The 57,274-nt window shown below is 53.7% G+C and carries 60 protein-coding genes and 4 tRNA genes (1 of these 64 cut by a window edge); 31 read left to right on the forward strand and 33 right to left on the reverse strand.

The window, feature by feature from the left end:
* Positions 1-180: 180 nt before the first annotated feature.
* From HXY34_08000 to HXY34_08015, 4 genes are read right to left on the reverse strand one after another with little or no spacing between them, the layout of a single operon-like run.
* The gene (locus HXY34_08000; GenBank protein NWF96074.1) at positions 181-1,485 is read right to left on the reverse strand and encodes a Ni/Fe hydrogenase subunit alpha; all 1,305 of its coding nucleotides are present in this window, start codon (positions 1,483-1,485) and stop codon (positions 181-183) included.
* 20 nt (positions 1,486-1,505) lie between these two features.
* Positions 1,506-2,288 carry a hypothetical protein gene (locus HXY34_08005; GenBank protein NWF96075.1) on the reverse strand — a complete coding sequence of 261 codons (783 nt, stop codon included), beginning with the start codon at positions 2,286-2,288 and terminating at the stop codon, positions 1,506-1,508.
* Entirely contained in the window at positions 2,289-3,140 is an 852-nt protein-coding gene (locus HXY34_08010) for an FAD/NAD(P)-binding protein (GenBank protein ID NWF96076.1), read from the reverse strand.
* Positions 3,140-4,168: a 4Fe-4S dicluster domain-containing protein gene (locus tag HXY34_08015; GenBank protein ID NWF96077.1), complete on the reverse strand. Its 1,029-nt coding sequence runs from the start codon at positions 4,166-4,168 to the stop codon at positions 3,140-3,142. Before HXY34_08015 ends, HXY34_08010 begins: the two co-directional genes overlap by 1 nt.
* Before the next feature lie 362 nt (positions 4,169-4,530).
* Between HXY34_08015 and HXY34_08020 the strand changes: the two genes are divergently transcribed.
* The gene (locus tag HXY34_08020) at positions 4,531-5,193 is read left to right on the forward strand and encodes a class I SAM-dependent methyltransferase (protein NWF96078.1); all 663 of its coding nucleotides are present in this window, start codon (positions 4,531-4,533) and stop codon (positions 5,191-5,193) included.
* 24 nt (positions 5,194-5,217) lie between these two features.
* Here HXY34_08020 and HXY34_08025 read toward each other — a convergent pair whose 3' ends face one another.
* Together HXY34_08025 and HXY34_08030 are read right to left on the reverse strand one after the other, a co-directional pair.
* A complete protein-coding gene (locus HXY34_08025; GenBank protein ID NWF96079.1) occupies positions 5,218-6,765 on the reverse strand; it encodes an MFS transporter in 1,548 nt (515 codons plus the stop codon).
* Positions 6,766-7,142: 377 nt separating this feature from the next.
* Positions 7,143-8,780 (reverse strand): FAD-binding oxidoreductase, encoded by a 1,638-nt coding sequence (locus tag HXY34_08030; protein NWF96080.1) that lies wholly within the window; start codon positions 8,778-8,780, stop codon positions 7,143-7,145.
* An 84-nt stretch (positions 8,781-8,864) separates the two neighbouring features.
* Here HXY34_08030 and HXY34_08035 point away from each other — a divergent pair, with 84 nt between their 5' ends.
* From HXY34_08035 to HXY34_08055, 5 genes are all read left to right on the forward strand, one after another.
* The gene (locus HXY34_08035) at positions 8,865-9,767 is read left to right on the forward strand and encodes a metallophosphoesterase (protein ID NWF96081.1); all 903 of its coding nucleotides are present in this window, start codon (positions 8,865-8,867) and stop codon (positions 9,765-9,767) included.
* 450 nt (positions 9,768-10,217) lie between these two features.
* Positions 10,218-10,601 carry a hypothetical protein gene (locus HXY34_08040; protein ID NWF96082.1) on the forward strand — a complete coding sequence of 128 codons (384 nt, stop codon included), beginning with the start codon at positions 10,218-10,220 and terminating at the stop codon, positions 10,599-10,601.
* Positions 10,602-10,679: 78 nt separating this feature from the next.
* Positions 10,680-12,455, forward strand: a complete 1,776-nt coding sequence (locus HXY34_08045) for an alanine--tRNA ligase (GenBank protein NWF96083.1) — start codon at positions 10,680-10,682, stop codon at positions 12,453-12,455.
* Between the two features lie 254 nt (positions 12,456-12,709).
* Entirely contained in the window at positions 12,710-13,369 is a 660-nt protein-coding gene (locus HXY34_08050; protein NWF96084.1) for a DUF47 family protein, read from the forward strand.
* A gap of 7 nt (positions 13,370-13,376) precedes the next feature.
* Positions 13,377-14,423, forward strand: a complete 1,047-nt coding sequence (locus tag HXY34_08055; GenBank protein NWF96085.1) for an inorganic phosphate transporter — start codon at positions 13,377-13,379, stop codon at positions 14,421-14,423.
* A gap of 15 nt (positions 14,424-14,438) precedes the next feature.
* Here the strand turns inward: HXY34_08055 and HXY34_08060 are convergent, their stop codons facing one another.
* The 6 genes from HXY34_08060 to HXY34_08085 all read right to left on the reverse strand — a co-directional run bounded on the left by HXY34_08060 (position 14,439) and on the right by HXY34_08085 (position 19,744).
* On the reverse strand, positions 14,439-15,173 hold the full coding sequence (locus HXY34_08060; GenBank protein ID NWF96086.1) for an MBL fold metallo-hydrolase: 735 nt from the start codon (positions 15,171-15,173) through the stop codon (positions 14,439-14,441).
* Between the two features lie 99 nt (positions 15,174-15,272).
* On the reverse strand, positions 15,273-16,499 hold the full coding sequence (locus HXY34_08065; GenBank protein NWF96087.1) for a zinc ribbon domain-containing protein: 1,227 nt from the start codon (positions 16,497-16,499) through the stop codon (positions 15,273-15,275).
* Positions 16,500-16,623: 124 nt separating this feature from the next.
* Positions 16,624-18,060 carry a hypothetical protein gene (locus tag HXY34_08070; protein NWF96088.1) on the reverse strand — a complete coding sequence of 479 codons (1,437 nt, stop codon included), beginning with the start codon at positions 18,058-18,060 and terminating at the stop codon, positions 16,624-16,626.
* A gap of 20 nt (positions 18,061-18,080) precedes the next feature.
* Complete coding sequence (locus HXY34_08075; GenBank protein ID NWF96089.1) at positions 18,081-19,058, reverse strand: CHAT domain-containing protein; 978 nt, start codon at positions 19,056-19,058, stop codon at positions 18,081-18,083.
* A 102-nt stretch (positions 19,059-19,160) separates the two neighbouring features.
* A tRNA-Glu gene (locus HXY34_08080) sits at positions 19,161-19,238 on the reverse strand.
* A gap of 47 nt (positions 19,239-19,285) precedes the next feature.
* Positions 19,286-19,744, reverse strand: a complete 459-nt coding sequence (locus HXY34_08085; GenBank protein NWF96090.1) for a thioredoxin family protein — start codon at positions 19,742-19,744, stop codon at positions 19,286-19,288.
* A gap of 168 nt (positions 19,745-19,912) precedes the next feature.
* Here HXY34_08085 and HXY34_08090 point away from each other — a divergent pair.
* Positions 19,913-19,986, forward strand: a tRNA-Met gene (locus tag HXY34_08090).
* Between the two features lie 175 nt (positions 19,987-20,161).
* Here HXY34_08090 and HXY34_08095 read toward each other — a convergent pair.
* Positions 20,162-20,329 (reverse strand) — tRNA-Asn (locus HXY34_08095).
* Positions 20,330-20,483: 154 nt separating this feature from the next.
* A complete protein-coding gene (locus HXY34_08100) occupies positions 20,484-21,281 on the reverse strand; it encodes a ZIP family metal transporter (protein NWF96091.1) in 798 nt (265 codons plus the stop codon).
* 102 nt (positions 21,282-21,383) lie between these two features.
* Here HXY34_08100 and HXY34_08105 point away from each other — a divergent pair, with 102 nt between their 5' ends.
* On the forward strand, positions 21,384-22,019 hold the full coding sequence (locus HXY34_08105; protein ID NWF96092.1) for a hypothetical protein: 636 nt from the start codon (positions 21,384-21,386) through the stop codon (positions 22,017-22,019).
* A gap of 3 nt (positions 22,020-22,022) precedes the next feature.
* Here the strand turns inward: HXY34_08105 and HXY34_08110 are convergent, their stop codons facing one another.
* The 4 genes from HXY34_08110 to HXY34_08125 form a co-directional block, all read right to left on the reverse strand.
* Positions 22,023-22,601 carry a YfcE family phosphodiesterase gene (locus HXY34_08110; protein NWF96093.1) on the reverse strand — a complete coding sequence of 193 codons (579 nt, stop codon included), beginning with the start codon at positions 22,599-22,601 and terminating at the stop codon, positions 22,023-22,025.
* Positions 22,601-24,808, reverse strand: a complete 2,208-nt coding sequence (locus tag HXY34_08115; GenBank protein ID NWF96094.1) for a hypothetical protein — start codon at positions 24,806-24,808, stop codon at positions 22,601-22,603. Before HXY34_08115 ends, HXY34_08110 begins: the two co-directional genes overlap by 1 nt.
* Before the next feature lie 175 nt (positions 24,809-24,983).
* Positions 24,984-26,471 carry a proline--tRNA ligase gene (locus HXY34_08120; GenBank protein NWF96095.1) on the reverse strand — a complete coding sequence of 496 codons (1,488 nt, stop codon included), beginning with the start codon at positions 26,469-26,471 and terminating at the stop codon, positions 24,984-24,986.
* Positions 26,472-26,618: 147 nt separating this feature from the next.
* Positions 26,619-27,140 (reverse strand): nicotinamide-nucleotide adenylyltransferase, encoded by a 522-nt coding sequence (locus HXY34_08125; protein ID NWF96096.1) that lies wholly within the window; start codon positions 27,138-27,140, stop codon positions 26,619-26,621.
* A 105-nt stretch (positions 27,141-27,245) separates the two neighbouring features.
* Here HXY34_08125 and HXY34_08130 point away from each other — a divergent pair, with 105 nt between their 5' ends.
* Positions 27,246-28,310: an RNA 3'-terminal phosphate cyclase gene (locus HXY34_08130; protein NWF96097.1), complete on the forward strand. Its 1,065-nt coding sequence runs from the start codon at positions 27,246-27,248 to the stop codon at positions 28,308-28,310.
* Positions 28,311-28,319: 9 nt separating this feature from the next.
* On the opposite strand, the gene HXY34_08135 is transcribed toward HXY34_08130, so the two are convergent.
* Positions 28,320-29,354 (reverse strand): 50S ribosome-binding GTPase, encoded by a 1,035-nt coding sequence (locus HXY34_08135; protein ID NWF96098.1) that lies wholly within the window; start codon positions 29,352-29,354, stop codon positions 28,320-28,322.
* A gap of 112 nt (positions 29,355-29,466) precedes the next feature.
* Here HXY34_08135 and HXY34_08140 point away from each other — a divergent pair, with 112 nt between their 5' ends.
* The 5 genes from HXY34_08140 to HXY34_08160 are packed head-to-tail and all read left to right on the forward strand — an operon-like array spanning position 29,467 to position 33,700.
* Positions 29,467-30,057, forward strand: a complete 591-nt coding sequence (locus HXY34_08140) for a proteasome subunit beta (protein ID NWF96099.1) — start codon at positions 29,467-29,469, stop codon at positions 30,055-30,057.
* Positions 30,058-30,063: 6 nt separating this feature from the next.
* A complete protein-coding gene (locus tag HXY34_08145; GenBank protein NWF96100.1) occupies positions 30,064-31,335 on the forward strand; it encodes a TIGR04013 family B12-binding domain/radical SAM domain-containing protein in 1,272 nt (423 codons plus the stop codon).
* A gap of 59 nt (positions 31,336-31,394) precedes the next feature.
* Positions 31,395-32,360 carry a 4-demethylwyosine synthase TYW1 gene (locus HXY34_08150; protein ID NWF96101.1) on the forward strand — a complete coding sequence of 322 codons (966 nt, stop codon included), beginning with the start codon at positions 31,395-31,397 and terminating at the stop codon, positions 32,358-32,360.
* Entirely contained in the window at positions 32,357-33,004 is a 648-nt protein-coding gene (locus HXY34_08155; GenBank protein NWF96102.1) for a haloacid dehalogenase, read from the forward strand. The genes HXY34_08150 and HXY34_08155 overlap by 4 nt, the downstream gene beginning before the upstream one ends.
* A gap of 15 nt (positions 33,005-33,019) precedes the next feature.
* A complete protein-coding gene (locus HXY34_08160; GenBank protein ID NWF96103.1) occupies positions 33,020-33,700 on the forward strand; it encodes a CTP-dependent riboflavin kinase in 681 nt (226 codons plus the stop codon).
* An 11-nt stretch (positions 33,701-33,711) separates the two neighbouring features.
* On the opposite strand, the gene HXY34_08165 is transcribed toward HXY34_08160, so the two are convergent.
* Positions 33,712-34,386: a protein-L-isoaspartate(D-aspartate) O-methyltransferase gene (locus HXY34_08165; protein ID NWF96104.1), complete on the reverse strand. Its 675-nt coding sequence runs from the start codon at positions 34,384-34,386 to the stop codon at positions 33,712-33,714.
* Between the two features lie 58 nt (positions 34,387-34,444).
* Here HXY34_08165 and HXY34_08170 point away from each other — a divergent pair, with 58 nt between their 5' ends.
* Positions 34,445-34,870: a DUF371 domain-containing protein gene (locus HXY34_08170; GenBank protein ID NWF96105.1), complete on the forward strand. Its 426-nt coding sequence runs from the start codon at positions 34,445-34,447 to the stop codon at positions 34,868-34,870.
* Here the strand turns inward: HXY34_08170 and HXY34_08175 are convergent.
* Positions 34,860-35,924: a class I SAM-dependent methyltransferase family protein gene (locus tag HXY34_08175; GenBank protein ID NWF96106.1), complete on the reverse strand. Its 1,065-nt coding sequence runs from the start codon at positions 35,922-35,924 to the stop codon at positions 34,860-34,862. The two genes, HXY34_08170 and HXY34_08175, sit on opposite strands and share 11 nt — an antisense overlap.
* A 45-nt stretch (positions 35,925-35,969) precedes the next feature.
* Positions 35,970-37,043 carry a hypothetical protein gene (locus HXY34_08180; protein ID NWF96107.1) on the reverse strand — a complete coding sequence of 358 codons (1,074 nt, stop codon included), beginning with the start codon at positions 37,041-37,043 and terminating at the stop codon, positions 35,970-35,972.
* A 51-nt stretch (positions 37,044-37,094) separates the two neighbouring features.
* Here HXY34_08180 and HXY34_08185 point away from each other — a divergent pair, with 51 nt between their 5' ends.
* Complete coding sequence (locus HXY34_08185) at positions 37,095-38,327, forward strand: glycosyltransferase family 4 protein (GenBank protein ID NWF96108.1); 1,233 nt, start codon at positions 37,095-37,097, stop codon at positions 38,325-38,327.
* 61 nt (positions 38,328-38,388) lie between these two features.
* Here HXY34_08185 and HXY34_08190 read toward each other — a convergent pair whose 3' ends face one another.
* Positions 38,389-39,039: a peroxiredoxin gene (locus HXY34_08190; protein NWF96109.1), complete on the reverse strand. Its 651-nt coding sequence runs from the start codon at positions 39,037-39,039 to the stop codon at positions 38,389-38,391.
* Between the two features lie 174 nt (positions 39,040-39,213).
* On the opposite strand from HXY34_08190, the gene HXY34_08195 reads away from it, so the two are divergent.
* Positions 39,214-39,693 carry a transcriptional repressor gene (locus HXY34_08195; GenBank protein NWF96110.1) on the forward strand — a complete coding sequence of 160 codons (480 nt, stop codon included), beginning with the start codon at positions 39,214-39,216 and terminating at the stop codon, positions 39,691-39,693.
* Here HXY34_08195 and HXY34_08200 read toward each other — a convergent pair.
* Positions 39,652-40,272, reverse strand: coding sequence for an ECF transporter S component (locus tag HXY34_08200; GenBank protein ID NWF96111.1), 621 nt, complete (start codon positions 40,270-40,272; stop codon positions 39,652-39,654). The genes HXY34_08195 and HXY34_08200 overlap by 42 nt on opposite strands.
* Positions 40,273-40,284: 12 nt before the next feature.
* Positions 40,285-41,916 (reverse strand): hypothetical protein, encoded by a 1,632-nt coding sequence (locus HXY34_08205; protein ID NWF96112.1) that lies wholly within the window; start codon positions 41,914-41,916, stop codon positions 40,285-40,287.
* Positions 41,917-42,040: 124 nt separating this feature from the next.
* Between HXY34_08205 and HXY34_08210 the strand changes: the two genes are divergently transcribed.
* From HXY34_08210 to HXY34_08235, 6 genes are read left to right on the forward strand one after another with little or no spacing between them, the layout of a single operon-like run.
* The gene (locus tag HXY34_08210) at positions 42,041-42,448 is read left to right on the forward strand and encodes a hypothetical protein (GenBank protein NWF96113.1); all 408 of its coding nucleotides are present in this window, start codon (positions 42,041-42,043) and stop codon (positions 42,446-42,448) included.
* Positions 42,449-42,463: 15 nt separating this feature from the next.
* Positions 42,464-42,661: a DUF4418 family protein gene (locus HXY34_08215; protein NWF96114.1), complete on the forward strand. Its 198-nt coding sequence runs from the start codon at positions 42,464-42,466 to the stop codon at positions 42,659-42,661.
* A gap of 14 nt (positions 42,662-42,675) precedes the next feature.
* On the forward strand, positions 42,676-43,146 hold the full coding sequence (locus tag HXY34_08220; GenBank protein NWF96115.1) for a hypothetical protein: 471 nt from the start codon (positions 42,676-42,678) through the stop codon (positions 43,144-43,146).
* Between the two features lie 10 nt (positions 43,147-43,156).
* A complete protein-coding gene (locus tag HXY34_08225; GenBank protein ID NWF96116.1) occupies positions 43,157-43,573 on the forward strand; it encodes a hypothetical protein in 417 nt (138 codons plus the stop codon).
* Entirely contained in the window at positions 43,542-44,756 is a 1,215-nt protein-coding gene (locus HXY34_08230; GenBank protein ID NWF96117.1) for an FtsX-like permease family protein, read from the forward strand. Before HXY34_08225 ends, HXY34_08230 begins: the two co-directional genes overlap by 32 nt.
* A 4-nt stretch (positions 44,757-44,760) precedes the next feature.
* Positions 44,761-45,447 carry an ABC transporter ATP-binding protein gene (locus HXY34_08235; protein ID NWF96118.1) on the forward strand — a complete coding sequence of 229 codons (687 nt, stop codon included), beginning with the start codon at positions 44,761-44,763 and terminating at the stop codon, positions 45,445-45,447.
* Here the strand turns inward: HXY34_08235 and HXY34_08240 are convergent.
* Positions 45,440-46,420, reverse strand: coding sequence for a hypothetical protein (locus HXY34_08240; GenBank protein ID NWF96119.1), 981 nt, complete (start codon positions 46,418-46,420; stop codon positions 45,440-45,442). The genes HXY34_08235 and HXY34_08240 overlap by 8 nt on opposite strands.
* Positions 46,421-46,609: 189 nt before the next feature.
* On the opposite strand from HXY34_08240, the gene HXY34_08245 reads away from it, so the two are divergent.
* The gene (locus HXY34_08245) at positions 46,610-47,140 is read left to right on the forward strand and encodes a fibronectin type III domain-containing protein (GenBank protein NWF96120.1); all 531 of its coding nucleotides are present in this window, start codon (positions 46,610-46,612) and stop codon (positions 47,138-47,140) included.
* 318 nt (positions 47,141-47,458) lie between these two features.
* Here HXY34_08245 and HXY34_08250 read toward each other — a convergent pair.
* The 4 genes from HXY34_08250 to HXY34_08265 form a co-directional block, all read right to left on the reverse strand.
* A tRNA-Lys gene (locus tag HXY34_08250) sits at positions 47,459-47,626 on the reverse strand.
* A gap of 320 nt (positions 47,627-47,946) precedes the next feature.
* Complete coding sequence (locus tag HXY34_08255; GenBank protein ID NWF96121.1) at positions 47,947-48,921, reverse strand: nitronate monooxygenase; 975 nt, start codon at positions 48,919-48,921, stop codon at positions 47,947-47,949.
* A gap of 107 nt (positions 48,922-49,028) precedes the next feature.
* A complete protein-coding gene (locus tag HXY34_08260; GenBank protein ID NWF96122.1) occupies positions 49,029-49,169 on the reverse strand; it encodes a hypothetical protein in 141 nt (46 codons plus the stop codon).
* 171 nt (positions 49,170-49,340) lie between these two features.
* Complete coding sequence (locus tag HXY34_08265; protein ID NWF96123.1) at positions 49,341-49,490, reverse strand: hypothetical protein; 150 nt, start codon at positions 49,488-49,490, stop codon at positions 49,341-49,343.
* Positions 49,491-49,743: 253 nt separating this feature from the next.
* Between HXY34_08265 and HXY34_08270 the strand changes: the two genes are divergently transcribed.
* The 7 genes from HXY34_08270 (at position 49,744) to HXY34_08300 (ending at position 53,320) form a co-directional block, all read left to right on the forward strand.
* Positions 49,744-51,003, forward strand: a complete 1,260-nt coding sequence (locus HXY34_08270; GenBank protein NWF96124.1) for a serine hydroxymethyltransferase — start codon at positions 49,744-49,746, stop codon at positions 51,001-51,003.
* 36 nt (positions 51,004-51,039) lie between these two features.
* The gene (locus tag HXY34_08275; GenBank protein ID NWF96125.1) at positions 51,040-51,336 is read left to right on the forward strand and encodes a nucleotide pyrophosphohydrolase; all 297 of its coding nucleotides are present in this window, start codon (positions 51,040-51,042) and stop codon (positions 51,334-51,336) included.
* Positions 51,337-51,418: 82 nt separating this feature from the next.
* The gene (locus HXY34_08280; GenBank protein NWF96126.1) at positions 51,419-51,598 is read left to right on the forward strand and encodes a preprotein translocase subunit Sec61beta; all 180 of its coding nucleotides are present in this window, start codon (positions 51,419-51,421) and stop codon (positions 51,596-51,598) included.
* Positions 51,599-51,680: 82 nt separating this feature from the next.
* A complete protein-coding gene (locus tag HXY34_08285; GenBank protein NWF96127.1) occupies positions 51,681-51,962 on the forward strand; it encodes a 50S ribosomal protein L44e in 282 nt (93 codons plus the stop codon).
* A gap of 130 nt (positions 51,963-52,092) precedes the next feature.
* A complete protein-coding gene (locus tag HXY34_08290) occupies positions 52,093-52,302 on the forward strand; it encodes a 30S ribosomal protein S27e (protein ID NWF96128.1) in 210 nt (69 codons plus the stop codon).
* Between the two features lie 49 nt (positions 52,303-52,351).
* The gene (locus tag HXY34_08295; protein ID NWF96129.1) at positions 52,352-53,137 is read left to right on the forward strand and encodes a translation initiation factor IF-2 subunit alpha; all 786 of its coding nucleotides are present in this window, start codon (positions 52,352-52,354) and stop codon (positions 53,135-53,137) included.
* A gap of 9 nt (positions 53,138-53,146) precedes the next feature.
* On the forward strand, positions 53,147-53,320 hold the full coding sequence (locus HXY34_08300) for an RNA-protein complex protein Nop10 (protein NWF96130.1): 174 nt from the start codon (positions 53,147-53,149) through the stop codon (positions 53,318-53,320).
* A 64-nt stretch (positions 53,321-53,384) separates the two neighbouring features.
* Here HXY34_08300 and HXY34_08305 read toward each other — a convergent pair whose 3' ends face one another.
* The 3 genes from HXY34_08305 to gcvT all read right to left on the reverse strand — a co-directional run.
* On the reverse strand, positions 53,385-56,135 hold the full coding sequence (locus HXY34_08305) for a hypothetical protein (GenBank protein ID NWF96131.1): 2,751 nt from the start codon (positions 56,133-56,135) through the stop codon (positions 53,385-53,387).
* A 181-nt stretch (positions 56,136-56,316) separates the two neighbouring features.
* Complete coding sequence (gene gcvH / locus HXY34_08310) at positions 56,317-56,715, reverse strand: glycine cleavage system protein GcvH (protein NWF96132.1); 399 nt, start codon at positions 56,713-56,715, stop codon at positions 56,317-56,319.
* Positions 56,716-56,759: 44 nt separating this feature from the next.
* Positions 56,760-57,274 carry the 3' end of a glycine cleavage system aminomethyltransferase GcvT gene (gcvT, locus tag HXY34_08315; GenBank protein ID NWF96133.1) on the reverse strand. The gene runs 634 nt beyond the window's last position, so only the last 515 of its 1,149 coding nucleotides appear in the window; the start codon falls outside the window, past its right edge; the stop codon is at positions 56,760-56,762.

Consider the following 57,274-nt stretch of genomic DNA (forward strand, 5'->3'; position numbering starts at 1 on the left):
GAATAGGACTGTGTCAGAGATGTCACACTCATATGCTTGATGCAATGAATGCCTGCTGACCTGCAGAACAGGGTACGGGAGGTGCTAGGTGACCGGGCGGCAGCATTATGTGGTGGGAGCCCGCCTGATGAACAGGCAGGGCTCTCTGCTGCACGCAGAAATGCAGCGTGTGCAGTGAGGCTAGTCTTCCGAGTCGAGGTAGTTGACGGTCACCAGATGAGCGCTGCAGCTGATACACGGGTCGTAGGACCTGGCGATGATCTCAAACTGCAACTCAAGGTTCTCGGTCTGACGCCTCTGCAGGAGGGTCTCACCACTCTTCCAGATGAATGCCTCAACATCATCGAGAAACATCGCAGTCGGTGTGATGTAGTCGGCAGCGGCTGTCTTACCATCCTTGATCTCGTAGTGATGAATGAGAGTACCTCTTGGTGCCTCGACGCCGCCTGTCCCTGATCCACTCTGTCTCGTCGGCTTTGCAATCGCGGGAGTCTCCATCTGGAGGATCTTGTCAACGGTCTCGATTATGCCCTCCAGCGAGAAGACCATCTCGATGGCCTGGGCAAAGTTGTTGTACAGCGGGTTCTTGTACCATCTCGGGTTGACGAGCTTCTTGTACGCCTCAGCAGCCTTGCCTTTGAACCGCTTGCCGAGAAGTAACACCCTGGCAATGGCGCCGACAGTGAAGGGCTTGCCCAAGTACGTACTGCGCTTTGCAAAGCTGTGCCCAACCACTCGCTCTACGATGACCTTCTTGTAGTCCTCGACGCTGTGCTCCTTTCCATCCGATGTGAGAATGATGTCGCCGTAGTAGTCGTATCCGTCATGGGGGGGCTTCATGCAGAGGAACTGGGTCTCACGTTCCATGTGGTCCGGAATGTCCAGCCCTGCAAGGATATCGATAGTCTGCATTGCAAAGGGCAGAAGCTCCTCGGCCTCGGCCTTCAGCTCCAGCAGGGTCTCTCGCGAGGGCAGTCTTCCGAATCCGCCCAAAATGGGGTTCTCACCGTGAACCATTCTTCCACCCATTGTGCGCATGACCTTGTTGCCAAACTTCTTGAGCTGGAGTGCCTTCTTGACGACCTCTCCGTGTTCAGCAGCCATTGCAACAGCATTGTCGTAGCCGAAGAAGTCGGGAAGAGCAAGGAAGAACACATGGAGACTGTGGCTCTCAATCATCTCCCCGTGGTGCATCAGGTGACGATACTCCTGAGTGACCTCTGGAATGTTCACGCCCAGACACTTCTCCAGAGCTCGCAGGCTGGCAAACTTGTGAGACAGGTTGCATATCGCACATATTCGTGGCACAAGACTGAGGTCTTCTTCAGGGGTCTTTCCTATCACGAAGGTCTCAAAGAGGCGGGGCCCTTCCAATATGTCAACCTTGACATCGGTGACCTTCCCACCCTTGATGTCAACCTTTATGCCGCCATGGCCCTCGACACGCGCCAGCGGTTCAATGTGAATACTCTCTTTCTTTGACATTCAGTGTACCTCCATTGTGTCTAGATGTCCTTGATGAATTCCAGTATCTTGTGACCGCCATAGTTCTTGATACGGCGAAACACCTCTTCTTTGCTCAGTCCAAAGCTCTGGAGGAGCTCGAAGTGCTGTCGGAAGTTGCCATCCGCCTGTGGACCCCAGCAGCCCACGCACGGCAGACCATGGTTCGGACATGCAGAGCCGCAGCCACCCTTCGTGAGCGGTCCGAAACAGAGTTTCTTGTCCAGCAATAGACAGCGGTTCTCATGAAGCTTGCACTCGTGGCAGACAGGATGCAAGGAGGGCTCAGGATCCGCCCCATGCAGCAACCGGGATATGAGCGCGAAGGCCTGTTGCGAGTCAATTGGGCAACCCGGCAGATAGTAGTCCACCGTCACATGCGCATCGATTGGCGCGGCCTCGATAGGGTCCGTGATGAACTTCACTTCACCGTATACGTCCCTCAGACGCTTGGCAAAGCTGCCATCGTTTGCGAACATAGCCTGTGGACCACCACTCACCGCACAGTTGCCTATTGCAACCAGTATCTTGGCCCTCTTCCGAATCTCCTGAATGTGCTCGCGCTCCTCTTCAGTGCTGATGCTACCCTCAACAAACGCCACGTCTAGGTCCCCTTCAGGCGGGTTGCTTGAGGCCATCACAAATGACCTGATGTCCGCGGCGGCGAAGAGGTTCAGTATCTCATCCTCCGTGTGTATCAGAATGAGCTGGTCACCGGCACAACCGGTGAAGCCGTACACACCAATCCTCGGCTTCTGAACTGGAGTATCTTTGACCTTTGCCATCTAGATCAACTCCCTGAAGTGTATGGTGTCCCAGTAAGTGAACACAGGTCCACTCGTGCATGTGTAGAGGTTGTCAAGTGCACAGTGTCCACACTTACCTACACCGCATTTCATCTTCCTCTCGAGTGATAGCTGAATCTGATTCTTGGGGATCTTCAGGTTCAGCAGTTCCTTTATGACGAACTTGTACATGACAGGAGGACCGCAGACGACCGCGTTGAGCTTCAGTGGGTCGAGTCTGGGCAGGTTCTTGAACAGTGTTGTGACCACACCGACATTCTCGGTCCAATTGCCACCGTCCACCTTGTCAACGGTGTAGAAACACTCTATGTCCCGTCGGTCCTTCAGCTGGAAGAACTCGGTCTGGAACAGGATCTCATCAGGTCGCCTTGCCCCGTAGAGGAAGAAGAGCTGCCCGAAGTCGTCACGGTTGTCGAGCACATAGTATAGGATGGACCGCAGGGGGATGACTCCGAGACCTCCAGCAACGATGATCAGGTCCTTGCCTCGCATCTGGTCCAGTCTGAAGCCATTACCATACGGGCCGCGAATATAGATGATGTCATTGTCACTCTTGGTGAACAGCACCTCTGTGAGTTTCCCCACTTTTCTGACACCCATCTCGAGAATCCCGGGTCGGCTTGGCGTGGATGATATCGAAAACGGTGCTTCACCGACACCGGGCAGCGACAACATGAGGAACTGACCGGGGTTATAGGTGAACGACATTGCCCTCTTGACATCTAGGAATCGGACTTGGAAGAAGCGATGGTCCTTTATCAGGTCGTATTGCCTCACGATTCTGGCAGCTTCAGGCTGGAATGGATTCTCAATACCGATTTCAACGCTCATCACTTGGGCACCTCCCTTGCAGACAGCGCTTGTGAAACAGTCAGGACATTGATGTCCACGGGACATGTGTCTACGCATCGTCCACATCCCACACAGGAGGGACGACCGTACTCCTTCCCGAAGGTCTTCAGCTTGTGCGTGTACCAGAGCTTCAGTCGATCGGCTCTAGTGGCCCTGAAGTTGTGACCTCCAGCAACCAGACTGTAGTCTACAAACATGCAGCTGTCCCACATCCTCTCGCGTCGTCCACTCACCTTGTTGCTCACGTCTAGCACATCGGTGGTGTCATAGCAGTTACACGTTGGACAGACCATGGAACACTGGCCACAAGAGAGGCACTTCTTACCGAACTGCTCCCATATCTCCGAGTTGTAGCTGAGCTCCATCAAGTCTGGCATGTTACGAAAGGCGAAGGACTTCTTGAACGCCAAGTTCCTCTTCTCTCGCCAGGCAACATACTTGGCGATGTCTTCGTGTGTGACCTCGTCCTCGAAGAACTCATCATGGCACAGGATCATGTCATGGCCGAGACTTGACCCAACCCATACCAGGTAGAACTGGTCCAGGTCAATGAAGAACAGGTCGTATCCTTCCTCTACTATGTCGGTCCCGGTGGAAGTGCAGAGCGAGTTCTCAGTAGGCATGCAGGAGAAACCGAGGATTGCACTGTTGTGCCTCAGTTGTGAGTAGTACGGGTCCGGAGGGTCGGCCATGAAGACATCGTCAAGTCGGAGAAGACTGTGAATCTCACACGGGTGAACTCCAATTATCACCCGCTTCTCCACCATCGAGTAGTCAGGCTGAAAACCAGACTCGCCAAACCTGAACATGTCGAACTTCATCGGGTGAAAGAGCTTCTTGATGGGTATCAGAGGATGCTCATCAGAAAAGACAGCTTCACTGATGCTCTCTATGGGACCATACGTCAGGACTCCATTCTTCCTGACTGGAGCGTAGAGCCTGCCGAACTGCCCCAAGCACTCAAGGAAAGGCTCGAGGAACTTCTTGTACATCTTGATGATGCGCACTGCTATGCACCTGTGTCAGTGATTACGCCGAAGGGCGTCCACCTCGTCCCCTAATTAACCCTATTGCACGTACGCGCACACGTTCACGAGATTCTCTTCTGATTGAAGTCACACAGCGGAACCGTCTTGACTGTCGATAGTCGGACAGCATGGTAACATCCTGAGTGAGTTTCAGTACAGATGTGCATCAGTGCACTTCAGAAGACTTTTGAAGTAGAGGGCCGAATGATAGCACTGGTGGGCTGCTCGCAAGGAACCTCATGGTGATAAGTCTACCAATGTCACCACCCCCCAACAAAGAAGAACCCTTGCTTGCGTCCACCAACCTACTCTGCACCGGGGTGTGAACCTGCACGAGTGGCATGAGAGACTACTATGGAGCCAGACTGGCTGCGTCCCGCTTGAGGAGGTGTTATCAGATAGCCTCCCCCCGAGTGCAGCAGTATCTCAATGCTGAGATTGACCATGTGCTGGAACGTCTTGGTGAGTCTAAAGATGTGTTGGAACTTGGCTGCGGATATGGTCGTGTGCTCGCAAGACTGAAGAACTCCGCCAGACGAGTTGTCGGGATTGACACATCGCTCGCCAGCCTGCTGGATGGACGAGCTGCTGGTGAATACGGCCTTGCCCAGATGAATGCGGTCAGTACGGGCTTCATTGACCGCTGCTTTGACGTTGTCGTCTGCATCCAGAATGGCATCTCAGCCTTCAGAGTCGACCCCTCGCATCTCATTCGGGAGAGTGTACGCATCACGAGAGCGGGGGGACTGTGTCTCTTCTCGACATACTCGGAGAAGTTCTGGCAGGAGAGACTCGACTGGTTCAAGGCTCAGGCGGATGAGGGACTGATTGGAGAGATAGACTGGAAGAGGACACATGACGGGGTGATTGTCTGTGAAGACGGCTTTGAAGCCAAGACGTTCTCTCGGGAGGACTTCTTCAGACTGGGCTCAGCAACCGGACAGGAGTTTAAACTGGTGGAGGTGGACGATTCAAGCCTCTTCCTTGAAATCGAGGTTCAGTAGCGTCTGACTGTCTGAGACTACTAGCTAATCTACCTGTTCACGGTCATCCTCAGCGCATGTGTCCTTTTTCTCTTGATGTCCCATCCGTTTCAGAGCGACCTTGATAGAAGACAACGGGACAGAGATGGAGTGGCGTAGTCCGTCAACAGTGGAGAGTGTCTTGACGTTCCTTCGGGTCTCAGACACAATGGCCTCTATGACCATCTTCTCATCGACCTCGCCGGTCTCCTTGACAAGTGCGAGGCGATGGAGAGCGTAGAAGCCCAGTAGAGCGGATCCAACGAACACAAAGTCCAGCCCAGTCAGGTCCAGCTTGATTGGGATGTGCCAGTCAGGGTGGGTCGGGTCAGTGCCACTGATAAGGTCGAAACCCATGCTGAGCGTCTTGTCTGCAAGCAACGTCGCTAATACACCACCTACAAGCGGTGCGACAAGGCCGGCCACCGCTATTGCAATCCCTCGCGCAGCAAGATACGACTGTGCCTCGCCACGAGGCGCCAACTTCAGGCCAATGTTACTGGAAGTGAGGTTCACTCCTGCAGCAGAGATTCCGGTTATGATATGAATCAGCAGCAGAAAGGGGATTAGGGCTGGTGTGCCCTTCGCATACTTGGACAGCACCCACAAGAAGGTACCTAGCATGAAGAGAGGGACAGTGACAAGAAGAACCGACTTATTAGAGAACCTGTCTGAGAGTCGTCCCCAAAATCGGAGGAAGAGTATGCTCATCACCTGAGTCGAAGCAGACAGGGCCGTGGCAACTGGCAGTCCCACATTCAGTAGGCTTCCGTCGAGTAGATACACCGCAAAGAACGGAGCAGCGAGAGCTGTGCTGAAGCTCCATGTCGCGGAGAAGAGCATGAGGTTCCTGAAGTTCTCGTCCCGGTAGGGCTCTCCCAGAAGGCTTGAGAAGCTTGGTCTTGGTCCCGGAGGAGCCATCTCCGGCTCTGGAAGCACATGGATGTAGTAGACTGTAATCACACCAACGGCGAAGGCGGTGACAAAGAGCACGCTGTAGGCATATGCGGGAGGTCCCACATTCAGAGCGTTCCACACGCCGACGAAGTAGCCACCGAGGAGTGACACAATCACGGCCACGACAGCTCCGATGGTCATGCGCTTTGAGAAGAAGACGCCCATCCGGTCCTGAGGCACCAGGTCTCTGAGCCATGAGTTCCAGCTTGGCGAGCCAATGGCTACGAACATGGCTTGCACACCGACAAGGACCGTGAAGAGAAGGACGCCCAGCTCAGACGTCGATATGAATGGGATGAGAGCCATGAACAGGATTGCAATCCTGCTGGACAGGATCGTGTAGACGTTGATGGGCTTTCTCGTCTTGTATTTGACGGTCAGGTAGAGGGCGGGGACTTGAGCCAGCTGCGAAAAGGACGGGATTGCTGCGAGAATCCCGATGACGTACACAGGAGCCCCCAGCAGTATGGCGAATCCAATGAGGAAGACGCCCTCTGTGAGCGTAAGCTTGACCTGGCTGACCACCATGATCTTCAGCAGTGTCCGCAGAGCGAACTCAGTATCATCCTGTGAGAGTGCCTTTGGTTCGGGCTCCAAGTCGGACTCCTCCATTGTGTTGTCAAATAGAGCCTTTGTGAGGACAATGAACAACCCTTAAGATGCCGAGCGTTTGTCGCAGGGTTAGGTCAGAGGTGCCTCTTATATGGCTTGGTGCGTGCTCGTGAAGGGACATTGTCGTGGAAGGAACTGTGACTACTGGGCACGAGTGAGACTGCGAAAGATGACCAGCGATGAGGTGTTCAATGCTCTCTGCGACGGCGTGCATCGGTGCATGTCAGGGCACGCCGACTTGGACTCCGCAATGGAGCAGTACTGGTCGGAATTTGGCCTCAGGGATAGAGTGAGGCTCAGTAGAGAGGACTCTGAGCTGCACGACAAGCTCAGGGCCATAGAAGAGCGCCTACGCGTGTCGTTCAGGGGACAGGGATCATGTTGCCCGGATTCAGTAACCACAGTGGGTCGATAACTCGCTTGACACGCTGTATCTGAGCAATGCCTTCTGGTCCGTACATCATCTCAAGGAACGGTCGCTTCAGCTTCCCAATGCCGTGTTCTGCGGCCACCGTGCCGCCAAGCTCCACCGCCCTCTTTGCGAATAGCATGTAGTTCTCCATCCCCTGTCGGACCTCTTCGTTGTTCCGCGGAATCATGTTCACGTGGAGGTGATTGTTGCCAATGTGGCCGAAGATGACGTACTCCATCCCTTGTGCATCAAGAGTCTCGCGATAGAACGCCAGATAGTCCCGCAAGGCTTCGTCTGGAACAGCCATGTCAGTGCCAATCTTGTGCACCTCGTGGAACTGCTGCTTGCGTTGGGCAATCAACCCGTTTACAGTCTCCGGAACAAAGTGGCGCACCGTCTTCATCTTCTCAAGCTCGGCTCGGTCCAGGCCGGCCCAGCTGGACTCGGAGGAAGAGTTGTGTCGATTCAAGACCTCCTCGAGTGCCATTACCTTCTCCTCCATCTCCGCCTCGGTATATGGGAACTCAAAGAAGACAATCGCTCTGGTGTCAGGTTTGAGTGCGGGGACCTTGATTCCTGCAGCACCCGCCTTCTCACGAATCATGGTGACCGCATTGGAGTCGAAGTACTCCAAGAAGTCCATCTGGATTGGAGATTCTGGAGACCGCGCGTCGCACACGAAGCCCACCGCGTCATCCTCGCTGGGAAAGAAGGCCATGACTGTCATCATGTTCTCCGGCAGTGGATGTAGACCCAGCTCGACGAGTGTGAAGACACCAAGAATACCCTCTGAACCGATGAACAGGTCAATCAAGTCCATGTCTGGCTCTGCATAGAGCCCAGCTGCGTTCTTGGTCCTGGGCATCACATATGATGGCACCTGAATCTCGACCTTCTTGCCGTCACTCAGTAGCACCTCGAACTTGCCGCCATTTGCGAACACCTTGCCACGGTGAATGTCGAGCACGTCGCCATTCATCAGTACCACCCGGACTCTGCGGACCCACTCCCTCACGGCGCCATATCGGAACGTCTTCGCACCAGAGGCGTTGCAGGCCACAATCCCACCAAGCCAAGCGCTGGTCTCGGTGGGGTCCACGGGGAATGTGTAGTCGGTGGACTCTGCCATGAACCGCTGGAGAGCCTTCTCCTGCTCGGGTGTACCATTCCCCCTTATCGAATCGAGCCGCTTCGTCGTAACCACCTTTACCAAGTCCTCAAGCAACACGCCGGGCTGAGCACCAATAGAGTACAGGCCTCCGGACTCGTCATAGGACATGTAGAGGAGCCTGTTCATCCGCTCCAGATTGAGTATGATGCCCCCAAGCGGTACTGCTGCTCCGGTCAGGCCTGTTCGACCTCCCTGAACGGTCACGGGTCGTCCAGCCTGCTGGGCATGGCGAAGGACAGTAGCAACCTCTTCTTCAGTGGCGGGAAACACTATCTCTTCGGCCACACCGTCAAAGGAATGCGACTCGTCATCAAGGTACAGCGCATAGGTATCCTTGATCTCAGACGGGTCTGTCACTCGCTTCATCTTAGACAGGTCGGCACTGTTGACAGCACTTGCAGTGATGCAGTTGGTCAAGAGAGCTCCTCCGAGTAGCTTTTTACTCTGAGATGCTACCAGCGTGTAGGATATGAACTATTGGATTGGGTGGTCGTCTTCAAGATGAGACTCGCGGCAGTTTCCGACATTCATGTCAGACCGGACGGAAGTGATGCAGGCCTACTGAGAGAACTGAAGACCCGCATCGAGGAACTGGGCCCTGATGCCCTTGTGGTGGCAGGGGACATTAGCAGCCATCTGACAGTCCTAAGGGAGACCCTGTCGGCACTTGCGATGGGGATACCGTGCCTATATGTCGCTGGCAATCACGACATCTGGTTCGAGAAGGAGACCAATCAAGGGTCACTGGAAAAGTACTCGAGACTGATTGGCGAGGCTTGCAGACAGACCGGCTGGACTCATCTTCCGGACGGGTCCTACGTCATGGGGGATGTGGCATTCATCGGTTCAATTGGATGGTCGGACTACTCCTTTCGTCGCGAGGAACTAGGCATTCCGCTTCGGAATTATGAGATGAAGGAGTACAGGGGCTCAACATGGTTCGACCTGTTTCAGGTGGACTGGGACTTCACAGACGTAGAGGCGACGAATCTATTCAACCGGAAGATTGCATACGACCTCTCTACACTGCCAAGACATGTAAAGCACGTCGTGTACGTGTCGCACCACCTCCCCTTCCGAGAGCTGACCCTATACAAGGACAGACTGCCTTGGGACTTCTTCAGTGCATACATGGGAGCCCGGAGCACTGGGGAGCTTCTCCGGCAAGACAAGAGGGTGATTCTCACAATATCCGGTCACTCGCATATACGAAATGTCGTGCGGCTGAACGGAATCACAGCAGTCTCAGTCCCTGTCGGATACGGGAGGCCAGAGGAAGCAGGACTTGCAGAGTTTGCAAGAAAGGCAGTAGCCTGCATTGATATTGACGGGAGCGAGGTCAAGCTGCTCGACTTTGTTCGAGGCGACATATGCGAAGGGCTTCCCTACGGCGTTTCAGATTAGAAGAGGTCAGCAAGCAGTCAGAGAGATGCACCAGCTCAGGCATCCTACTGCATTCGAGTGGAGGGGAGTCAGGGACACCACCAGTGCTAGCAAGCGATACAAGCAGTCTGGTCAGTCGCGGTGCTCTCAGAGGAACGAGAACAGAGGGGGGGCGCCCCGCCCCCGTCCAACGCCGCCGGGAGGACGAGCATCTACAGGGCGCGAGGACGCCCGTTAGTATTACTGTCAAATACCTATTTTTGGCTTTGCAATTAGACAGTTTGTTACCACTTGTATGTAACAGCACTCGATTAATATGCGCACAGGTCTATGAACTAAGAAGTGGAGGCCAGAACACTGCCACGTAGAGCTCGTTGTCCGCACTGTGACCGTCTCTTCGATATAGAGACTCTCGACCAGCATGTGTTCAAGTGTCGCAGTCGCAGAAACAGCAGTAGCCTTGAGGAGAAGGTGGGAAAAGGAAAGGTCTTGGTCGTCGATGGCAACAACATCGCCTATTCCGCTTCACAGAGTGGGATACCTCAGGTTCAGACTTTGCGGGCTGCAATACGTAGCCTTAGGAACAATGACTATAGACCACTTGTTCTGGTGTCAGCCGCACTGATTCACAATGTGGACGAACCGGACGAGCTGCAAGCAATGATATCTGCAGGAGACATCATCCAGGTGTCGCGGGGGCAGAATGATGACTTGGCAATAATCCGGATGTCACAGGAGAAGTACGCAGACATAGTGACCAACGACAGGTTTCTCGACTGGCTTGACAGGTATCCATGGCTCAGCAGCAGAGTCCGGAGGTACAGACTGACTCCGTCCGGGATCATTCTGGTATGAGTGTAACTTCCCGGGTACAGTTGCTTCGAAAGCGTTAAAATCGGTGAGCCAATGCACGCTTGGGAGGTAGACCCCCCGGTGAAGGCCAAGGAACTACGAGCGATGTACCTGGAGTTCTTCAGGCAGAAGAAACACAAGATAATAGGTTCGTCATCACTACTGCCCGAAAACGACCCGACAGTACTATTCACGACCGCAGGCATGCATCCGCTCGTCCCATTTCTCTTGGGCCAGCCTCATCCGCAGGGAACGCGTATTGCCAACTGCCAGAAGTGCATAAGGACGACCGATATCGAGTCCGTGGGAGACCCCAGTCACCTCACATTCTTCGAAATGCTCGGAAACTGGAGTTTGGGCGACTACTGGAAGAAGGAGGCAATCTCATGGAGCTATGAGTTCCTGACCTCCAAGAAGTGGTTGGGCTTCGACCCCGCAAGACTGTCAGTGACCGTCTTCGCAGGGGACGGTGACGTGCCTCGCGATGACGAGTCCGCACAGATATGGAGAGAGCTCGGCATCCCAGAGGAGAGGATATACTTCCTTCCAAAGGAGGACAACTGGTGGGGCCCCGCTGGACTAGTCGGTCCCTGCGGCCCGTGCACAGAGATGTTCATCGAGATTGACAGCGTCCCCCCGTGTGGTCCACAGTGCAGACCCGGATGCCACTGCGGCCACTACTTCGAGGTGTGGAATGATGTCTTCATGCAGTACAACAAGACGGTGGATGGAAAGTACGTTCTTCTGGGACGCCGTAATGTTGACACGGGAATGGGAGTCGAGCGTACCACTGCAATGCTGCAGGGAGCTCCGACAGTATATGACACCGAGCTGTTCAGACCTCTGACTGACAAGATCAAGGCCCTATCAGGAAAGGAGGAGTTCTCGGAATACGACATGCGCCAGGTGCGGATTATCGCAGACCACGTCAAGTCTGCAGTGATGATAATGTCAGATGACAGAAGGATATCACCATCCAATGTCGAGCACGGGTACATAGTCCGACGACTACTCCGCAAGGCAATCCTCAGTGCAGACAAGCTGGGCATATCCGCAGGAGTCCTAGAGGACCTTGCTGGGACTGTGGTCGAGATGTACAAGGACATCTACGAGGAGGTCCTAAGAAACCGAGAGTTTGTCCTGCAGAACCTGCGCGACGAAGAGAGAAAGTTCCGTAACACACTGGGAAAGGCATTGAAGAAACTGAAGCAGACGCTTGATGAGACCGGTACTGTGACCGGTAAAGACGCGTTCGTCCTCTTCACGAGCTTCGGACTGCCTCTTGAGATGACCAGAGAGATAGCGGAAGAGAGTGGGGTAAGAATAGACATAGACGAGTTCAGGAGAGAGTTCGAGCACCACAGAGACATCTCAAGGACGGCGACTCAGGGGAAGTTCAAGGGTGGTCTTGCAGACCACAGCGAAGAGATCACAAAGCTTCACACTGCGACGCACCTGCTGCAGGCAGCCCTGAGGAAGGTCCTAGGCGAGTCTGTCAGACAGATGGGCAGCAACATCACCCGGGAGAGGCTCCGCTTTGACTTCACGTTCTTCAGAAGACTGACACCCGAGGAGATACAGCGAGTCGAGGACCTTGTCAACGAGGTGATAGCGGCGGACTGCAAAGTGACCCGGACCGTAATGAAGTACGATGAGGCAATTGCAGCGGGAGCCCTTGCGTTCTTCAAGGACACATATGGTGATGAGGTCTCGGTGTACTCAGTGGAGGGCTTCAGCATGGAGGTCTGCGGAGGGCCGCACGTTGAGCGTACTGGTGTCCTGAAGAAGTTCAAGATCAAGGACCAAGAGAGTATTGGGTCTGGTCTCATGAGGATAAGGGCAGTCCTTCTCCCGTGATAGGAAGGGCGAGGACCAACCACAGGGCCGGTATAGGGAGTCCGGCCTCTGAGGAGATTCGGGCCGCCCACGAGATCACCACGAGACCCCCATGCGGCCACTCTGGCCTATCCATGCCATCTTGACTGGCGCTCAGTCCAAGCTGTGATTGTCACATGGAAGTGTGTTGAGTTGTTGTGCCGGCCCCAACCACAGAAACAGACTTAGGCGCCCAGCACAGACGCAGATGCACTATGAACTGAGATGTGATGGTCGTGAGTGCGTTCTCGAAGATTCTCGGCCTCGGTGACAAGGCCCTGCAGGACCAGGCGGATATGCTGCTACTCAGACTGGCCAAGACAATGCAAGTGGCAAGTGCAAGACTGTTTGACTGTGTCACCGGCTGGACGGAAAGGGACATGGACCGGGCGCGTACAATAGAGGGAGAGATAGTCCAGCTTGAGCGTCAGGGCGATGCAATAGTCGACGAGATTGTCGAGAGCATCTTTGCAAAGAACGCGTATCCGCCGCAGCAGACCCAAGAGAGATACGAACTGGTGAAGCGGATCGATGATGTGATTGACGCTGCCGAGCGGGCTGCGAAACTGATTGGTGCCATCAGGTCAAGGTCACCTCCTGACGGGCTAAAGGCAATCGCAGAGAAGTGCTGGAACTGCACCGACTTGCTGCAGGACGCCATCAAGCACATCCTCACAGACTTCAAGGCTGCATGGGACCTCTCGAGGAGAATTGAGGTGATACGCGAAGAGACCCGCGACATGCACTATTCCCTCTTGGAACGACTGATGAACTCGTCAGTCGACCTCAGCGAGGCTCTTCTCGCTCATCGCCTCGGTGAGCAGATCATCGCGGTGGCCATAGCTGCCGAGGAGGTCTCAGACTTCATACGGACGCTGGTCGTCAAGTACATGTAGCATGGGGATGAGCGGCGTGGAAGTCCTGCTACTAGTGGTGATGCTAGCTTTCGGCTTTCTGGTTGCGTTTGCGATAGGCAGCAACGATGAGGCCATGAGTCCGGCAGTGGGGTCAAAGGTCCTGACTCTCCGGACCGCAGTATGTCTGGGCGCATGCATCAGTCTGGTTGGGGCGCTCTCACTGGGCGGCAATGTGTCAGCGAAGGTTGGTTCAGACCTCATTGGAGGCCGTTCTCTGACCACTGCGATGGTCCTTGCGATTCTCCTCGCAATGTCACTCTGGCTTCTCGTGGTCTCGGCTGCCAGAGGACTCCCCATTAGCACTACTCAGTGTATCGTTGGTTCAGTGATTGGTGCAGTCCTGATAGCAGCGGTAGTGGAGACTGGCGACTGGGGAGTGAATGCGGTGAGTTGGGCGGTAGTTGCAGAGATACTCGCGGGGTGGCTCGTCTCGCCAGTCATCGGATTCCTCGTCAGTGCAGCAGTCATAACAGTCATCCGAAGGACACAGCGAAGAGTCAAGGGCCTGACAGGAGTAGAGAGGCAGGAGAAACTCGCGTCCTATGCATTGGTGGTCTTTCTCATCTGGACGACTCTCAGCAGAGGAGGCAATGATGTTGCCAATGCGGTGGCACCACTGGTCTCAGTACCAGAGTTTCAAGGGACCGCCAACATAGGACCACTTGTCGTCCCCGCAGTCCACATTCCCTTGCTTGTGGGCGGCATTGGAATGGGAGCGGGTCTCATAGTGGTTGGTCGAAAGGTCATCAAGACGCTGGCCACGGAGGTCGTCACGCTCTCGCCCACGACAGCACTCTCGGCAAGTGTATCAGTCTCGCTAGTCCTCTTCTTCGGTACTCTTCTCGGCTTTCCGCTGAGCGGAACCCATGTGCTGGTCGCGGCATTGATTGCAGTGGGATGGGTGGAGAGCAAGCCACTGCAGCGTAAGCAGGTGATGGAGATAGTCACATCATGGATAATAACAGTCCCGCTGTCTGCGCTACTTGCAGCGGGTATGCTCGTGCTCCTCTGCCACCTCTTTCCGGGACTCTGAACATCAGTGCTACGATTATGGGTGCTGTTGCGTTTCAACGCCCGGTGGCATCTTGTGAATCAGCAAGTACTCCTTTGCAAGGGACCCCAGCTGCCGTGCCTCGCCCTCCGTGAGATGCACACGGGGGCCTTCTTGGGGAGCGACCTGATGTGTGGCCTCAATCACAGCCAGATCCGCCCCCCGCACTACCGTCTCGGCAGCAGGACAGAGGCGAGTGTCCCCCGTATAGGCTATCGTAGTCTGACCGACCTGCACCCTAAAACCAAGAGCAGGCATTGGTGAGTCGCACTCGCGGGTGTTTTCGAGCCCAAAATGCTCAACATCAATCGCCTGTATCTTGAAGAAGTCCGTGTCGAACCCCGCACCACGACCCACCTCATGGTAGAAGAGCCTGAAGGGCATCGACTCTCTGTATGCGGTCCTGAAACCTGTGACTATGGTCTGGGCCTCAACGCAGCCCATGGGAAACAGAATGTTGAGAGGAGAGTTGCGCTTGAGCATCCTCATGAATCCGAGAAGGGCATGAAGCCCACCTACATGGTCGAAGTGGCCATGGCTTATCGCTATGAGGTCTATCTCCTTCACAAAGTCCGTCTGTCCTGTGGAAACGAGGTCTCGTAGAGCCCCGTCACCCACATCCATTAGCATCATCTTGCCCGTGAACTTGGAGTACACAACCAGAGTGGTGCTTACACCTGCTATGCTATATGGTACGTGCACCCGGACTTCATCGTTTTCCCACACGACCAATGTCATCTACCTCGCCATGGAGTCACTGCATGATATGACGCGCCCACAGAAAAATGTCGTGGCGACGGAGGTGTCATCGTTCACCTCCGTCAAGTCGCTCTACTGCTCATAGCCAAGTGGCGGCACTCTTGCAAGCCACAGCATGAAGTAGCCAATGAATACCGACACTGCGAGACCTACGGTGGCCAACAGCAGTACATCGATCCAAGAGGGGGCGGCACCACCGAACATCTGCATCCAGCTCCAGTATGTGCCTGACAGAGTCATCCCGGAGAACGCGACCTTCTTCAGAGGCACCTTAACGCTCTTTGTCTGAAAGACCCCCATCTCAGTCAGTGCTGCTGCAAGAGCACCACCCTTCTGCGGGTTGAGTCGGAGTCGCTTTGAGAACCTTCCGACTGGTACCTTCGACTTGGGACGGACCACCTGCAACGCCCTGGGAGCGTATTCGGCTATGTCTTCTGAGAAGTACTTCAGTGCAGCTGCATGGTCCGTGCCACACTTGGCACATGACTGAGCACCTTCTTTCCATTTCTTGCCACACTTGGGACACCTCTTGCCATCCCATGAACTGCTAGCAGCCTTGCTGACTCTGCTGACCAGCTCTTCCTTGCCCACCTTCTCAGCATCCTTTTTGGGCTTCCTTCGCAGCACGACTGCAGCGGGAAAGATGCCCACACCCGCCGCGGTCTTGCCCTTCCGCATCTTCCGAGCAGCGAGTATCCCTTGCTGAAAGTCGTCAAGGGCCAACAGTAAGCTGAATACCGCCATCGCCGTAAAGCCCACGGTGATAGCACCCGAAACCGAAGCTATGGAGGCAAGGCCTCCTGAACCAATGTGTAGAACAAAGTCATCCGTGATGGTCACGTTGGCGGTGGGCGTGGCCTGAAGGGCATAGATGAAGGCAAAGTAACCTGTGATTGTACCTGTAAAGAGTGTAATCCCACCAATGCTGAGCAGTGATCCAAGTGGAATGGAGGTGTTGAGCAAGTCCTGTGCTGTGCCCGATGGGAGGGGAACACCAAAGGAGAATGGCTGGTTAATCAGCGGGACTCCAAGGTAGGTCATTACAAAGGCACCCGACTTTAGGACTATGTCGGCGCCCGTGTCAATTCTGAGCTCTATCACAAGACTCCCTGCGGGGTCTACGAAGATTGGACTGGTGCTGTTGGAGTCTGCGATAGAGACACCGTTGATCTCCATCTGAAAGGCAAGGTTAGCGTCACCACTCCAGCCGGGAGGTTGGGCCTCCACAGGTGACAGTAGCGCGGACCACAAGAAAAGAGTCACCAACAGGAGGGGGATAATCGGCAAGTGATTTCTCATCTGAATGCGTCTCCTAGAGGGGCATGGGTACGCTGACCTTTAACGCTTTTGTGAACGGTGACAATGCGGACTTCAACATGCTCATCTCGATGCCTTAGCGCGCAGATGCTCGCTCGTGTCATGTTCAGGGCTCAGGAGCCGCACCCCGGCCCAGGTGCTTCCGCGCTCGCCTCATCTGCCTCCGTCGCTCCAACTCGACTCGCCTCCTGTTGAAGACCCATATGGCTGGAGTGGCCAGCACCACTGCGAGAGCGACCCACGGCAGACCGGCGACCACAGCGGACAGGTCAGGAAGCGGAAAGAACGGACCAGGCGAGGTCCGGCTCGGGGTGATGGTGATGGTGCCCCACTGTGTGATGCCCCACTCACTGCAGATGTAGTCCAGCCACCACTGCGGAATACTCCAGACGGGCGCCTCGACGACCGAGAAGTCCTCGTCAAGTCGGTAGGTCTCATTGTACATGTAGAGGATGTGTGTGGCTTCCACGGCACAGGCAAGCCTCTCTTGGTCCAAGTCCGCTTCCGGATAGCCGACAAACGCTCCATGCATGTGCTTCTGCAGGTCGAGCACCCATTTGGCCATCTTGTCACTGTCAATGAGCTCCTTGCGGTCCAGCAGTTCCAGTGACCACGCTATCCGCTGTGTCACGCGCAGGTCCCTTGTGATGTCACAGCCCCTCACCGGGTCCCACCACTCCAAGAGGTACTGTGCGGTCCGGTCCCGGCTCGTCTCATCAAGCACTCCTAGCATGTCCGCAACCATGATGCCAGCCGGTATCACGAAGATGTTCGCTTTGGTCCCCACAACGTTCGAGTACCATCCCGCACTCTCGTTGTGACATGCTGACAGGAACGCCTTCGCCCTCTCAAGGTCAGCATCATGCAGTCTGCCTGCGATACGGAGCGTGTCGAGCGCAAAGTAGGTGGCGACAAGTTCAGACCTCTTACCGAGGTCTCCGTAGTCCCACACGAAGCCACCGTCAGGCTGCTGGAGGCCCAGCACGTATTGAACGTTGGCATCCACGTCAATGAGCGACCCCAGACCGATTTCTGGGACGAATGTCAACGCATCCAGACAGGTACCAACAGATGCACCCAAAGTCTTAGTGAGATTGAGCAGCCCGTTGTGAATCAGACCAGACACGAAGCCTCTGCTGCTCGTCCAGTCCACAGACGATGTGCGATTGATGTACTTGAGGGTCTCGTAGGCTTCGCGAAGCGAACTGTAGTCCGGCAGCGTCCCATCAGGCTCGAAGGGCGGGGGGGCCTGAAGCCACCCGTGGAAGTACCCCTCCGGAGCCTGTAGCGCCTTCACGTAGGTGACTATCGCCTCGCGTCTCGTGGTCAGGTAGGAGGATGGCTGGAAAGGCTGTGTCTGTAGTGGTCGCTCGTTGTCCCCGGCAGGTTGACAACACGGCTCACAGTTTGCAACGAGCACTGACGTGAACGAGGCAGACACAAGCCATGTGCAGAGGAAGAGGACTGACAGGACCACCCTCCGGTCCGTAGTCGGGCAAGAGCGCTCTCTCAGGTGGTCATTGAGGAGGTGTGGTCCTGTCAATCAGTTGCGCCTCTCTCTATCTAGAAGGGCAGCGGCTCTCCGCCACCGCCACCGCCACCACCACTACTCCAGTAGGTCAGACCGTCGACACTCTGCCCACACCTGACAACATTGTAGTAGGCGCTGTTCATCGCGTTGACAAAGGTCTGCCATGATACATTAGTGTATAACTGAACGATGGCGGTGAGGATTATCCCGAGATATGTGCCAGCAGGCCCAAAGATCACAGACAGTAGTGCGCTGATTGCTCCAACAATCACACCAATGACAAAGCTCTGCCACAGGGCAGCCAATGCCTGATCACAGATGACCTGGTGGATCCCATCTCTCGCTAGGCTGTATGCCTCATCCGACTGTATGCCACCGTCCTCCCCATTCTGCCACAGATGCGCCATCCAGAACAGCGATGCGAACAGTGCTGCACCACCTGCATCGACTATGTCCTTGTAGCCAATCACCTGTTGCACTCCGGACTTTGACATGATGGCGGTGGGCAGGTTATTGTCCTGAACTCCGTCGTGACCCATGCTGTTGCACGCGCTCAGAACGACGAGCCTGCAGCTGAATCCTTGGAAGGACCATTTGACAACTTCAGAGCGCTTCAGTTGACCATCGTACAGTTGAACAGAGGACTCTCCAGCAGACCAGTTCCCGTGGGCAGCGACATGAAGCCGGACCGTGCTTGACAGGAACGACTGGAACTTGGCAATCGTGGCGGCCGCACCCTCCGCGAGCTTGTCAGATATGCACGCATCAGGTATCTGATCAAGGACTGCCTTGACGGCCTCGTAGTCCTTGTGAACAGCGTCCGACGAGGACACCGGGGTCATGAGGCCCATGCTGTGTTGTATCGCCTTTGGATACAGGAGCACGTCCTGCTGCATCTGCATCGCCATCTCGTGCTGCTGCACGTACACCATCACGGGCAGGAAAGCGGTCAGCAGTATCAGTGGAATCACAACATAGATCACGGCGAGAGTGTGTCTCTCTTTACTCATCCCTTCTCAACCCTGGCACGACCGTACCGTCACTGTAGTATGACCATACACTTATATTTTTTTGAAAGCATAGCGACATCTTTTATTAAATTGGGATGAGCATGGTGCCCCGGCCGGGATTTGAACCCGGGTCGCAGGAGCGAAAGTCCTAAATGCTGGGCCGGACTACACCACCGGGGCTTGGCGGGAGGATGCTCGAATTAGCTGTTATTAACGTTATGTAACGATTAGCTAGATTCTGTATCCATGCACCTCGTGCGGAGTAGGGGGCTGCCGCTCAACCTGTCTGCAGAACACTCCATCTGCTTCTCTGTAGTTAGAGACAACACAGGCATTTCTCTCTCCTTGCTGACAGAGCTTGCCACATGCGGTTTCTCTCTGCGAAGCTGCATAGCGCTACTGAGGAATGAGGACGCACCATCAGGCTCAAGCGAGGCATCACCGGTGGACTCCCTGAGTAACAGAGACCTGAGATCACTCTCCGAAGGAAGGCCACACAGGGTATGGGCTGTCGACATCAGAGTGGGAACCATTCGAACACCATAGACCTCGGAGAAGACTTCTTGGCGCTCGATGTCAACCTCGACGACGGTGACCTGAATGCCCAAAGACACCAACTCCTCTTGGAGCATGTCCCTTACAAGGTCGCACCATATGCAATGCTTGGACTTGAACAAGAGGATCATTGGGGACTACACGCACCGCGTTCCTTTGACCGTGGTATTGGCGGAGGAATTTAAGGTCCGAAGATAGCAGCGTCCTAGCGACACGATTCTGGAGAACTAGTACAGAACCAGCACAGTACTCTGCACAACGTTAATATCCAAAACTTCTTGGTCCTCTTCCGCAAACGCGGGCCCGTAGCTCAGCTTGGTAGAGCAGCAGGCTCATAACCTGTCCGTCACGAGTCCGAGTCTCGTCGGGCCCACCTTCATCTTTCTCCATACCACTCTGCACTCCAGCGGAACCGTGATGTAATCAGACTCATTTCGCGTCGCAGCAAGGCGTTTGACCGTCCCTTCAACAAGCCCGTCATCGATAGTATGGTCGATTTCGTGTCAGACTGCATAAAGTCCCGAAGAGAATTAGGAAGCCAGATGAGATGGCGCCGCCGAGAGGGCTCTCGGACCACTCGGAAGTCGAGCAGTACCTCGAACCTCTGACCACAAGTCGCCCGTCACGGAGTGTCACGAGCTACAACTGTCTGGCTCTCGGCCGATTGACGGACCGAGCATAACAGGCTGTCGCTCTACCGACTGAGCCACGGCGGCTCAAGCGAGGAAACGACCAAGTGCGAATATTAACGTTGCTGTTGAGAGGTTTGTGAGAGTCTGACTTCTGGACTGCTGTTACAACCAACCTCGGGCCTTAGGCACTCGCGTCGACTGACGCCAGTCCGTAGCACGGTTTGTATACCTCCCGGTTCTATCCACCGAACAGAAAACTGAACACGTTGTCAAGAGTCATCATGACGAAGAAGCCGACCATGATCCCCCATGTGGCCAGCCTTTCATTTCCTCCAGAATGGCTTTCGGGTACCATCTCATCGCCAACGACGAACACCATAGCACCCGCGGCGAACGCCAATCCGTAGGGAAGCAGTGTGACAGCCAACGTGATGACCGACACGCCCAGCAGGCCACCCACAGGCTCCACAAGACCAGTGACAAGTGCCACTCCTGCTGCGTACCTCCTAGAGTAGCCCTCCCTCACCATGGGTGCTGCGACAGCAAGACCCTCTGGCACATTCTGCATACCGATTGCCACCGCCACAGAGATGCCCGTAGCTATGTCACTCGTGCTGAAAGAGACCCCCACTGCAAGCCCCTCGGGGAAGTTGTGGATTGTGATTGCCAAGATGAGTAACCACACGCGGGTCATTCCGGAGGCAGGACCTTCGTGTCCCTTGCGAAAGTGGTCATGCGGGATGTACTTGTCCGAAGCATGGACAAAGGTCCCACCAAGCACGAAGCCCAAGCCAACAACTGTGATTACCTGAGTCCAGTCACCGGTAGGCGCTATGGCGTCTATTGCGGGGACAAGAAGGCTGAAGCCCGATGCAGCAAGCATCACGCCCGCTGCGAATCCCAGCATTACGTCTAGGGTCCGCCTGCTGAAGTCATTCTTCAGGAAGATGGGGACTGCACCCAAGCCTGTAGCAACTCCTGCAAGCAGGCTGGCCAAGAAACCCATGCCAAACGGTGTGTCAAAGAAGGCCTGCATAGGAGACTGTCGGGCATCAGGCGGGTTTTACTCCTTCCGGTGCTGTGTCTCTGATAGTACAGGACGACAACTCTGAAAAGGGCACCGCATCGTGGCAGAGTCATGTCACCTCTCGATGATGACCACACAAGGATGCTTGAGTGGTGTCCACTTATCCACGAGGATGACTATACGAAGATTGGAGCCTCGGAACTGGAACTGCATCGCATGAGCAACGCCTATGATGACTGGCGCGCTGCAATGAGAGGAAAGTCAAGTAGTGATACTACCGGGGTCCTTCTGGACAGGATTCGGATGCTCATGATAGGAGTCGGTATTTCCTGTGGCCAAAACCGCGAACTGGCCGAGCGCGTCCAAGCGGTGGTGTCCCAGAGGCTTCGGAGTCTGGCAGTGAAGTACGCTCAGGGACTTCCGGGGACGACTGGGACTGAGATAAGAATCAGGGGCGCACTAATCAGGTTCTTCTCCACTCTTAGATTCACTCGTGACTTGGACCCCCGAGAGGAGATACAGCAAGCTCTACGAGAAACACCACCATCTGCACATGATGCAAGAGTGGCAGAGATTCTTAGCAGGGTGCTTCGAACACAGTCGGAAATGGAGAAGAGAGTCAGACAAGAGGGGGATAATGTCCTAGGCCTCATAAGTCCCGCACTTCGCAGCGCTGCAGTCATTCTCCAGAAGATATATGAACGACTCATGAGTCCTGATCCTTGGGGAAACGATAGCGACAGATGAACGCTAGAGACTTGTCATCGCGCCATTAGACTTCCGGAACAGTGCGGTGGACACTCTATCGGTCTTCCAATTGGTCAAGTAGAGAGTCACCTTGACAGAACTCCGGTCAATCTCCAGCTCAATGAAACTCGCATCTTTTCTGCCACCCCAACCTCCCGTGGCTCCTGTCACTGTGCCGGGGTTGAGAAAGAGCCGCCCTGCATGTGGCTTTACGGTTGGCTCGTGTGTATGCCCATGGACCGTGATGTCGGCGCCGACATGAGCTGCAATCTCAGAGAGCTGTTCTATATTTCCTCTTGGTCTGAGTTCCGTGCCATGCAGCAAAAGGATTACAAGCTCATCAACCGTAACTTCACAGTGAAAGTCACGGGGCGCGCCCACGTCCATATTTCCTTGCACGATGAAAGACTGAGGCAAAGGCGGCAAGACTGACCTCATGGCCGCCTCTTCCACCAGGTCTCCCGTCACAAGAGCCATGTCGTAGTGAGTCTTTCGGATGCGTGAGTCAAAGGACTCCGGGATGGAGTCCGCACGAGTCGGTATGTGAGTGTCACCAAACACTAGGACTCGCTTCAATGCCATCAAGACCTCTCTCTCTGGGTGGGTGAACGGGCTTGGCTCAGATGCTCAAGTATTCTCTCAAAGACCTCTCTCTTCTGGCCCTTTGCAAGTTTTGCAAGACGTTCCACAATCAGTTCTGGAGTGCTCCTGGCAAGATGCCCGAATCTGGGAGTTCGGTCTACTATGAGTTCAAGGTTTTCATCAAGACCCCGTGCTTCGATACCATCTATTCGGACGGGAGCATGTGTGACTGCCTTAATCTCCTTCGCCAGATGGCTGCAGATGACAGTCGAGCTGTTGGGGTCGCTCTGAAGAATCTCGAGCAGGCCTGCAATGACGTTGGCTGCACTGCCGGGTTCAGTGATTGCCTCCACCTCATCGAAGAGCGCCAGCTTGGCCTTGTCGGATGTGACTATGTCCGCGAACTGTTTCAGAGTGGTCTCAAATGCTCCCGCACTGACCATGCCACGGCTCTTGTAGAAGAAGTAGACCTCATCAAATGGCCTCAGATGTGCCTCTTCTGCAGGCACTGGAAACCCAGCCTGTGCTAGTGTGACGACTTGGGCGAGGGTCTGAATTGTCGTCGTCTTGCCACCACTGTTCGCGCCAGACAGTATTGCGCAGTTCTCACCGTTCGTGCCAGCTGGTCGCACCGGCGTCTTGCCGATGGCATAGTCGATAGGCTGAACTGCCCCGTGTTTCTCCTTCAGCATACTCTCCACTAAGAACAGGTTGCGAGCACCACGGACACCCACACCGGTGTAGTCGAGTGATAGGACTGGTGTGGTCAGTCTGTAGTCGGCTCCGAATAGGCCGACTGCAAGAAACAGGTCGAACTCGAGGAGTGTGTGAACTGCATCGCTGACCGTCTGCCTCAACGACTCTAGCTGACCAGCGAACTTCCGGATTAGTCTGAACTCTCGCTCAGCATATGCCCGCCTGAGCTTGTCTTCCAAGTCGTTGATTTGCTGAGGCACTAATGTGACCGGGAGCGCCAAGTCCTCACTAATCAGGCCAGTGACCCACTCCGCCTCTCTTGGGGTGAGTCCCAGCATCTTGATCAGCCTGTCCTCTGCCTCACGAATCGTGTTCGTGAATACTTCCACTATGTCAGGAGGAAGCATGTTCCTTAGGGCGCCGCTGTCGGCACCGTCAAGGTCCATCGACTGCAGAATACTGATTATCTGCTGACCGCCCAGTGTGACCTTGCTCTTGGAGATTCGCGTTGTTATCTCTTCATTGAGCCATGCTTCGGTCTCAGCGATGGCAGTGGTGAATGTCTTGGTTGCATTGCGGTAACGGTCTAGGTCTGCATCGACACCTACGGCGACTTCGCCCTCTTCGTTCAGATTGGTTATGATTCTCGCAACTTCCGAGATCTTGTTGAAGTCTATGCCCCTGACGAATGTCTCTACTGAGGCATTGGTGGGCACACTCTTGATTAGTTCGGCGAGTCGACCAGCAGCCTCAATAACTCGGTAGTTCCGGGCATAGAAGCTGACTGTACGCTCAGGAACTATGTCGTCAATCTTCCACTCCTTTCCAAGAATCTCAACATTAGAAAGGGCATCCATAGACTCGTCATAGAATCCACTTGGTGAAACATAGATTACCAAGTCGTAGCCCTGAGAGTAGTCTGCCCCCTTCTCACCCTCAGACAGCACATAGACGGGACACCACTTGTCAACACCCTCGTTAATGAGTTTGTCAAACACCGCATCGTCGTTCGTTATCACAACTCTGCCCTGTAGCCTACGAGGTTGTGTACGCCGAAGGAGAGCCCGAATCTGACTGAGGTCCTTCCTGAGAGCTGCTCTCTGTTCGTCAGTAAGGTGCATTGCCATCTCCATGGCGTCAGCGAAGTACTTCTGCCGTTCCATGATGACATCAAGCTTGGACGGTGGCAGGGGGAAGTACAGGAAGAGCTTGTCTCGTGCGTATGCAGTGTTCGCATATCCCCTTATGATTTCCAGTGTCATGTCGTATATCTTGCGGATGTCCCCGCTCCGCAGGATCATGTTTGCACTTGCGCCGAACTGGACCTCAAAGGCGCTCTTCACGATGTTAATGGCCTGCTTATCGCCCAGACCTGGGACAGAGGACACAAGGTCCACTCGAGAGTCTAGAATCACCTTGAGAGCAACGGCCTCAGTCCCGAAGTGCTCAATCAGGGCGGCCTTGAGCTTTTCGCCCACACCCGGTATCTCTGATAGACTCGAGATGCTCATTGTTGATTCCCCTGTATCACCGTGGCTGTCTGCTGGAGAGGAGGTCAACCTAAAAACATTGACTCTCGGAGCTCCGTATGCTGACCACCCACCTTCATTAGGCTGAGAGTCCACTGACTCTCCTAGCCAATCGCTTCTCACTCTCGGCCCCGGCATAGTATCCTCAGGCACATGTCTAGTAAGAGCGTGCTATATAGACCACTGACTTTGCCGGCCGACCGCAGACCAGACAGACTCCGTCCCAGGACTCGTCAGCATCAATACGGGTCCCTCGAATCTCTCCGCCAGTCTTGTCCTTGACCTCATCTCCACAAGGCTTTCCGTCCATCTCGGTCGTGCAGAACGGGGACCGCGCAATCTTCCCCCGCTCTAGAGCATCCTGAACTGCACTGAGTGTGTCTGCGTCGACGACTAGGCCCTCGAATCTGCTCTCAGCTGCTCTGCGGAGTGAGTGGTCAATCTCCTCGCCGAGAGCCTTGACTCGCTTTACAAGGACATCAAGGAGGACTGACTCACGCTTCATCAGGTCACGACGGAACAGAGCGACCTTCCGCTCATTCATCTCGCGCGGACCAATCTCTGCTCTGATTGGGACACCTTTCATCTCCCACCAGTTGTACTTCCACCCGGGCGTGGCATCACGGTCATCAAGATAGACGCGGACACCTCCGGCACGGAGCTTCTTCTCCACCGCACGGCAGTACTTCAGGACCTCCTCTCGGTTGTTGCTCTTGAATATCGGTACGATGACAACCTGATATGGTGACAGCTTGTACGGCAGTCTCAGACCTTTGTCGTCGCCGTGTATAGAGATCATCGCGCCGTATATTCTGGAGATTGCGGGACCATAGCAGGTCTGGTATGCAAAGAGAGGCTGGTTGGTATCATCGAGGTACTTGATGTCGAATGCACGGGCGAAGTTGTCGCCCAGATTGTGTGTGGAAGGCAGCTGTATCACTTTGCCATCGGGCATGAGGGTGTCAGCGGCAAAGGTATCAACTCCACCGGGAAACTTGTCCCACTGGGTCCTTCGAAAGACCATGACTGGAAGACCATAGTACTCTGTCACCACCTCTTTTGTGGTTTCAAGGTCTTCCCTCACCTGTGCTTGGGCCTCTTCATAAGTCGCAAAGACGTTGTGTGACTCAATCCAGAGGAATTCCCGGCCTCTCAGGAAGGGACGTGTGCTCTTCACCTCGGACCTGAAGACCGAACAGCGCTGATACCTCTTGAGGGGCAGGTCACGCCAGCTTCGAATCCATAGTGAGTACATCGGATATATCGCGGTCTCGCTGGTTGGTCTCAAGGCGAGGCGCTCCTCAAGCTTCTCACCTGTGCCAATCTCGCTTATCCAGAACACTTGAGGAGTGAACCCCTCGACATGCTCCGCTTCCTTCGTCAGGTTGCTCTCAGGAATCACAGTGGGAAAGATCATAGGCTGATGACCCTTCCTTTGGAGTACTGACTCGAGGAGGTCAAACATTATCTCCATGGTCATGACACTCCAAGGCATGAATGGTGTGAAGCCCTTCACACCATAACGGATGTCCGCAAGTTCGGCTACCCTGCATATCTCAGAATACCAGTTCGGAAAGTCCTCTTCCTTGCTGATCTGAAAGATCACTTCCTCCTTCTCATCCGGCCTCTCTTCACGCCCGCTCATGACATCTTCCTCTGGATTGATAGAATCATCGGGAACTGGCTAGGACAGAAGAACAACAGTCTACTGATACGGAACGCAATCACCTAGCATAGCATTCACCTAGTTTCTCGTCTTGCTGTGGTCACCTATATGAACTCTACTCTTTGCTCAGCGCTTTGTGGTGACTTCACCTATGACTCGTACTCGCTCGTCCAGTTGATGTTTCTTGATAAAGTCCACCACGGCATCAGGTACGAGAGATTCCCACTCGCCGTTCCATCGCATCAGGTCACGGACGTGAGTGCCACTGTAGTTGGTGCGCTGAAGGAGCCTTGTGTCGTCTACTGGGATGCCGGCATCAACGAACAACTGGCGAACCAGTGGGTTATGGGTATATGCCTTGTCGAAGTATGGCACAAAAGAACGAAGATGTGAAACCCACAGGGGATGTATGTTGACGTCGGACAGGGGGACTATGTCGATGCGGTCAAGAGGAAGACCCTCTGCCATAATAGCGGCCTTGAGCATCATTAGGCGCTCGCCACCTGTGAAGGGATTGTCAGGGGTATGGGAGTATTGCGCGCTGCCGATGACTATCACCAATTCCTCGCCCTTCTCAACAATCTGCTTCAGTGTATGAACGTGACCCTTGTGAACAGGCTGGAAGCGGCCAATGAAGACGGACCTCATGCAGACCACATCTGGATGAATCCGACTCCCAGATAAGAGTTAGGTAACCGAGGTCACACGTACTTGAGAAGCACTTAATTGGTTGACTTGCCAAAAGGTAAGGGGATGATAGAGATTGATGGTTCTTTTGGTGAAGGCGGCGGACAGATTCTCCGTACGGCAGTTGGGCTCTCTGCCCTCACTATGAAACCTATCAGAATCACCCGTATACGAGCTGGCCGACCGCAACCGGGGTTGAAGAAGCAGCATCTGGCAGGAGTCGAACTTGTCGGACATCTTGTCAACGCAGACATACATGGACTCGAAGTAGGAAGCCAAGAGATAACATTCATACCTCGAGAGAGAAGGGGCGGCAGGTTGTCCTATGATGTTGGTAGTGCAGGGTCGATCTCGCTGGTCTTGCAGGCAGTCCTTCCACCAGCAGTCGTCTCACAGGAACGCGTGCAACTTGATCTCAGGGGTGGGACTGATGTTGCATGGAGCCCTCCGGTGGACTACATGAGAAACGTGTTCTCGTTTGTGATTGCCAAGATGGGGCCTACAATCGAGATTGAGCAGATGCAGAGAGGACATTATCCCAAGGGAGGTGGACGAGTGAGGTGCTCGGTCAGTCCGGTCGAAACACTTGCCACTCTTGATGCAGTGGACTTCGGCACCGTGAAGCAAGTCCATGGTGTGTCCCACTGTGTGCGTCTCCCATCACATATTGCCAAGCGGCAGTCTGCTTCCTGCGAGAGTCTCCTGAAGGAGAAAGGCCTGCGGGAGGTTCAGATTCGCGAGGAAACATATCCGGTGGACCGTGATCCCCACTTGGGCCCCGGAAGTGGCATTGTATTGTGGGCAGATTCAGATAGCGGAAACAGGATAGGCGCGGACAGCCTTGGAGCCAGAGAGAAGAGTGCAGAGGAAGTGGGAAAGGAGGCGGCTATGCGTCTGCTGAATGCACTGTCAACGGGAAGAGCTGTGGATCCGTTTCTCGCGGACATGTTGGTCCCCTATCTTGGAATGGCCCAGGGCAGAAGCTGCATTGGAGTCTGCGAGGTCACATCGCATCTGCTGACGAATGTCTGGGCTGCAGAACGTATAATCGGCGCGAGCATACGCCTGGAGGGTGCCTTAGGAGAGCAGGGGGTCCTGACAGTGGAGGGCTCAGCGCTGAGAACGCATTGAGGACCGGTCTCAGTCCGGACTAGAAGTGGGAGTAGACTCTTCCAAGTCCACTTCACTGAGCGCTTCTTGCATCAGTTCTGCGACACCAGTCCCACTGGACGCGACAATCTCGAAAGCGCCAGGCAACTTGGCTCTTGCAACGGCCAAGTGGTCACTGGGCGTGATATCCACTTTGTTGAGGACGATCACGGTTGGCGTCAGGGGAAAGCTCCGTTTCACTTCAGAATACAGGTTCATCTGTTCTTCAAATGTCCAACCGCAGGTCTCAGATGCGTCAAGCATAAACAGAATCACATTAGCGAGATACTTTACTGCGGCAATCGCCTTCTTCTCAATCTCGTTGCGTTGAGACATGGGTCGATCCAAGATGCCAGGTGTGTCTACAATCTGAATCGTCTGGTTGCCAACTGTAAGATGCCCCACAATCACTTCCTTGGTGGTGAAAGGGTAGTAGGCAATCTCGGGCTCGGCGGTGGACACTGCACGCACAAGCGTGGACTTCCCAACATTGGGAAACCCTGCACACACAATGGTGGGTATCGTGGTGTTCACTCCTGGGAGGCGGACTAGCACCCTTCTGGCTTCTATCATCAGGTCAAGGTTGCCAGCCGTAGCACGTACTATCGAGGATATTCTTCCCTTTGCGGCACGCCTTGCTCGTTTCATCTCACGAATATCAGTCGCAGTCTTCAGCTGTGCAATGTGACGGTCAGCTATGTTCTCTATTGGCCTGGTCGAGTTATAGACGGCGCCTAGGGCTTGTTTCAGCTTGTCAACACCTACAATCAAATCAGTGAGTTCGTAGTAGAAGGGATGAAGCTTCTCAAGAGTGGGAAACCCCTCAACGGCGTCACGCAGTCTCGACTTGACCTGCTTTGCAAACTCCTGTACTCGCGCAATCTCTCTGATGCGAGTCCTCTCTAGCCGTGGCAGTCTCAGAGAACTCTTCATGCTCAGCTTGTAGGACCGATTCTGGGCAAGTTCAAGAATCTCTTGAGCCGAGTGGATTGTTTGCAGGCGCGAATACGGGTTGAGATAGGACAATCAGAGCATCTCCAGAGTGACCGTGTCTGAGCGGTCGTCTTACGGTTCTAGGTAAAGCCTTTAAAACAAATGCAACTGACCAAGTACGTCCACTCAAGATAGAGGTTTGAGTATGTCACTACCTACCGGTGCAACAGTTGTTGGCATCAAGTGTGCAGACGGGGCGGTCGTCGCTACCGACTCGCTAATCACATGGGGCACACTAGTGCTCAGCGAGAAAGGAGTCAAAGCATTCAAGTTGTCAGACAACATCGTCCTTGCATCAGCAGGGCTTACATCAGACTATCAGAAGTTAGTGGACATGCTACAGGCACGTATCAGGCTCTATGAGCTGGATGAGAGAAGACCAATTAGCCTGAAGGCGCTATCCAAAATGGTGGCCAACACGCTATACTCTAGGAAACTCAATCCGCTGTACGTGCAGACCGTGATTGTGGGAGTGGACCAGGATGGAGCAGGTCTCTACACGCTCGACATGGGCGGATCGCTCATACCTGACGAATTCACGGCTGCGGGCAGTGGAACGGAGGTGGCCTATGGTGTGCTGGAGAGGCAATACAAAAAGGGTCTGACCGTGAAGGAAGGTCAGGAGATTGCCGTCAGCGCTGTGAAGGCGGCCATTGCGAGAGACATCCAGTCAGGTGGTGCAATTCGCCTGATGACTGTGACCAGCGATGGCGTTACCGAGCAGGTAGTCAGCTAGTAGTGCGTGCAGTTCAAAGTGGGCGCCATATCACTCATTTTCCGGTACACCCAGCACTCGAGATACAGCATCGCTGCATTGTTGGGCGCAATTGAAGTGGACCCAAGACTAAGCGACTTGGAGATTCATGTCCCCCGCAATCTCTCCTCTGAAATGATTCGCGGTCTGCAAGAGCGAACACAAGTCATTGTGGCCTACTCAGCCATGAGCACCCAGTTTCAGAGTATAGCGCAGGAATGCTCGCGGTTGAGAAGGGAGTTTGGCAGGGACATCACGATAGTCGGAGGAGGTCCCCATGCGACGGCTCGACCTAAAGAGATGCTCGGTGCCGGTTTCGACTATGTGGTGGTTGGCGAGGGAGAAAGAACATTTCCACAGCTCCTATGCCATATGCAGGACGACAAGGATCCACAAAGCATCCCAGGAGTTGTAGGACGTGCCTCACAGACCTATCCAAGACCCTCAGACCTTTCAAGAGTTCAACTCGATGACTACCCACCCTTTGCTCTTGATATGAACATAGTTGGCCCAATCGAAGTGACCAGAGGATGCCCATTCCACTGCAAGTTCTGTGCGACACCGTTCATCTCAGGAGGAGTTGTAAGACACCGTTCAGTGGAGATGGTTGCACATTGGCTTGCAGAGGCTGTGAAGAGGAGGGGCTTCAGACGAGCATGGCTCCTGTCGCCCAACGCACTATGCTATGGTGGTCATGGACGGCAGACCGAAACAGACAGACTGGAGAGGCTCCTAAGCAGTGTGACCGGAGTCGAAGGACTGGAAGAGGTGTTCTTCGGAGCATTCCCATCGGAGGTGCGACCAGAGTTCGTGACTCGAAGGGCGTTGGAGATCATGCGGCACTATGTAGCCAACAAGACCATCCAGATAGGCCTTCAGTCAGGGAGTGACAGAGTACTTGAAGATGCTAACCGACACCATACAGTTGAAGACGGCATCGAGGCAGCAAGAATCGCTTTTGACTGCGGCTTCATCCCTCATGTCGACTTCATCTTTGGACTGCCAGGGGAGAGATTCGAAGACCAACAGAAGAGCCTTGAGGTCTGTCAATCACTGATTGAGATTGGAGCACAGATTCACAGCCATGTGTTCATGCCGTTGCCCGGTAGTGAATACGAGCGTTTTCCGCCCGGAAAGATTAGCAGTGAAACCAGAGCAGTGCTGGGGGATCTCTCGCGACGGGGAATGTTGACTGGGGCATGGGATAACCAAGAGCGGCTGGCACAGGAACTGCACGGGCACGGCGATGGTGAGTATTGACCTTAGGCCTCAATAACAAACGCTGATAAGTCCGGGGACTGTCTGGAGTGCGAACACCCTTGACAATGCCAAGTGAACTAGAACTACGTCTCAGACGGCAGGGGTACCACATTCTCGGTGGTCACGGAGCATTCAAGGCTTGCCAGTGGCAAAGGAAAAGCCTTCTTGAAGGAAGGTCATGTTACAAGGAGCGGTTCTATGGCATTGCATCACACAGATGCCTGCAGATGACCCCCGTTGTCGACAAATGTACTCAACAATGTCGCTTCTGCTGGCGTGTGACACCCTCCGACATTGGAGTGGAGTGGGACCAACTGACGACCAATCGTGGCTCGATACTGGAACCCGATGACCTAATCGACGCAGTTTTTGAGGCGAATCTCCGGTCGCTTGGAGGGTACAATCCTGCGGTGGCTCCAAGTGTCAAACCAGAGAAATGGCGGGAGGCGAGAGAACCGAAGCACATAGCGGTTTCACTGGCAGGAGAGCCCACACTCTATCCGTATCTCAGTGACTTGATTGATGCAATTAGGCAGAGGGGAATGACGTCGTTTGTAGTGACCAATGGCACAATGCCTGAGGTGATTGCAGACATGACTCCGCCGACTCAACTGTACTTGACACTGGCTGCTCCTGATGAAGAGACCTACAGGAACCTCTGCAGACCAATAGTGAAGGGGGCGTGGGAGAGAGTCAAGGAGAGTCAGAGAATGCTTGGCTCGCTCAACTGCAGGACTGTGAACAGACTCACGATGGTCGCCTCATGGAACATGGGTGACGTCGAGTCGTACTCGAAGCTCATTCGTATGGGCGAACCTAACTTTGTTGAAGCGAAGGGATACATGTTTCTCGGGTTCTCCCGTTCCCGGATGAGTCGGGCGAACTCTCCATCTCATGACATCATACGCGAGTTCTCAGAAAGACTCTCTGACAGCTGTGGATACTATCTCATTGATGAACAAGTCGAGAGCCGGGTGGTGCTGTTGTCCCGGAGCAAAGAGATAAAGAAACTAGAACACACATGAGTCTGGGAATAGAAGTGACCCTTTCAGACATTCTTGCTTCCGTAAGGAAGGAAATCGAGGCTGATGACAGCGTAAGAGAGAGAGTACTCCCGCTCGGACGGGATGTCGTCAGGATGTGCAGTCAAGCAATTAAGGCGATGCACAGACGACAGTTTGACGAGGCTTCAGAGCAGGTTTCACAAGCTGCTGAGGTGCTTCGGAAAGCGACACAAGAGACTACTACGAGCTCGTTCATCTCAAGGAGTAGATTGCTGGACACAGCATACCAAGAACTTACAGAGGCAACGAGCCTATTGTCGCTCCTCATCGGGAGTGGATTTGTGCATCCAGACACCTATGGGATACCTAGTAGACCCTATCTGACAGGACTAGCTGACACAATAGGCGAACTCAGGAGAGCGGCGCTTGACCACATAAGAGAGGGAGAGACAGAGAGAGCGTCCACGCTGCTGACAATCATGGAGGAAATACTGGACGAGCTTCAGGCCTTTGACTATCCAGAGGCACTGATACCAGACCTAAGACGCAAGTGTGACGTCGCAAGGAGCCTGATTGAAAGAACGCGAGGCGAGCTGACCTCTGCGGTCCAGCAGGAAAAGCTAATCTGTGAAATCAGGGCCTTTGAGAAACGTCTTCAGGCCTAGCCCAGGGGGACCATTATGCTGACTCCCGAGGTGTTGTTCACGCTCTATGCGCTAGCTAAGAGAGGAGCGGTACATAAGAGATGCAATCTGACGACGACCGAACTGGGAACGCTTCTTGGAGTCAGCCAACAGACTGCCTCCCGGAGAATCTCGGCATGTGTCAGCGAGGGCCTCCTCGAGAGAGCACACACAGCAAGGGGAGTGAGCGTGCAACTGACAGAGAAGGGGCAGAAGGAGCTGCTCGAAGTACTTACAACACTCGAAATTGCATTCACCGCACCAAGCGATGAGATAGTCATAGAGGGCACTGTTGTGACTGGCTTGGGTGAGGGAGCGTACTATGTCGAGGTATATGCCGAAAGGTTCAGGGAGAAACTAGGCTTCGCTCCATTCCCGGGAACTCTGAATGTGAAGGTGAGGAACGACGAGTCCCTGAAGGCCGTGACGATGATGAAGCACACACCACCACTGGTTGTGAGGGGCTTCATGCACGATGGCCGAACCTTTGGGGATGTGATCTGCTACAGAGTCCGAATCAATGGCAGTACCGACGGAGCAGTGGTGATTGCTCAGAGAACACACCACAGTCCGGAGATTCTCGAGGTCATATCTCCAGTCAATCTACGGAAGTCCCTAGGCTTGAACGAACACAGCGAGGTCACACTCTCGGTTATACCACTTCACATGGCAGTATGATACTGTGATTCTCAGCCGTATTCGCCAGTGAGCGGAACAAAGGCAACTCCACCCCAGTTCTTACGGGTAACTCTGGAGTCAAGATCCTTCTCAACAAAGAGTAGCTCTTGGTAGAAACCACGGGGGCCCACGGGAATCAGTAGGATACCCCCGGGACGGAGCTGCTGGATTAGGGGACGGGGTATGTCAGGTGCAGCAGCAGCGACCAGTATGCGGTCGAAGGGAGCCTTTTCCTCAAGCCCTTTTCCGCCATCGCCATGAATGACGGTCACTCTTTCTTTGTAACCGCATCGGGACAGGTTGGCGGTCGCAAAGTCCACTAGAGGTTTCACTATCTCGACTGTATAGACGTGACCTGGTTTCGAAGCGCCCTCGGGAGATACAATCTCGGCGCACAGAGCTGCATGATACCCTGAGCCAGTCCCCACCTCCAGCACAGTAAGCCCCACCTTAAGTCCGAGACCCTCGCACATGATTGCGCACATATGAGGAGCAGATATCGTTTGACCATGGAACAGCGGCAAGGGGGTGTCACGATATGCTTCATCCCTCATCTCAGGAAGGACAAACTCCTCTCGTGGAACCCGTCTCATGTCACGTTCGACGTCTTCACTTCGAAGATATCCACTTGCCTTAAGTCGTTGAATGAGATGTTCTTTTTCCTTGGCAAGGGAACTCGCGGACATGGAGAACTAGTGGCTATTGCGACTTCCTCAATAAAAGCTTGACAGGTGCCAGCGGTTGATTCAACGGATATCTTTCACAGCTCACGGTCACGAGAATGTCATCGGAAACCATCAGACCACGCTTGAGATAACCAAAGAAACCCACCTCTCTAGAAAGGGGACGTGTATCATCGCAGTCGGTGCGGACCTTGCACTATCCGAAATGAGCAGTGAGATAAGGGGCCTTGCTATATCCCCGGCGACAAGAATCGTCCTTAGAATGTCAGCAGGAGGCCATACGGAAACAGTGAGAGGGAGAGGGAGTGGAGGGTTGACATACATGGACTCCATCAGCATGGTAGTACGGAAGAGCTCGTACGAGTGTGGCCGCACTCTGATGGTGCTGGCAGACAAAGCAGCCTCAGACCTCAACCGCGCGTTTGTCAGAGCGCTTAGCGACTCGTCGATGGAACTGGAGTGCGAGATCACCTACATCACCGGATGACGATGTCAGCAACAACCTGATACTCGTAGGGAGCGCTCTCACGTACTTTGCGGACCGAAGAGATCTCGACTACATCCCGTCCCGTGTCGGAGACAAGTGACAGTACTCTGTCCTCCAATGTTGTTTCAAGTTCGTGTTCAGGCAGGAAATCGTAATAGTGCGCAACACCATTCTTCTGTAGAGCGCTGCAGGCCACACCCATGAACCGAGCTGCCTGAGAGGGGTGGTTCATTATGACTCTGCTCACACTTCTACTGCAGATTCTGGTCGAAACGAACTCGCGAACGTCCCCGACAAAGGGCTGAATCTTCCCGACTAGCTTGTTCATACCAATGCTGCGAACAAGAAGGGCTATTGCATCGGGGTTGATGTCGACGGCGTAGACTGTTGCACTTGTTCTCTTGGCGATGTGAAGAGCGAACGGACCCACTCCCGTGAACATGTCAAGCACTGTTTCATCATCTTGCACAAGCCCTGCAACACGATTGTGTTCCTCAAGGAGCCGCGGACTGAAGTACGCCTTTGCAAGGTCAACAGCAATCCTGCAACCGTACTCGGTGTGTATCGTGTCGGTCTTGTCCAACCCGGACAGGCACTCATATTGGCGGACTCTCGTGGTTCCCGAAACAGCGCCTCTCTTCACAAGCACGGTAGACAGGTGCCTGTGGAGCTTGTGGAATGCTTGACCAATCGCCCTCTCATGAGTTGCCAACGTAGCAGGTATGTCAAGCACTGCTATATCTCCGACCAAATCGTAGGCGCGCGGAAGAAGCTTCAACTCATCAGGCGTCAGCCTGTCACAGAGGAGTTCCTCAAGACTGTGATGAAGCGATGTCACGGGAAGGAACTCGCCTTCGCCAATCTCCAATTCGTCTACGTCCACAATTGAGGATAGTAGAGGCAGGCTCAGTGACTGACTGAGAGGTAGCGCAAGACGCTCCCCATCAGACCGTATCTGGTATGTGGTGTCGAGAAGTCCTCTGTCGAGGAGCATACGTCGAACCTGTTCCCCCATTCTTAGGGGTACGCGAACACATGGGCGCCTCGATGACATCGCACATCTCGAGTAGACCATATCCCCTATGACACTTGCGCCATTCTACAGAAGACGCATGTACTCAGACCCAGCACCGTTCATGGAGCCAATCATGACCTGAGTGAAGGGTTCGCGAATCCCGTCTTGCGGAACCACGGACTGCAACATTCCCTTGACTTGGACCACATCCCCAGACCGTAGGAGACCTCTGAATGCACCCTCGTATATGATCAGCCGGCTTACACCATTGCGAGGGTCAGTCGAGTCAGTTGTACATGGGTATATGGATGGAGTGAATAGGCCGAACCGGTCGTCGATTATCTTGACGACCGTAGTGACTGGTTCATGTCCTAACGTCGTGTATCTTTCAGCACCGTGAAGTATAGGCGCCTCATCCGGTAAAAGAACCGGTGTGATGCCAACGCAGTGGCCGTTCAGATGGATGCCGGTCCTCCTTTCAAGCAGTCTGTGTATGTCCGTATTGGTGAGCTCAGGAGACCTGTTGAGCATTCGAGCGGCCGTGGCCGCCCAGTCTTCATCACGACGTAGTGTGATAGAGTCGGAAGCCTTCTCTAGTGTCTGGTAGCCTTTCTGGAGTGCCCAAGACGCTTCAAGACCGTAGACGTTCATGTTGAGGTCTGAGAATAATGGGTCATGAGCCTTCCAGAGTACACTCCCAGTCACACCCAGACGAGAGTATGGGAGTCCTAGGTGAGTGTTAAGTTCATGCGACAGACTGGCAGCTCGCTCTTCCAGGATGTCTTTGGGGCCAGAGTCGATTATCTCTTTCAGTCGGTCTTCTGGACTGAAATAGAATGCAATCTCCGACCGGGGCACTTCGGGAAGCCGAGTTCCGAAGTGATGGTCATAGGTGATGTACTGAGGGGGGAGCTCGGTCAAGCCGCTGACAAATGAAGCGACGCCCCCCCAGAACACACGCTGATAACAAGAAGCACCTTTCCGCCACTTGCCTGCAGAGTGAGGGATGTACTTCAAAATAGAGAGAACCCTGTCCGATGGCTGTATGTGCCCAAGAGTCACAAACACACGACCATACTTGTCGTGAAACACGTCTCGATCCCGCAACACAGCTGGCAGTGACTTGATGGCATACTCGGCGGCCGTGAGATTATTCAACAGTCAATTCCTCAGTAGATGCTGCATGCAAGGGCTCGAAGGACCACTCGATTGACAATGAGAATACTGCACCTGTGTGACAGCCTTAATCCTGCCGGTCTTGGAGGATATGAGGCTTATATTCACTATCTGTCTGCAGAGCTAGAGAGGAGAGGTCATAGGTCAACGGTTGTGACTCAAAGCCCCCATCGAGACTCGCCATCTGTCATCAAGAGAGAACACTATGAAGTTCGACAGCTTAGGGGGAATCTGCTCGAGGCTCGTAAGTGGGAGTTCTACAAGCTGCCTAAGGAGGAACGGGCAGCGGCCGTCACGAGCATGTTCGCTCATGGTGACTTGGAGGAGGATGTGGACCTTCTGCGCGAGGAGCTCGAGCAACTCTTGACCGGTCTCCAACCAGCAGTAGTCCACGCACACAGCACATATGTGGTGTTCAATCGAGTGTTGGACCAGATTCGCCGCAGAGGCGGACTGGACAGCACCCCACTCATCGCGACTGTGCATGGGCTTCCAAAGCCATTGATACTCCCCAGTGGACAGGCAACAACGGATTACGAGCAGTTCTCCTCAGTCTGTCCCTTTGATATGATCTTGGGAGTGAGTGATGCAGTCACTAATACAATTCGGACGCTACGGGGACCGTGTGGCAGATCGGGTAGGACAAGGACGCTGTACATCGGGGTGGACACTCGCACATTCCGGCCCCTAGAGTGTAAGAAGGAGTGGCACATGGCATTTATGGGGCGTCTTGAAGAGTCCAAAGGCGTCGACCTCATTCCAGATTTGATCAGCAGGCTCAGAATGAAGGTGCCCGGGTTCAGAGCGGTCATCACGGGGGATGGCTCGTACAGGAACACCTTGTTGTCAATGTTGAAGCGGTCCGGTCTCATTTCTTGTGTGAGCTACCTAGGAGTGGTACCATGGGACGAAGTGAGCCGAGTGGTCAACCAGAGTAGGGTCTTTGTCTATCCCTCCAGGAGTGAGCCATTCGGGCTCTCAATCGTAGAGGCCATGGCCTGCGGAGTCCCAGTGGTTTCCAGTAATATCGACGGACCAAGAGAGATTGTTACGAGCGGGTTCGACGGAGTTCTTGTGCCCCCAGGTAACGCAGGAGACCTCGCAGATGTCATTGAAGTGTTGCTACGTGATGACACACTCAGGCTTCGGATAGGCAAGAATGCAAGGGCGACCGTGGAGAAGAGATTCAGCCTGTCAGAACACGCCAGCTCGCTCTTGGGAGTCTATCACAATGCAATCGGAAGTATGTCACAGCGCGACAACTGAGGAAGAATGATTTGCATGCCACAAGAAAAAAGAGGGGTGTGGGAGGAGTCCCACAGAGAAACTACAGCTTCTTCTTGCAGAAGAACCAGTCCGCGCAGTCATAGCCTTCGCTGAAACGCTTGTCAGCATCGGCGGATGTCTTTGGAGGTGGCACAATCACCGCATCCCCAGGTTGCCAGTTCGCAGGGGTAGCCACTGAATACTTGTCAGAGGTCTGGAAAGCGTCAATCATACGCAGGATCTCATGCATGTTTCTGCCATTGCTCAGTGGATAGTAGATTAGGCCTCGCAGCTTGAAGTGAGGGTCGATGAAGAACACGGCACGGACTGCAGCAGTGCTACTCTGTGCAGGATGAATCATGCCATACTTCCTCGCCACATTCATTGACAGGTCTTCGATTATGGGAAACGGAATCTCCTTCCCGAGCTTCTCCTTAATGGTCCGTACCCATGCGATATGGGAGTAGATGCTGTCGATACTGAGTCCAATCAACTTCACGTTTCGCTTCTGAAGTTCAGGGAAGATGTCTGCAAATGCCATGAACTCTGTGGTGCAGACGGGTGTGAAGTCCGCAGGATGACTGAACAGTATGACCCAGCTGTTCTTGGCCCACTCAGAGAACTTGACTGGACCATGGGTTGTGTTTGCTTCGAAGTCTGGAGCGGTTTCTCCAATGAGCAGCATTCTTGGTTGGTATTCTTGAGGTTCCATCTCGGTTTCACCTACCGCACGACGGAGAACGTTCTCCATTCCAATGGGCTCGCAATCAGTCCTGAGAACGCCCCGTCTTAATTATAGTGCATATACGGTTCTACTTAAGATTACTTATTAATGACAAATCATTCTCAATTGGCACGGCGTCAATGAACCAAGAGGCAACCAACGATGATGGACTTGGAGGAAGTGACCAAACGGATTCGCTGGAGTAGACATCGAGCCACTCCTCAGCGTCTGGCAGTGTATGAGGCCCTCTGCAACGCAGGCTCTCATCCAACTGTAACTGAGATATACGAGTGCGCTAGGAGGCGGGATCCCACAATCAGTCTGGCCACTGTCTACAAGACGCTGCAGCTCTTTCTTGACATTGGAATTGTACGAGAGATGGGCTATCGGAATGGGTCAACCAGATACGACCCAGAGATGGCGGTTCATCTGAATCTGGTGTGTATAAAGTGTGGTTGTGTGGACGACTATGAGGTCGACCTGGCAGACACTCTCTCAGATGTTAGTGCTAGGACTGGTTTTCTAATCAGAGAGCACCGCTTCGAGATACATGGAGTATGCTCAAAGTGTAAGCTGCACACACAGACCTATCCCAGCCGGTCATGTTCTAATGCGGTTGGGCGCGGCTCTGTCGTAGATTAATTGCCAGAGTCTGGCTGCAACAGGAGTGAGTAGGAATACTGATGGCAGGCCTAGAGTTAGCATTGGGAGCAGTACGAAACCGAGAAGGACCAAGGGAGAGTATACTATCACAAGGAAACCGACAGCGACAGTGAGCATTGTCATTAAGAGATAGCCGACAACTGCGGTCAGAGATAGCATTGCCAGCGAGCGACCGTTCTTCAAGTCATATGATCGAGCACCGACAATCAATCCCATTACTCCCGCAGCGAGTGCAGGAAGTGTCATTGCCAAGACCGTGCCATGGAAAAGGCCGTTCAGGACGTGGCCGAGATAGCCCGTCACAAAACCAGCAAGAGGACCTCTGATGGCAGCCACCAAAGCAATGATGACAACTGCAGGACTGAAACCGAGCACGAACAGCGAAACCACTAGGTGAGGTAGTGGCAGTGTCAACAGCCACGCATACAAGACCGCACCAAGTGCTCCCGTGGTCAAGGTAAGTAAGATGGCACTCCGGCTATCAAGGCGGGCCATTCTGAATACGGACCTCGCATGTGTTGTGCTGGTAGGAATTGAAATGGGCGTATTGTCTGACAATATTCCACCTCCTCATCGAATGACTAGATTGTAGGTGCCCGGCTGAAGCGTGAGTGTGTGACCGCCGCCAACGGCCGACAACTCCGCGATTGCCGCCCCACCCGAGTATGCTCTGGGAGTGTGAGCGAAGTTATCAAATCTCAATGTGGCAGGTCGGTCTACTTGTATGTTGAGGATGAACGCACTCTTCTGTGAATCCCACACTGCCTGATAGATCCAGATGTTCTCATCGTCCGCTTGGCTGATATATGGGTAACTCCAGAACTCCGTTGGTCGAGCATCTGCGAGCATCCGTACAGTCACAGGTGTGGTGGCCCACAGTGAACCGAACGCGAGAGGAACCTGGAGGAATGGAAGTGCCGCAGAGGTATCGAAGTGCATACTCCGACCATCTTGGGACCAAATCTTGTTGTATGGGCTGTAAACGAAGTTGTAGAGGCGCTGAAGTGTATGAAAGTCGCCTTGCTGCTTGGCAAGAGCCATTGTGAACAATGTGCCGAGCATATCGAAGGTGCCAAAGCCCCTCTGATTGTTGTATGTGTCAAGCATGTACATCTGGTCGTTGGAGATCTCTTTCCCGAAGTGTTCAAGGAAGACGGGATAATCGTGTCTTGTTTCATTCTCTTGAATGTACTCAAGGAAGGTCAGTGCCCATCCATTGCAATAGGAGGATACTTTCGGGCGACCATCCCGTATGTATCTGTCCTGTGACAGACCGGGAAAGGGCTGGGCAGGTCCCTCAGTGGGTTGAACATAGCCCATAGGCTTCATCGTGTAGTATCCGTCGGTGAACAAGCCGTACTGATCTTGCATGACGTTATTGATGAAATAGAGGCCATAGTCCCACATACCGTCTTCAAAGTAGTGGGTGCCGTACAGGTTGTCGTAGAGTACCGTGCAGTACATGGGAATGCTATTGCATTGGACAAAGACAATGTATGGCTCGCACGGAATTAGACCCGTGTTCCATATCCCGTCGGCATCCGCATGACCATATCCGTCAGTCGTGAGAGAATTGTTCCAGTCTGCAACGAACCATGACAGCTCGTCTGTCATTAACCCCGTGTTGAAATTACGTTCATACAGCGCCATCATCAGAGCATAATGACCCGTCCACATGATGTTGGCTGGTCCCCTGAAACCGCCCATGTATAGTCCACTTGAGTTGGAGGGGTCGGGCCAGTAGTACTCTACGAAGTTGTATGATGGATGCATCCACTCGGTATACTCAATGGAGTTGTTTCCATACTCTGCAACAGTCGTGTTCATCCGCTTGATCAGAGAATAGGCGAAGTTATGATACGCGCTAGTGCGATAGCCCGGAGTTGACTCGAAGAAACTGGCTGTTGCATATGCCATGAAGGCAAGTACATAATGGAGTAGTCCGTGAAACTCCTCTGGTGCGTTCCATCCGTTCCAGGAACCGTAGCCCTGCCCCGTGACGAGACTGTCTATGTAGTTGAAGAGCCCTATCTGTTCATGACTAAGGTATGGATAGTCCGCAAAGTTGTATACAACTCCGTCAATCACCTGTACACTCAACGTTGTCATCGGACCGGGGAGGTTGTTGAACGTCATTCCCGCCAAGACTATGGAGATCGTGAGCGTTGCGATGAAGTACTTGTTCCTTGAAGCTGAGGTCATGGCTGCACCAGCTGGAGTGTTCGTCGGGAGAATCCTAGAGAGAAGAGCCGAACCAAGATAAAAGCCTTTTATAATGCCGTCACACACATCGGCAATTGACGGACAGGAAGCTGGCATTTATCAGTTGAAGAATCGAACAATAACAGTCGGTGTGAGTGTTGCATTTGTGGCACTTCTGGCCACTGCAATTCTAGCGACTGTCTTCGAGGACGATGCGGGTCCGAACATCTACGAGGTGGACATAGTGCCAGCGATACCAAAAGCAGGAGACAGTGTCAGCTTTGTGATTTACTGCATAGACCCCTCCGGTGTTTCGGGTGCAGTGCTGCACATCGCAACGAACGGCGGAGAGTGGGTCGAACAAGAGATGAGATTCTATGCGTGTCTCTGCATAGCCGGTGGTAGGTGGGTTGGTTCATTCGGGCCCGTTTCCATTGGAGACGGCATCAGCCTCTACGCGACTGCGTATGACGGGTCACCGACGAGGAATTCAGCAAACACACAGACATTCACAATAAACATCAATGCATAGGAGAGAAATGCAATATTGAAGTTCGTAGGAATAGTCTACTTGGTTATACTAGCGCTTGGACTCTTGGTGGCATTGGCGCCTTGGACCTTCGCCCCGGTCTGCATGACAGAAATGAGGTGTTGGACAACCCGAAACGTCGAAACTGTCTTGGGAGCGGCTGTCGCGGTTCTGGCAATAGCGGGGCTATACAAGAGCCTTGAGTCGTCCACCTAGGCGGTGCCTGCAGCTTGAACTCTGCCCAGCGCAATGCCATGCAGATCGTGGTTGTCATTCTAGTCTGCTCTAGTATTCTCGCATACACATTCACTCTTGAAACACATGTCTATTGTGACTGGACTGGACTTGAGATTCAGGAACGACTTGGTCATGAGGTGACCTTCATGTTCCATAACGGGACTCGAACGCACTACTGTTGCGTGAATGTGTCGTTGCTAGCATTCTATTGGTTAGTGTCACATGAGACAATCAACCAACTGGACAGAATAACGGTCCACTGCCCCATGTGCGGGATGCTCATGGACTGGGACGATTCGATGATAGTATGGGTCTATTCCACCCATTACCTAAACCCAACAACACTTGCACCCACCATCGTGCCCTTGTGCAGAAACGTTGAGGGGCAGGAACTGTGTGAGGGACACTTCATGAATCGTTACGGGGGTGTGATTACGGAGTGCCCATACGTGTGGCCTAACTAGGTGGTACTCGATGAGAAGACTGCACATAGTATCGTTTCTTGCTGTCATGGTTACACTCAGCTCTGTGCTCGTGCTTCTTGAATCACAAGGGTCCGGCACCGTGGGAGTGTGGCCCCTTGTGGAGCTTGGACCTGCAATAGTACAGGATTCGTACACCGTACGTGTACCGATGTTGGAGTCACCATTCGGGATGATTGGAGATGTACCAGGAGGCTATTCACTATACCTAGGGAACCCCTTGCAGGGCAGACCGATGGTATTTCCAGGCAGCATTCCACATGCTCAAGGCGACATGCACATCATCGGGCCTCCGCATCAGGAGGGACCAGTAGCCCTCGCAGTCGCGATGGTGCTCGTGCCACTGCTGACCTTGGTGCTCCTCGGGAGGAGGTCATATGGCGCTCAACAGACACGTCAACCTAGCTAACTATGCCCTTGGCAACGTCCTGAAGTACAGGGCACGTTCAATGGCGATAGTGGCCCTGCTGATGGCCTCATCGGGTCTGCTCTGCTCGGTCGAAATCGTCAGAGAGGGTGTCATGACAGATGTCAAGGCATCACTGGACAACGGACCTGATGTGATTGTCCAGAAACTAGTCGCTGGAAGACAGGTCCCGCTACCGGATGAGTGGGTGGCGGAGATTGCAGACGTCCCGGGGGTACGGGTCAGCACGCCCCGTGTCTGGGGGTACGTGGATGTGGGTGGCGGGATGCTCATGACCATCGTCGGTGTCAATGTCACAGAATACAGCAGCCTAGTTGGCGTAATCGGGACAGAAATCGTGGGTGATGGCCGCTTCCTGAATGACAACGCGACCAGAGAACTTGTGATTGGTCAGGGGATAGCGGACCTGATGCGCAATGCAGCAAGTCCTGTTCAGATTGGGGTCGGTTCGAGAATAGCACTGATCGCATATGACGGAGGACTGCTGGAGTTCACCGTCGTGGGGGTATTCGAGAGCAGCTCAACTATCTACAGCTATGACATGATTCTGACAGACATCAGCAGTGCTCGGGAGCTGTTCGGGATGGACAATATGAGCTGTACTGATGTCGCAGTTTGGGTGGACTATGGTACGAATGTCAACAGTATAGCGCTTGCCATCGAGGGTCTTCAAGCAGAGGCGCGCGTGCTGACGAGGGATGCAATCAGGTCTACGAGCATGGCCACATACGGTACAAGGGCAGGCATCGTAGCCATCGTGTGGGCGGTCTTCCTAGTGTCCGTGGTGATGCTTATGTTCTCAACCTCAAGCGCAGGGGCTGATGAGGCACGCAGAGAGGTGGGTCTGCTCAAGGCGCTGGGATTCAGCACGGTGGATGTGCTCGAGATCAGGATGGTGGAGGCATTGGTCTTGGGCCTGCTCGGAGGCAGTCTTGGAATCTCAGCAGCGATACTGTTCGACTATGTACTGGGTGCTCCACTGCTCGCTGGGTATCTCTTGGGGTGGAGCACATATCTCCTGAACTCTGGCCTGCCTCTGGCCATCTCTGCTGAAACGTGCATCGAGGTCTACGCAACGACATTAGTACCAGTGCTTGTGGCTACGGTGGTACCTGCATGGCGGAATGCAATCACGGACCCGGATCAAGTCTTGAGAGGAGTGTAGCAAGGTGGCGCTAGTCGAAGTCCAGGACGTTTGGAAGACGTACTACAGACGTAACGGACAACAAGTACACGCACTGCGCGGGGTCACCTTGAAGATAGAAGAGGGACACCTGACCGGAATCGCAGGCTCCAGCGGCTCCGGCAAGACGACACTACTCTCACTGATAGGACTCCTTTCGAAACCAAGCAGCGGAAGCATATCAATTGACGGGATTGACGTGTCAGGTATGTCCGACATCTTTAGGAGCCGGATGAGGAGAGAGAAGATCGGTCAGGTCTTTCAGTCACAGTATCTCGTTCCCCACCTTACAGCTGTAGAGAATGTCGCATTACCCAAGATGTGCACGGACATCTCCCGCTCAGCTGCCGAGAGGCAAGCTGTGGACATCCTAGAACACCTCGATATGGGTCACAGGCTGCACTTCAGAGTTGCTGAACTCAGCGGCGGCGAACTGCAGAGGGTTAGCATTGCAAGAGCGCTAATCAACTCCCCAAAGGTAGTTCTTGCAGACGAACCAAGTAGCGCCATCGACGAGTCTCTCACTCTCAGTCTATTGCGCTTGCTCAAGGGTATGTGTAAAGACGAAGGACTGACGGTTGTTGTTGCCTCGCATGATCCAATCGTGCTCAAGTGGGCAGACAGAATCCACAGGCTTGACAGCGGTAAGCTGCTGGAGAATGGCACTAAATGACTAGCAGGAGATGGGACAGCATAGAAACCAGACTGAATGTGATGGACAGAGAGGCAGTCTTACGCAGGACGGAGCCCATGTCTGCCAGTAGCTCATTCGGGAGGTGATTCCTGCTCCACACGAACTCGACAAGGAGTCGCCATACGGTGGCTGCCACGCCTAGCCAGATTAGTGCTGAGAACAGGGCAGTGTCAGGGTACTCTTGGAAGAGACAGAAGGGGCAATGATGATTCGGGAGCCCCAGTACAAGCGGCGCATAACTGTCATGCAGTGTAATGAGATAGAGCAACCCAGCTGCTGCCGCTAGCATCCCTGTGAGGACACGCATGACTCGAACCTGCCAGGGAACCCACTGCACTGCGGCAAGCATTATGAGTATGAGAAGGGTCATGATCATGATGAGGGGGCCCGAGCCGGCACCTAGCAGGGACGACGGAGTGAATGGCGGACTCACATCGTACAGACTTGAGCAACAGGGGGCGTAGACTGGTTGAATCACCAGCACCGTCAGAACATCGCTTGCGCCATCAGCAAGAAGCAGAGGGAGCAGGACCACAGCGAAGGACCTTGCCAGAGCGGGCAGGATTGGCAGGCCGGGGTGTTTTCGGTTGGCAAGCTCTACAACAATCCAAGCACCGTAGGCAAATGGTAGGAGGACCTTAAACCCAAGAGCGAATACTGTGTAGGGACTGCCGACATTCAGTACACCGTAGGCGCACATGGCCCCCGGACAGAAGGGTACCAGCGACTGAACCATCCAGAAGAAGAGAGGCACCCCGAGAATCCGAGCAAGAAGGACAATGAATGCAATCATCGAGAGGAGGTAGTACTTCTCCTCAGCCCTGCTTCTCGACTCTGTGTCGCCCTGTGACTGCTCCAGTATCTCTGAGGCTACCAGTCCGCCATAGATAGCGAGTGCTATGGATAGCAGTCCGACTACCAGCAGTATCACTGTACCGACTGTAACAATCATCTGTGCGGCCCCTGTGCAGCAGTCTTACGGAGTATTGCTCTAAAGGCTTGCCGACTGCTAGCCCGTTACAGAATCTCTTAAATGAACCGTGAATGCCGCAAGGACATGAGATTTGGGCCACTAGTATGGGCCATAGACAAAATGAGGGATTATATCTATAGAAGAGTAAACGCGCGGCGGGCAGGTTTCGTGCTGCAAGCTGTTGTGCTTGTGATACTGATGACCATCGCACCGTTGGTGACAATCGCCATGTCCATGGATTTGAAACAGCCCGCAACCATTGTCGACCTTGCTGTGGCCGGGGTGACGGAGAACTCTATCACTCTCAGATGGACAGCACCAGGGAACAACGTGTACGATGGCAACGCGACAAGCTATGTTGAGAAGTACTCGACCACTGGAAACATAACCGGGGCTGAGTGGGACTCTGCGACAACATACACACAGTCGTGGACTCCTGCCAAGAACGGTACCGCAGAGGCAAGAGAGAGCACAGGTCTGGCCACGGATCAGACTTACTGGTTTGCTGTGATTGCCTACGACGGAATTAACTACGGTCAGGTGTCGAACAGCCCCAGCGGCAAGACGAACAGCCCGGCCGCAATCACAACCACAACACCGGAACCAAGCGGAAATCCCGCAGAGCATATCCTGCTGGCAATCATAGCAGGTGCAGTCGTCGCAGTCAGTGCGGTCTACTTTGTCAGAAGAAGACAGTAGATTGCGGTGGACACACCACTCGTTGAGGGCCGCATCGGCTGCGGCCCCTCTGGCTCTTTCCTTCAGATATCTGAGGGGGCGGACCTCCAGACCATTGTGTCCAGACAGAAGACGGGAGGGACAACTCTCTTGGAACACCTGAAGAAGGCGAGAACAAGATACTCACTGATCTCATCCCTTACATTCAGCTGCTCAAGTAGCTCCCTTAAGAGCGCAAGCGGACTATGTGCTTCGTAAAGAGTGCAGTGTAGTAGTAGGCACAAGTCATGTGAGTGAAGAGGATGCTGTGAGCAGGCTCCATGACATGGGAGAACATAATGGCGGGCCAGGGGGGACTTCTAGGCCAACAGCTAGGAACTAGCTGATGTGAACCCCCGACCAACAAGTCTCTCTTCCCCACAGCACAGGACTGTGGAGCGTAAGAGCCTGTCGCTATCGGCGGCGTGAGCCGTCGCTCTTGCCAATACCTGGCTTAGCCACTGGCCCGCATTTCAGTTTGTGTTCCGCTTCCAGTTATAGAGATTTCGGAGCGCACGGGTCTGTTGCACAAGTCAGACGTTGAATTCCCATGGTTGAAATTGAAGCAGGGAGTGGCTCTAGTGTCCATGCTCGGTGCAAATCAAGCAATGCTGGTTCCTCTTCCGACTCCGGACTTGATTTCTGCAACAGAGCTGGAATGCGCGACACCGCCATAAGCTGAGTTGTTCATCTGATGGCGCACCTCCACAAATGCCACCAGAGATTCCGCCGGGCGTGGATAATGCCTGGATTGGATCGTCTGCCATCAGAGGGGCTTCGGCCAGATACTACGTTGACAGTCGGCTGAGTCGTGAGATTACGTCTTCAGCCTCAGCCATCACTCTGTCCAGCAGTTCCCTGACTGTGGGAATGTCTCTCACCAATCCCACGCCCTGTCCACAGGCGACCACTCCAAGGTCAATGTCGCCGTTCCTGTACATCTCCTCGGCCTTGTCACCAGCAGCCACTTGAATGAGCTTGAAGAGTGGGGCACCTTGTGACTCCAGTTCCAATAGACGCTGTGCTGCGCCGTTCTTCCACACCCTGTGAGTATTGCCGACAGAACGCAGGACCAAGCATGTGTCAGTTTCTGCTGCTTTGACGAACGCTTGCTTGAGTTGATTGTGGATGGGGCACTCCTTCGTCGCCATCATCCTAGTGCCCATGATTACTCCTTCAGCACCCAATGCTAGGACTGCGGCCACACCACGTCCATCGGCCACTCCACCTCCGGCTATCACAGGTACGTCCACCGCGTCGACTACAGATGGCGTCATGACCAGCGTACCAATGTCCAGAGTACCAGTCGCACCACCGTTCTCATATCCGACGACTGTGATTATGTCAGCACCAAGAGATGCCCCCTTCAGCGCATACCTCACACCAGCACACTTGTGAATCCAGATAGCACCGCTGTTCTTGAACTTGGGGACCAGTTCCTCAGGGGCCTTGTGCCCACTCGTCTCAATGACCTTCACGCCCTCAGCTATGGTAGCATCGACGTAGTCCTCCAGCTTATCTTGAGGCATGAGTGCTGGAAACAGATTGATGTTGACTGCGAATGGTTGGCTAGTGAGAGACCGCGTCCGCTGGATTGCATCACGCAGGTCATCCGGTGACCTGTAGTTCGCGCTGGCCAATACTGCGCAAGCACCAGCATTACTGGCTGCTGCGACGAACTCGGGATTAGATATTCTCGCCATGGTCCCAGCAACAATCGGATACTTGCAGCCCAACATCTCAGTTACTCTGGTCTTGATCATTTAGGTCACCACAAGGTGCGCGTACTCATCGCGTTTTCTCAAACAGACCACATTGCATAATGAGCGGTTGAGACCACGCTATTGAAACTTGTGCCGGTTTGCACATTCTAGGACGGATAGGTCTGAACTATGTCTTCTTCCTTGAGTGTTATGCTCTTTGCCAGCGGCAGACCTTTTCTCAGCCACCTACTGCCCAGTCTCCATGCAGGAGGATGGCTGGGACGAGCATCGCTCAGATGGAGTGGCATGAGAAGCAGTCCAATGATGTTGAGCAGTCTGCCTTGCGCGTACAGCGACTCATGAGGCCCATGATGAAAAGAAGAGAAGACAGACCAGCGTAGCCTCGAAGGTAGGAGTTGGTGTGAACAGGCTCGCACTCGTAGAGGCCTCTGCTGTCCTCGGTAGGAAGTGAGTAGTGACTAATCCCGCGTCTTGAAGTGTCCAACCGAGCGATGAAAGACAAAGATTGGAACCACTTCGGTGTTCTGGAACAGCGGGAGCCAGAGCATGAGAGCAAAGACCAAGTCTGCAATCAGAATCGTCAAGAGCAGAGCTAGAGCAGCTGCCATTCGAGCCATGTGGTTCAGACGCCATGATCAATATGTGAGCATGGAACCCGGCAAGAGGTTACATGAAAACATTCCTAGTATCACACGCAATCATGCAGGCTGTGCTCTGGGGAGTACTCGTCGCAACTCATATAACGATGACAGAGTGTGCGGACTGCAGGACCTCACAAGAAGACACGGGGTGCCATGATTGAGCGAGCACAAGAAACTCTACGACAAGGTGTTTGACCTAATCGAGAAGCATGACAACTGGATGACGAGGACGATTAACCTGATTGCATCAGAGAATGTGTCCTCGCCAGCCGTGAGGTCAGCCATAGTGTCCGACTTCAGGGATCGATATGCGGAGGGGTGGCCAGGAGAGCGTGTATATGCAGGCTGTACCTACATCGACGAGGTTGAGCTGATATGTATCGACCTCGCCAAGAAACTCTTTCGTGCGGAGTTCGCAGACGTGCGCCCAGTCTCTGGGGTGGTTGCAAACCTAATGATGTATACAGCTGTCATGCAACCAATGGACAGGATGATGGCCCTGTCAATCTCACACGGTGGCCACATATCCCACGCACGGGAGAACCTTGGCGGAACGGCCGGACAGATCAGAGGTCACAAGGTCCAGAACTGGGAGTTCGATGAGAAGGAGTTCAACATCGATGTTGATGCAAGTCTGAAGAAGATTCGAGAACTCCACGAGGAGGGGAAGGATGTCAAGTTCCTGCTCTTTGGCGGTAGTGTCTTCTTGTTCCCGCATCCTGTAAGGGAATTTCGCGACATCGCCAGCGAATACGGACTGAAGATTGGATATGACTCGGCCCATGTGTCCGGACTGATTGCAGCCAACAGGTTCCAAGACCCGCTCAGGGAGGGTGCGGACGTGATGACTGCGTCAACCCACAAGACCATGCCTGGACCACAGCATGGAATTGTGCTGGCCAAAACAGAGCTTGCAGACCAGCTCAAGCGTGCTGCGTTTCCGGGCCTTATGAGCAACCATCACCTTCACAACGTGGCGGGGCTTGCGGTGGCACTGGCTGAGATGACTGAGTTTGGTGAAGCCTACTGTGACCAGATACTGAAGAATGCAAGAGCACTTGCACAGGCCCTACATGAAAGAGGCTGGAGAGTGGTGGCTGAAGAGAAGGGGTTCACTCGTTCCCATCAGATTCTGGTGGACATCACAGAAACACCAATGAAAGACGGCCGGACAGTTGAAGAAGAACTGGAGAAGGCAAACATAATCATCAATAGGAACCTTCTGCCATGGGATCCAAAACGTGGTAGAGACTACAAGAGCCCTGGCGGCATCAGACTTGGAGTGAGTGAGATGACGCGACTCGGTATGAAGGAGTCAGAGATGGATGCAATAGCCGAGTATATGCACCGGGTGGTGGTCAAGGGTGAGTCTGTGAAGAAGGTCGCAGATGAAGTCGCCCAATTCCGGAAGGAGTACCAGAAGGTGCACTTTGCGTTTGAGAGTTCAACACCCGCCTATGCGCACTTAAGATTCAGGTAGGGCTGAGAGAGCCCTGCCCATTGCGGGGGAAGTGTCATGGACACGAAGGATGCACAGGAACTCATGCGCCGATTATACCTCGACAGAGACAGGGATAGAGGGATTGAGGGCACACTCCTGCGCACATTCCAAGAACTCTCGGAACTCACTGAGGCAATCATGAGTAAATCATCCCACGAGGAAATCACATCAGAGATGGCGGATGCCTTTGCTTGGCTCTGCTCAGTAGCCAACCTGCTTGACATCGACTTGTCAGACGCGCTTCTCTCCAAGTACAGAAACACATGCCCAAGGTGCCTTCACTCTCCCTGCAACTGTACCGATGAGCCATAGCCAGAACGCAGAGGCCACAGATGTCAAAAGGATTAAAAGATGAACATCAAAGGTCTCAGAGAGCCTAGGAGGCGCACGACAAATGCCAAAGACTGTCAAGAAGCGCAGTAGAGGAAAAGGTGAGGGTCCGCTTCCCGGCGGAGCAGGCCTGATAAGGTTCTTCGAAGACGAGACTCCTGGCATCAAGGTGAGCCCAAGCATTGTTGTAATCATCGCGACCCTGCTGGTAATCGCAACAGTGGTTGCGCACCTCTTTGCCTGATTGCCTTTCTCCGGAATCCATGTGCTAAGGATTATAAGCAGCACAAGTGCGGAGCCGATGGCTCCAGTGATGGTGATTGAACATGAGAGTTGCTACGGAACGTCGAACATATTGCCCGCGTTGCAAGAATTACACGGTCCATCAGGTTTCCGCATACAAGAAGGGTAAAGACAGGACCATGGCAGAGGGGGCTCGCAGAATGGTACGCAGGACGAGAGGATACGGTTCCTTCCCAAAGCCAATCCAGAAGCGATTCTCCAAGACCACCAAGAAGACCATGTTCAAGGTGAAGTGCAAGGACTGCGGATACATACTTCAGACTAAGGGGATGCGTCTCAAGAAGGTGGACCTGGAACGCGTCTAGGGCGTTACTCGAAATGACACTCAGGACATGGTATTGTCGATAGAGTTATAATGACACATCCTTCCATCGACAGAGAGTCCCGTCGGGATCTGTTTATGCCACGTCTGGCAGCCTCCTAATCCAGCTAGAGATGGTGAAGCCCTTGGTCAAGGAAGTCGTACAACAACCAAAGTCACGATTCATTAGGGTAAAATGCCTTGATTGTGAGAACGAGCAGATAATATTCGGTCATGCGACCACCGAAGTGAAATGCCTCAAGTGCTCCAAGACCCTAGCCAGACCCACAGGGGGAAAGGCGAGGTTGGAACCCACCGCAAGGGAATTAGAGGTACTTTCGTAGGAGCCCTTTGGTCACCATACGCCCCCACCATGAGGTGATTCGGATGGTAATGAAGAGAGTCGAATGGCCTCAGGTAGACGAGTATGTCGTCGCCGTTGCCACGAAGGTCACATCCTATGGGGCATACGTCAATCTACTAGAGTATGGTGACAAGGAGGGGTTCATCCACATATCTGAGATCAGTAGTACGTGGGTCAGAAACATTCGAAATCACATCCACGAGAATCAGCGCGTTGTGGTCAAGGTACTTCAAGTCGACACTCAGAAGAAACACATAGATCTCTCTCTCAGAAGGGTATCCACGGAGGCCAAGAGAGCCAAGAACAACGAGTGGAAGAGGGCACAGAAAGCCGAAAAGCTCCTCGAGATTCTCGCAAAGGAGAACAACATGTCCCTCGAGGAGGTCTATAGGGAAGTCGGATGGCCTATGGAGGACTACTTTGGGGAGATATACAAGGGTCTTGAGAAGACAGCTGATGCAGGAGCAGCAGTTCTTGAACCACTCGCATTCCCGAAAACGCTTCGCGACCAGATAGTGGAGCTTGCCAAGACTAGGATTGAGGTTCCGTCGGTCGAGATTGATGGCGAACTGGCAGTTCAAGTACCGACCCCGGACGGAGTAGAAGTGATAAAGAAGGCGCTCATGGATGGTCTCGAGAAGGCAGAGGGGGAAAAGGCATCTGTCGAGATTTATGCGCTCGGGGCGCCAATGTACAAGCTTAGGATTACAAGTCCCGATTACAAGATGGCTGAAGACCTACTGGCTCTCGTCCTAGAGACAATAAAGAAACCAGTTGAGAGCAAGGGGGGAACAGTATCCTTCACCCGGAAGTAGGTAGTTGAAATGACTCACCTCTACAAGTGTGTCGAATGCGGCGAATACACTCTGAACGAGTCAAAATGCCCAAGATGTGGGGGGCGCGTCAGAAGTCCTGAGCCAGCACGATACAGCCCCACAGACAGGTATGGCGAGTATCGGAGGAGAGCCAAGAAGAAGACGCTCTTGTCAGAGCCATAGTTCCAAAACAAGGAGAGAGCGACCGCATAGAACAGTCGCTCGTCTCGTCTGTCATCTGTTGTGCCTAGTATAGATCCACTGGGACCCAGAAGGTCTTCCACGATGAAGCGAAGGTCGGCTCGCCAGTCCTAATGTTGTTCCAGAACAGCAGACGAATCTCGTAGTTCATGCCGGGAGCCATGTACAGATCCTGAACATCATGGTTTTGAAGTGGAAGCAGGAACTCAACAACCCTGTTTCCAGCAGCATAGCGAGTAACATTGGCACCTGAAACATCGGCAGTCCACTTGCCCGAGTAGTCTACGTGTCCGTCATAGTATGGATTCCCATTGTAACCCACGACATGTATGTCAGGATTGGAGGTGACGCCTCGTGGAGCGAGCTGAATGCCAAGTGCATCATCGCTGAAGACGTACTCCGCCATCTCGATACCATAGTAGATATGGGTTGCATTGGCTCGTGTGTAGACCTTGGCATTGTAGCCTCCGCCAAACACCACATCATAACTTCTGAATGCTTTCTCTTCACTTGAGATGTTGCCATTCAGGCGAACACTTGACAGAGAGGCCTTCTCAAGCTGCCAGTCGGCTGCTGTCTTGTTCTGGTACTGATACAGCATGGTATAGTCGATCTTGTAGATCTTGACTGTCCCTCGCGTTGAGCTTATGAACACGGGCTCAAATGCCCCGTAGAGCGAACTGGGAATGCTGCTTGCCCAACGACTATCCTGTTCATATTGGGCGACGTTGTTCGGGTTCAGATAGACATTGTCGAATTCCGCTCTGGCCTGCGAAAGACCCATCTGGCTAATCTCGTTGGTGTCACGCGGCTCACCGTATAGCATCAACTTGTAGAGTGTGGACTGGAAGAAGGCATCGGTTGTCCATTCCTCCTCCTCTGTTGGTGTTGACGGGTTGTCACCGAGGTAGGTCGCATCATCAATCAGACTTGAGCCAAAACGGTCTTCGGCAATTCGAACCATCCAGGGCCATTTGCCATCATCGCCGCCAACTCCTGTGCGATGTCCCCAGTACACAAGCACATGAGATGCGTTCCAGCGGTGGAATGTCTTCAGTGACTCTGTCAGGTTCAGAGCCATGAGGGCATACCCCATTAGCGCTATCTGAGTCGAATTGAATGTTGCATTGTCGACGATTGTACGTCCACCGGCTGCGCTATTTATCCAGTACCCGTAGTCCCACCAGCTTGCGATTGTTGCATATGACGGCAGAACATTCCTAATGAAGCTCGCTGCAGTCTGCCAGTCAGTCCATTCGGTGCCCGTTGATACAGAGCCGGCCGCGAAGTCGGGTCGACCTTGTTGCTGGATGTTGCTACTGTAGGCCACACCGCCGAAGATTGAAACAGAGAGCAAAACCCCAACAATCGCATAGGCCAAGATTGTGTGCTCCGAGGTCAGTGAGGAACTCACTCTGAATCTGCGCCGCTCAAAGGCGGCCTTCTGTGTCACCACCTTGGCGAAGGGCGACAGGATCTGGTTAACTGCAATGGCAGACAAAACCGCAACGCCAGGGGCCAGAATGAGGCCAAGCCTAATCATGCTGCCTGCAAAGTACACAGAGGTCACACCATAGAGGAAAATCATCCAGTCCTCGTCTCGGCCCCTCCTGAAGACAAAGTAGAGACCCAGTGGGAAGAAGAATATGAGGGTGGAGAGAACATTGTAGAAGCTTGCCCAAGGGGTTGGAAGGTGCTCGGCTACAGAGGCGAAGATTCGCTGGTCCAGTCGGAAGAACGGATTTATGACAGTGAGGAACTTCGCTCCTAAGGTCAGGAAGGGGGTAGAGCTGGCTGTGGTGATAGATAGACTCAAGTTGTCGGTATAGAGGAAGTAGCCGCCCACACCCAACAACGGGGCGGTGAGTCCGAGCAGGAGGGGTCTCATGTGTGGCGCCAGTGCCACAGCCGCCGAAGCACGGTACTTCGCGACGCGCAACCATATCTCGTAGGCCGCGAGCAGTCCTGCGACACCAATCGGAACGAGAATTCCGAAGGATGTGAGCTCTCGAAAACCATTCCTTGGCACGAGATTGCCCATGAATAGTCCGAGGGAGATTGTGATCAGATAAGTGGACATTAGTTGTCTGCTGTATCGACCTCCAACAAGCATTAGGAATGCGTACATGGCAAACAGGTCCAACAGGAAACTTGATGCCCCCCAAGAACCAAGGAGATATCCAAGTGCGACTCCCGCGGCAACTGCAGAGGGGAGGGAGTCCCTTTTGATGCTCCGCACAAAGAAGAATAGCGCGAGCACGATGGCAAAAACACCAACGCACTCGTTGTCATAGAAGCCAGTCATTGTTCGCTGGAGGTAAGCAGGCATATAACCCATGAACAGAGCGCTCAACAGTCCAACACTGTTGTTTGAAATCTCGCGGCCAAGGAAGAAGGCGACAATGGTTGTAATAGCACCCATGAACGCGGGCATGATTATGGAGACCATCGTGACATCCACATCTATGCCAAGTCCGGTGAGGACGAAGTAGAAGAAGGCGCTAGTGAACGGCACACCAATATAGGTCGCCTCAGTGAGATTCCTGCCGAAAGGCTGCCATACTGTATCATCGTACCAATTGAAGAAGGCGCCATATCCATTCTCGACTATGTACTTAGTCACCTTGAGCTGGTACCACGGGTCGAACGCACGTACTATGGGTTGGGCATCAATCAGAGGGAGTAAGCGTATCAGAAGAGCCGTTATGAAAATCAGTGTCAGAATTGACGCCACGAGAACGGTGCTACGGGAAATCTTCGCCTTTGGTCTATGAATTGCCTGTCGCAAGAACCGCATGCCAGACCTCTTGATTCTGGTGTACATGGACATATACAGTGCTCACTCCGTTCAGGGTCTAATCTGACCGGGCAGAAAGAGGATGCGCTAAAAAGGTTGCGTTTGGAGGTACGGATGTACCAATCAGGACGGCACATACGTCCTCCTGTCACAATGTAGAGGAAGCACATGCCGAACCGGGTCAGAGTGTCTCTAGGAACTTGGCATAGGCCTTGCTGTCCATGAGCTTCGCCAAGTCCTCCTTGAGGGATGCGGGCCGAATCTTGAGCATCCAACCAGTACCATATGGGTCCTTGTTCACGAGCTCAGGAGCCTCCTCAAGTCGCTCGTTCACTTCAACGATCTCCCCAGATACGGGTGAAATGACATCCGAGGAGGCCTTCATCGACTCCACGAGACCACAGACCTTGCCGGCATTGACAGTCGTACCGACATCGTTGACCTCGACAAAGGTGATTTCATGTAGAGAGTTCTGAGCATAGTCCGTGATTCCCACGGTCACAAGACCATCTTCAACTCTTGCCCACTCATGGTCCTTTGTGTAGTACAAACCATCCATGACTCTAGTCTTGTCTTTCATCTGAAGTCCTCCATTAGTCATGCGACCGTCTAGGCCCACTTAAATCAGTTACCATATCGCGCAGTCCGCCCCTCTCCAAAGAGGCTCGTATCGTAAAAGGGCCATTCTGTCACCTTGGCCCTTCGTAGACGACCCTTGATGTCTACCTCGACTAGGTCCCCCACGGCCACCGAGTCCGGTCTGACATAGGCGAGCGCAATCCCGTTGTTCAGGATTGGCGACATGCCGCCACTGGTCACCATTCCAATCTCATTTCCGCCCAGTAATACAGGGTAGTGTTCTCTAGGGATTCCCTTGTCAACCATCACTAGACCAATGCGTGTCTTGCGCACTGCACCGTCCTTGTGTGACTTGACCACATCGAAACCAATGTAATGAGGCTCCACCTTGAACTTGACAGCATAGGGAATCTTTGCCTCTATAGGGGACGTGTCTTCATCGAGTTCGTGTCCATAGAGTACAAGTCCGGCTTCAAGTCTTGTCGAGTCCCTTGCGCCTAGACCACATGGCTTGACACCAAACTCGGCCCCCTGTTTCAGAAGCTCTTCCCAGAACCAGA

This window comes from Candidatus Thorarchaeota archaeon (genome assembly GCA_013388835.1).
GTDB lineage: Archaea > Asgardarchaeota > Thorarchaeia > Thorarchaeales > Thorarchaeaceae > JACAEL01.

What these genes read in the sequence shown, in the direction of transcription:
- HXY34_08020 (NWF96078.1), top strand. Translation starts at nt 4,531, where the DNA reads ATGAGAGACTACTATGGAGCCAGACTGGCTGCGTCCCGCTTGAGGAGG.
- HXY34_08260 (NWF96122.1), bottom strand. Translation starts at nt 49,169, where the DNA reads ATGCCACTCCATCTGAGCGATGCTCGTCCCAGCCATCCTCCTGCATGG.
- HXY34_08225 (NWF96116.1), top strand. Translation starts at nt 43,157, where the DNA reads ATGAGAAGACTGCACATAGTATCGTTTCTTGCTGTCATGGTTACACTC.
- gcvH (NWF96132.1), bottom strand. Translation starts at nt 56,715, where the DNA reads ATGAAAGACAAGACTAGAGTCATGGATGGTTTGTACTACACAAAGGAC.
- HXY34_08160 (NWF96103.1), top strand. Translation starts at nt 33,020, where the DNA reads ATGCTGACTCCCGAGGTGTTGTTCACGCTCTATGCGCTAGCTAAGAGA.
- HXY34_08165 (NWF96104.1), bottom strand. Translation starts at nt 34,386, where the DNA reads ATGTCCGCGAGTTCCCTTGCCAAGGAAAAAGAACATCTCATTCAACGA.
- HXY34_08290 (NWF96128.1), top strand. Translation starts at nt 52,093, where the DNA reads ATGGTGAAGCCCTTGGTCAAGGAAGTCGTACAACAACCAAAGTCACGA.
- HXY34_08055 (NWF96085.1), top strand. Translation starts at nt 13,377, where the DNA reads ATGAGCGGCGTGGAAGTCCTGCTACTAGTGGTGATGCTAGCTTTCGGC.
- HXY34_08295 (NWF96129.1), top strand. Translation starts at nt 52,352, where the DNA reads ATGAAGAGAGTCGAATGGCCTCAGGTAGACGAGTATGTCGTCGCCGTT.
- HXY34_08205 (NWF96112.1), bottom strand. Translation starts at nt 41,916, where the DNA reads ATGACCTCAGCTTCAAGGAACAAGTACTTCATCGCAACGCTCACGATC.
- HXY34_08075 (NWF96089.1), bottom strand. Translation starts at nt 19,058, where the DNA reads ATGAGTAAAGAGAGACACACTCTCGCCGTGATCTATGTTGTGATTCCA.
- HXY34_08140 (NWF96099.1), top strand. Translation starts at nt 29,467, where the DNA reads ATGTCACTACCTACCGGTGCAACAGTTGTTGGCATCAAGTGTGCAGAC.
- HXY34_08265 (NWF96123.1), bottom strand. Translation starts at nt 49,490, where the DNA reads ATGGCAGCTGCTCTAGCTCTGCTCTTGACGATTCTGATTGCAGACTTG.
- HXY34_08285 (NWF96127.1), top strand. Translation starts at nt 51,681, where the DNA reads ATGAGAGTTGCTACGGAACGTCGAACATATTGCCCGCGTTGCAAGAAT.
- HXY34_08155 (NWF96102.1), top strand. Translation starts at nt 32,357, where the DNA reads ATGAGTCTGGGAATAGAAGTGACCCTTTCAGACATTCTTGCTTCCGTA.
- HXY34_08195 (NWF96110.1), top strand. Translation starts at nt 39,214, where the DNA reads ATGATGGACTTGGAGGAAGTGACCAAACGGATTCGCTGGAGTAGACAT.
- HXY34_08065 (NWF96087.1), bottom strand. Translation starts at nt 16,499, where the DNA reads ATGAGAAATCACTTGCCGATTATCCCCCTCCTGTTGGTGACTCTTTTC.
- HXY34_08110 (NWF96093.1), bottom strand. Translation starts at nt 22,601, where the DNA reads ATGGCATTGAAGCGAGTCCTAGTGTTTGGTGACACTCACATACCGACT.
- HXY34_08130 (NWF96097.1), top strand. Translation starts at nt 27,246, where the DNA reads ATGATAGAGATTGATGGTTCTTTTGGTGAAGGCGGCGGACAGATTCTC.
- HXY34_08175 (NWF96106.1), bottom strand. Translation starts at nt 35,924, where the DNA reads ATGTCATCGAGGCGCCCATGTGTTCGCGTACCCCTAAGAATGGGGGAA.
- HXY34_08100 (NWF96091.1), bottom strand. Translation starts at nt 21,281, where the DNA reads ATGCAGGCCTTCTTTGACACACCGTTTGGCATGGGTTTCTTGGCCAGC.
- HXY34_08105 (NWF96092.1), top strand. Translation starts at nt 21,384, where the DNA reads ATGTCACCTCTCGATGATGACCACACAAGGATGCTTGAGTGGTGTCCA.
- HXY34_08085 (NWF96090.1), bottom strand. Translation starts at nt 19,744, where the DNA reads ATGATCCTCTTGTTCAAGTCCAAGCATTGCATATGGTGCGACCTTGTA.
- HXY34_08230 (NWF96117.1), top strand. Translation starts at nt 43,542, where the DNA reads ATGGCGCTCAACAGACACGTCAACCTAGCTAACTATGCCCTTGGCAAC.
- HXY34_08000 (NWF96074.1), bottom strand. Translation starts at nt 1,485, where the DNA reads ATGTCAAAGAAAGAGAGTATTCACATTGAACCGCTGGCGCGTGTCGAG.
- HXY34_08005 (NWF96075.1), bottom strand. Translation starts at nt 2,288, where the DNA reads ATGGCAAAGGTCAAAGATACTCCAGTTCAGAAGCCGAGGATTGGTGTG.
- HXY34_08240 (NWF96119.1), bottom strand. Translation starts at nt 46,420, where the DNA reads ATGATTGTTACAGTCGGTACAGTGATACTGCTGGTAGTCGGACTGCTA.
- HXY34_08120 (NWF96095.1), bottom strand. Translation starts at nt 26,471, where the DNA reads ATGAGCGGGCGTGAAGAGAGGCCGGATGAGAAGGAGGAAGTGATCTTT.
- HXY34_08305 (NWF96131.1), bottom strand. Translation starts at nt 56,135, where the DNA reads ATGCGGTTCTTGCGACAGGCAATTCATAGACCAAAGGCGAAGATTTCC.
- HXY34_08300 (NWF96130.1), top strand. Translation starts at nt 53,147, where the DNA reads ATGACTCACCTCTACAAGTGTGTCGAATGCGGCGAATACACTCTGAAC.
- HXY34_08125 (NWF96096.1), bottom strand. Translation starts at nt 27,140, where the DNA reads ATGAGGTCCGTCTTCATTGGCCGCTTCCAGCCTGTTCACAAGGGTCAC.
- HXY34_08035 (NWF96081.1), top strand. Translation starts at nt 8,865, where the DNA reads ATGAGACTCGCGGCAGTTTCCGACATTCATGTCAGACCGGACGGAAGT.
- HXY34_08255 (NWF96121.1), bottom strand. Translation starts at nt 48,921, where the DNA reads ATGATCAAGACCAGAGTAACTGAGATGTTGGGCTGCAAGTATCCGATT.
- HXY34_08010 (NWF96076.1), bottom strand. Translation starts at nt 3,140, where the DNA reads ATGAGCGTTGAAATCGGTATTGAGAATCCATTCCAGCCTGAAGCTGCC.
- HXY34_08115 (NWF96094.1), bottom strand. Translation starts at nt 24,808, where the DNA reads ATGAGCATCTCGAGTCTATCAGAGATACCGGGTGTGGGCGAAAAGCTC.
- HXY34_08275 (NWF96125.1), top strand. Translation starts at nt 51,040, where the DNA reads ATGGACACGAAGGATGCACAGGAACTCATGCGCCGATTATACCTCGAC.
- HXY34_08280 (NWF96126.1), top strand. Translation starts at nt 51,419, where the DNA reads ATGCCAAAGACTGTCAAGAAGCGCAGTAGAGGAAAAGGTGAGGGTCCG.
- HXY34_08270 (NWF96124.1), top strand. Translation starts at nt 49,744, where the DNA reads ATGACGAGGACGATTAACCTGATTGCATCAGAGAATGTGTCCTCGCCA.
- HXY34_08190 (NWF96109.1), bottom strand. Translation starts at nt 39,039, where the DNA reads ATGGAACCTCAAGAATACCAACCAAGAATGCTGCTCATTGGAGAAACC.